This is a genomic window from Brucella ciceri, assembly GCF_041930145.1.
GTDB classification, from domain to species: Bacteria; Pseudomonadota; Alphaproteobacteria; order Rhizobiales; family Rhizobiaceae; genus Brucella; species Brucella intermedia.
The window spans coordinates 1-52,141 of the sequence record NZ_JBHEEV010000012.1 but is presented as its reverse complement, the minus strand read 5'-3'; the positions used below and the strand labels follow the sequence as shown (position 1 = coordinate 52,141).

The window sequence follows — 52,141 nt, the reverse complement described above, 5'->3', positions numbered from 1 at the left end:
GTTGAAGCCACTTGGCATGTTTGCCTGCTTCGGCCAGTCCTCCGGTGTCATTCCGCCGTTCGATCTGGGCATTCTGGCCCAGAAGGGATCGCTCTTCGCCACGCGACCGACCCTGTTCAATTACATCGCCAAGCGGGCCGACCTCGAAAAGACGGCGGCAGAGCTTTTCGATGTGGTGGGAACCGGCGCCGTCAAGATCGAGATCAACCAGACCTATGCGCTCAAGGATGCGGCAAGGGCGCATGAGGATCTGGAAGCCCGCAAGACCACAGGAACGACCATTCTGCTTCCCTGAACTGACTGATGATCGCGGCGGTGTGCATATGTCCACCGCTGCTTGCTTTTGGGCTTTTCAAGAGCAGACTTGCTGGCTAAGGTCGCTCAAAAATACAAATGGGGAACAATGACAGCGCCTTTAACCGACCGGCCTCTTCTTGATGTCCGCCGGCTCACGAAAGTATTTGGTCAGCTGCGGGCCTGTGATGGTGTCGATCTCACCATCGGGGAAGGCGAGATTCACGCGCTCCTGGGCGAAAATGGCGCGGGAAAGTCCACCTTCGTGAAAATGCTGTTCGGCGCCCTGCAACCCCTTGAAGGCGAAATCGTCTGGAAAGGGCAGCCTGTCGCGATAGACGAACCTGCCGCTGCAAGAAAACTCGGCATCGGCATGGTTTTCCAGCATTTTTCCCTATTTGATTCACTTACCGCCGCTGAAAACATCGCCTTGTCGCTGGACCGTTCGCTTCCGCTTTCGGAGGTTGCAAAACGTGCGCGTGAGGTCGGCAAGACCTATGGCCTTCCTGTCGATCCGCAAGCGCATGTCGGCGACCTGTCGGTTGGCGAACGCCAGCGCATCGAGATTGTGCGCTGTCTCCTTCAGGAACCCGACCTGATCATTCTGGATGAGCCGACATCGGTGCTGACGCCGCAGGAAGCCGACAAGCTGTTTGAAACGCTGGAGCGGCTGAAAGCCGAAGGCAAGTCGATCCTTTATATCAGCCACCGTCTGGAGGAAGTGAAGCGCCTTTGTGACCGCGCGACGGTGTTGCGGCATGGCAAGGTCGTCGCGCATTGCGATCCGCGCAAGGAAACCGCTGCCTCGCTTGCCCGCATGATGGTTGGAAACGACATCAACGTCGTGGCGCGCACTCCCATTGCGGCGCAAAATGCGGGTGACGATGCGCTTTTAGAAATCAGGTCGCTGTCGCAGCCGCCGCGTGGACCGTTTTCGACGGCGCTGAAAAATATTTCGCTTTCGGTTGCCGCTGGCGAAGTCGTTGGCATTGCAGGCGTTGCGGGCAACGGGCAGGGTGAATTTTTCGAGGCCGTTTCCGGTGAAGTGTTGCAGTCCAGCGCCTCGAATGTGCGTATTCGCGGTAAGGATGCTGGCAAGGCAGGCATTAGCGAAAGGCGCATGATGGGCGCGGCCTTCGTGCCCGAAGAACGGCTTGGACACGGTGCCGTTCCGACCATGACATTGACCGACAATCTGTTCTTGTCGCGGTACAGGACCGACGCGAAAATGTTCCTGCGCGGCGGCAAACTCAGGCTGATCGCGGAGAGCGCGCTTCGGTCGGCTGCAAAGCGCATCATCGAACGGATGGATGTGCGCAAGAGCGCTGAAAATCCACCAGCATCCGCACTTTCCGGCGGTAATCTGCAAAAATTCATCATCGGGCGCGAGCTTGACCGTTCACCGTCTGTCATGGTGGTGAACCAGCCGACATGGGGCGTCGATGCCGGTGCTGCGGCGCATATTCGTCAGGCGCTCGTCGATCTTGCGCGTTCCGGTTCCGCAGTTCTCGTTATCAGCCAGGACCTTGATGAACTTCTTGAAATCAGCGACCGGATCGCGGTCATGAACCACGGCCAGCTTTCCGATCCAATGCCGATTGCCGATGTGACGCTGGAAAAGATCGGCCTCCTGATGGGCGGTGTTTCTGGAGAGGCTGCATGATGCGGATCGAACTCGTCAAACGCTCGCAACCCTCAAAACTTTTCAGCGCCTTGTCGCCGTTGCTTGCGCTGACATTGACGCTGGTTTTCGGCGGTCTCGCTTTTGCGCTGATGGGCAAGGACCCGCTGCATGCGCTCTATGTCTTCTTCGTGGAGCCCTTGTTCGACATCTGGTCGTGGCATGAATTACTCGTGAAAGCCGCGCCGCTGATCCTGATCGCGGTGGGGCTATGCATCTGTTTCCTGTCCAACAACTGGAATATCGGTGCCGAGGGGCAGTTCATTGCCGGTGCCATCGCGGGCTCGGTGCTGCCCGTCATGTTCCCCGATCTGCAGTCATGGGTGGTTCTGCCCTTGATGATGCTGATGGGCATGGCAGGCGGGATGGCTTATGCGTCCATTCCCGCCTTGCTGAAAGTGCGCTTCAACACGAACGAAATTCTGACCAGCCTCATGCTTGTCTATGTCGCGCAACTGTTTCTCGACTGGCTGGTGCGCGGCCCGTGGCGCAACCCGGAAGGCTATAACTTCCCCGAAACCCGCCAGTTCAACGATAGCGCCATTCTGCCGGAAATCTGGAGTGCATCGGGCCGTGCCCACTGGGGTTTCATCTTCGCGCTTGTGGCGGCGGTGGTCGTCTGGTTTCTGCTCAAGCACACGCTGAAGGGCTTCGAGGTCAAGGTCATCGGCCAAAGCCCGAGGGCAGGGCGTTTTGCGGGTTTCAGCGCAGGCAGGATGGTGTTCTTCGTCTTTGCGGTTTCCGGCGCACTTGCCGGTCTTGCCGGCATTGCGGAAACTTCGGGCGCCATCGGCCAGCTTCGCCCCGTCATTTCCCCGGGCTATGGCTTCACGGCAATTATCGTCGCCTTTCTCGGACGTCTTAACCCGCTGGGGGCGATCGCGGCCGGTCTGGTGCTGGCGCTTTCCTATCTTGGCGGCGAAGCGGCACAGGTTTCCATAGGCATCTCGGAAAAGTCAGCACGCGTGTTTCAGGGCATGATCCTGTTCTTCGTTCTCGCTTGCGATACGCTGATCCTCTATCGCATTCGCTTCATATCCGCAGCCCGAGCGGGAAAGGCCTGATCCCATGGATTTGACACAGGCTATTCTCCTGACAATTGCAACGGCTGCGACGCCTCTCCTTATCGCGGCCATCGGTGAGCTGGTGGTGGAGCGCTCCGGCGTGCTCAACCTCGGTGTCGAGGGCATGATGCTGATGGGTGCGGTGTCCGGCTTCGCCATCGCACAGATGACCGGTTCGGCATGGCTGGGATTGTTTGCCGCCGTTCTGGTGGGCGCTCTCTTCTCCGCCGTCTTTGGCTTTCTGACGCTCATACTGGTCACCAATCAGGTGGCGACCGGGCTGGCGCTCACAATCCTCGGCGTCGGCGCGTCGGCCCTGCTCGGCGAAAGTTTTGTCGGGCTTCCCGGCGTCCGGCTAGAAGCCGTTCATATTCCCTATCTGACCGATATCCCGCTTGTCGGTCGGTTCCTCTTTGGTCAGGACCCGATCTTCTATATGTCCATCCTGCTGGTTATCGGCGTGGCGTGGTTTCTGTTCCGTACACGGGCTGGCCTTACCCTGCGCGCCATCGGCGACAGCCACGGCTCCGCCCATTCGCTCGGCGTGCATGTGGTGCGCACGCGCTATCTGGCGGTGCTGTTCGGGGGTGCCTGCGCCGGTCTGGCGGGCGCGCAGCTTTCGCTCGTCTATGTACCGCAATGGGTGGAAAACATGACTGCCGGTCGTGGCTGGATCGCGCTTGCCCTCGTCGTCTTCGCTTCGTGGCGACCTTGGCGGGTGCTGATCGGCGCTTATCTGTTTGGCGCGGTGACGATTGGCCAGCTCCACGCGCAGGCGCTGGGCTTTGGCCTGCCATCGCAGTTTCTGTCCGCGCTGCCTTATCTTGCGACGATTGTGGTGCTGGTCATCATTTCGCGCAACAAGCGCCTGACGATGATGAATACGCCGGCTTCGCTCGGCAAGCCCTTCGTGCCGGACAGGTAAAGCCAACGGTTGAGGGGTAGACGAAAATCACTCCCAAGGATTTTCGTTCTGGTTAGTGGGTGCAAACAAGGAGTGCAGGGATCATGAAAAAGACGCTTTTGGCTATAGCCACCGCGACGAGCTTTATGCTCGGCGGCGCGGCGCATGCAGAAGATAAACTGAAGATCGGCTTCATCTATATCGGACCTCCGGGCGATTTCGGCTGGACCTATCAGCACGATCAGGCCCGCAAGGAGCTTGTTGAAGCGCTTGGCGACAAGATCGAAACCACCTTCCTGGAAAACGTGCCGGAAGGTGCTGATGCCGAACGTTCGATCGAGCGTCTGGCGCGTGCGGGCAACAAGCTGATCTTCACCACCTCGTTCGGCTACATGGACCCGACGCTCAAGGTCGCGAAGAAGTTCCCGGATGTGAAATTTGAACACGCGACCGGCTACAAGACCGCCGACAACATGTCGGCCTATAATGCGCGCTTCTATGAAGGCCGTTACGTGCAGGGCGTGATCGCCGCCAAGATGTCCACCAAGGGCGTGGCCGGATACATCGCTTCCGTGCCGGTGCCGGAAGTGGTGCAGGGCATCAACGCGTTCATGCTCGGCGCGCAGTCAGTCAATCCTGACTTCAAGGTCAAGGTGATCTGGGCCAATTCCTGGTTCGATCCGGGCAAGGAAGCTGATGCGGCCAAGGCTCTGATCGATCAGGGTGTGGACATCATCACCCAGCACACCGATTCCACCGCTGCCATTCAGGTCGCGCATGATCGCGGCATCAAGGCTTTCGGTCAGGCTTCGGACATGATCAAGTTCGCGCCCGACACGCAGCTTACCGCGGTTGTGGATGAGTGGGGTCCTTACTATATCGACCGCGCCAAGGCAGTTCTCGATGGTACGTGGAAAAGCCAGAACATCTGGTGGGGCATGAAGGAAGGCCTCGTGAAGATGGCGCCTTATACCAACATGCCGGACGACGTGAAGAAACTGGCGGAAGAAACCGAAGCCAAGATCAAGTCCGGCGAACTGAAGCCTTTCACCGGTCCGATCAAGAAGCAGGACGGCTCCGTCTGGCTGAAAGAAGGCGAACAGGCTGACGACAAGACCCTGCTGGGCCTCAACTTCTACGTCGCTGGCGTGGACGACAAGCTGCCGCAGTGAGTTTTCACCACGATCAAAAAGAAGGGCGCTCAAAGCGCCCTTTTTATTTTCTTACATTGTATTGAAGCCGTCTGTTAAAGCGATAGCTTAAGTCCTTCATGGCTGTCGATGAAGCCAAGGGACCGATAGAAACGCAATGCGTCGGCACGTGATTTGTCTGTTGTCAGTTGCACCAGGCGGCAGCCGCGTTCGCGGCACCGTTCGATCGCCCACTCGATCATCTGACGACCGATTCCACCGCCGCGAATGCGGCTCGCAATCCGGACGCTTTCGATCTGGCCGCGCCACATGCCCATCCGCGACAGGCCGGGTATGAAGCTGACCTGCATGCAGCCGATGATCTCGCCTTCCTGCTCCACGACAGCCAGAAGCTGGTTGGGGTCGGCGTCGATGGCTGCAAAGGCGCTGCGATAGGAATCCCGCAAGGGAAGGCTCGCATCTTCACGCTTTGCGCCCAGCGCATCATCGGCCAGCATGGCGACAATCGCCGCCACGTCAGCCGAGGCTGCCTTTCTGATCTTTATGGCCGCATCCGCCGCCATCAGACCGCCATGCCGTGAAGATCGTAGGCGTCGCTCGCTTCGATCTTTACCGTCACGATGTCGCCCACGCGAAGCGGGCGGCGCGACTGGATGTGAACGCTGCCGTCGATTTCCGGAGCATCGTAGCGCGTGCGGCCCTTGGCAACCGTTCCGTTCGACTCGTCGATGATGACCGGCAGGCGCTTGCCGACCTTCTTCTTGAGGAGATTGGTCGAAATCTGCTGCTGCTTGGCCATGAAACGATGCCAGCGAGCTTCCTTGATCTCTTCCGGTACCTGCTCCAGACCGAGGTCATTGGCCTTCGCACCCTTGACCGGCTCATATTTGAAGCAGCCGGCGCGTTCGATCTTGGCTTCGTCGAGCCAGTCGAGCAGCATCTGGAAATCTTCTTCGGTTTCACCCGGATAGCCGACGATGAAAGTGGAACGCACGGCCAGATCAGGGCAGGTTTCACGCCAGGCCTGAATGCGGCGCGACGTCTTTTCCTGATGTGCGGGACGGCGCATATTCTTCAGCACCGCAGGCGAGGCGTGCTGGAACGGAATATCCAGATAAGGCAGGATCTTGCCTTCCGCCATCAGTGGAATGACTTCATCGACATGCGGGTAGGGGTAGACATAATGCATGCGCACCCATACGCCCATCTCGCCCAATTCACGCGAGAGATCGAGGAACTTGGTGCGAACCGTGCGGTCCTGCCACATGGCTTCCTGATATTTGATGTCGAGGCCGTAGGCGCTCGTATCCTGCGAGATGACGAGGATTTCCTTCACGCCTGCATTAACCAGCTTTTCCGCTTCGCGCAGCACCTGATCAATCGGGCGCGAGACGAGATCGCCGCGCAGCGCCGGAATGATGCAGAACGAACAGCGGTTCGAGCAGCCCTCGGAGATTTTCAGGTAGGCGTAATGGCGCGGGGTCAGCTTCACGCCCTGCGGGGGCACCAGATCGACAAACGGGTCGTGCGCGGGAGGGGCCGCTTCATGCACCGCGCTCATCACGCTTTCATAGGCCTGCGGGCCGGTGATGGCGAGCACGTTCGGGTGGCGCTGGCGGATGACCTCGGGCTCTGCGCCCAGGCAGCCGGTCACGATCACCTTGCCATTTTCGTTGAGGGCAAGGCCGATGGCATCCAGCGATTCATCGCGCGCGGAATCGAGAAAGCCGCAGGTATTGACGATCACCAGATCGGCGCCGTCATGCTTGCGGGAGATTTCATAACCTTCGGAGCGAAGGCTGGTGATGATGCGTTCGGAATCGACAAGCGCCTTCGGGCAGCCAAGGGAAACGAAACTGACGCGCGGTGCGCTCATTGGGAGAACCTTGCAAATATCGGAAATTGCGCGCGCAATATCACGATAAAGGGGCAACGGTAAAGTTGAGATGACAAAAAAAGCCGGAGCGCAGGGCTCCGGCTTCTTGATACTTGGTGAGGTTGGCTTACTCGGCCTGATCAGCCGGAGCCGCGTTCAACTGGCCGTAACGCTCTTCGCCAATCTTGGCGAGAAGGTCGAGCTGGGTTTCGAGGAAGTCGATGTGACCTTCCTCATCGGCCAGAAGCTCATCGAAAAGCTGCTTGGAAACATAGTCGCCGAGTTCGTCGCAGATTTCGCGGGACTTCTTGTAGGAAGCGCGGGCGTCGTATTCGCCTGCAAGATCGGCTTCCAGAACTTCCTTGACGTTCTGGCCGATGCGCAGCGGAGCTACGGTCTGCAGGTTTGGAAAACCTTCCAGGAAGATAATGCGGTCAATCAGCTTGTCGGCGTGATGCATTTCTTCGATAGACTCTTCACGTTCCTTCTTGGCAAGACGCGTGAAGCCCCAGTCGTTGAGGAGGCGGTAGTGAAGCCAATACTGGTTTACAGCGCCAAGCTCGAGGAAAAGTGCCTCGTTAAGCCGCTCGATGACCTTTGGTTCGCCTTTCATTCCATGAACTCCCGAATTTGTCGCGTAGAGAACGTACACGATCCATGAACTGGATCACGTTTTCGTCCATTTGGTTATGACGAAGATGATACTCTTCAGTCACCCTTATGATCGTTTCCACGACGTTTGGGAAGCAGCCACAGCAACGGCCGCGCTTGGACATGATGTTATAGACGGTGCCGGGAACGATAAGTTGCCAGCAATCCTGATCGAGAAGCTCGATAACGACGGCTTCGATGTCCTTATCGGTAATAACATTGCAGCTGCACACTAGCATGAGGAACTATCTCCCAAGCGCGCGCAGAAAAAGTCGGATGCGAAAAGCACCGAAGGGAGGGACTTTACCGGCTCAAACTGTACTTCAACTGTGTGGCTGCGCAGAAAATCTGGCAGCTTTATTTCACTCATGGCGCAAGGCCGAACTGAACCGGTCAATGGTTCCTCCAACTGCAAGGGTTAAAGGCCCGAACATTAAAGGCGTTACTTAAGCGGTGTTTATAAAACCCACCCAATTAAGTCAGGTTATGGCCGTTCGGGTTCAGTTCTGTCAATTTTTATGTTTTTGAAATGTTCTAAAAATCAATAGCTTAGAATCATTCTAAATATGAGTTAACTACCCATCTTTAAAGGACAATTGGCAACTGCGTTTGCCATAGCGGCGCGGGAAATGCGCCGCCAGGACATTATGCGCCATTTCGCCGCACCTTGTGGATAGGCAGCGGCCTGCGGCATCACGAGCCAAGCACGGCGCTGAAGCCTTCGAACTGCGGGGGACCGAGATAGAGCGGCTTGTTATCCCCGGCATTGCGATGCGCATCGCGGAATTGTTCGGATTTGGTCCACGCGACGAAATCCTCGCGATCGCGCCAGACCGTGTGCGAAGCATAAAGCGTGTAGCCTTCTTCTTCGTTGGTCGCGCCGCGAAGCAGATGAAAGCCTTCGAAGCCGGGAAGTTCCGACAATCTGGAGTCACGATTCTTCCAGACGGTCTCGAAATCGGCCTCGCTGCCGACGCGAACCTTGAAGCGATTCATGGCTATGAACATTGCTGATCCTTTTCCATCAGGTTTGGGACTGGCTGTAGCGCATCCCGAAAAGTGCGAAGCGGAATGCTCTAACTATATAGTTTTCGGCGAGTGCAGCGGTAGGGCTGCACTCGCCGCGTCACATCTCGGGATCAGAAGGCCGCCGCGGTCAGGTTGGTCGGCCTTAGCAGATGTGACGATCTTAAACGGGAGGCGGGAACGCCTCCCGCAGTTCTAGAACTGGAACTGTGTCGAGACGAGGAAGGTGCGCCCGCGACCGGAGCCATAGGTGCTCAGCGCGGGGGTATATTCCTTGTCGGCAATGTTGAGCACCTGAAGCGAAAGATCGACCGTATCGGTGAACTTGTACTTCGCGAACACGTCCACCAGCGTGTAGGGATCGGTATCGCTGCCGCTGATGGTCCGCCCGCTTGAAACGTGCTGGACACGCAGGCCGCTTTCAAGCTTGCGTTCGAAGAAGCGCGCGCCGGCGGTAACAGTCACCACATCTTCCGGCAGATACTGGTTGGCGCCAAGCCCCGCCGTCTGCTCAGGCAGTTCGGAAGTGGAGTGCGTATAGGCAATGCCACCGAACGCGAAGCCGGCATCGTAACGGGCATCGAGTTCGAAGCCCTTCACATCGGACGTGCCGTCAACATTGATGAACTGGCTGTTGGTGCTGGAGGCGGTGATATAGTCCTCAACCCGCATCATGTAATAGTTGGCCTTGATGCGCAGGCCGTCTTCTGCGGTCAGGATGCCATCGCGAGCGATATTGACGCCGAATTCCCAGCCGCGCTGCTTTTCAGGACGGAGATTGGGGTTTCCATGCAGCCCCGCGGTTCCGGCATGGGCGATGCCGCCAAGGAAGGTTTCCTGCAGGGTCGGCGAACGCATGGAATGCGCATAGGTAATGTAGGGCTGCAACCAGTCGGTTACGTTGTAGGCGACTGTGACCTTGGGGCTGAACTCGCTGTCGCTGTTCGAGATCGAACTGTCTTCGCTTTCGAGCTTGAAGTAATCATAGCGAAGGCCTGTAACGACTTGCAGCGCCTGATAATTCCAGGTCGCTTCCGAGAAGACCGCACCACGATTGGATGTGGCATCTGTCGGGTTGACGCCCGTCTTGGTGCCGCCCGCATTGTCGCGGTTGATTTCAAAGCCGTTCTTCCATGCAACCGCCACATCGCCAAAGGTGAAGCGCGACGTGTTCGAGGCGGTCATGCCGGTGGTTTCGGCCGAGACCTGCCGCCCGACGAAGCCGCCATTACCATCCACCCAGTTCTGCAATGTGCTGTTGTGGTAGAGGTTGACGTCGATGCCGATGAGATCGTTGTCGGACGGGTTGTAGTTATACTGTGCGAAGAACGTGCGGTTCTGCAGGAACATATCGTAGATCGTATAGGTTCCCGGACGATAGCCCGCAGCATATGTGCCATAGTGGTTGTTGTAGAGAACGCCGCCAAGCGTCAGCTTCTGGTCTTCGCCAAGGCCGAACTCGGCCTTGAACAAGCCGGAAGTCAGTTCCTCGCCGGTCTTCTCGACAGTCACGCCGTCGCCGTTCTTGTAGTCGTTGGAATCGTGGCGGCTGATGGCCGCGACAAGCCCGATCGAATTGACGCGTGCCGCGCCCGCCAGCATTTCGGAGAATCCGGTGCCGTTGCTGCCCCAGGAAGCACGTCCCAGAACGCCCTTGTCCTCGCCGTCGAGAATGACATCGTCCACGCCGAGCGTGCGGAAATTCACACTGCCGGCAAGCGCAGTACCGCCTTCGGTCGTAACAGCGCCGCGCGCCACGTCAATTTCAGACAGCAGATTGGGGTCGATATAGGCATAGCCCTGCGCGTCATGCGCGGTGTTGCGATAGCTCTGCGGCACGCCGTCGATCATCATGTTGACGCGGCCGGAGCCTTCAAAGCCACGGATATTGACCGCCACGCCCGGATTGGAGCCACTCTGGAGGGTGAAGACGCCTGCGGTTCCGCGCAGCACATCGTCCAGTTTCGCGCCACCGAAACGATTGATCTCTTCGCGGTTCACCTTGCCCACGGGCGCCGTGACCGAGGTCGGCACTTGTGTGTCGTTCGCGCGGCGAATGGTGATCGTCTTCAGCGCAACGCCGGCTTCGTCGTCAGCCGCTTTCTGCTCCTGCCCGAATGCTTGCGACGTCATCGCCGCCAGAATGACGGCAAGTCCCGTGCTCGCCTTAAATGACCTTCTAGGAACCCCACCAGTCGCCCGCATTTCCAATGTTTCCTTCATGACCAGACACGCTTCGCCAGTCCTTTGGACAGCGAAGAAACCGAAAAATTTCAATTGTTTATGACTTCCCCCTCAAGAGAAGGCCGCGTGCTGGCTGGGAAGAAAACATCTCCCTGGCTTGCGTGGAAAAAGCGAGATTTAAACTTGACTCGTTTATTCCAGTAATGCAGTGATTAATAAACATGAGTATTGATGTCAACAAAACAAATTTGCTGTCATCACCGTGTGGAAAGTCGATGCTGAGGCGAGAAAATGAACAGGCGTATCCATATCGACATGCAGGTGCGGTTGCCGCGCGGACCCGTTTCCGAGCGGGCCGCAGATCGCATTTCCGAAAGCCAGCTTCACAGCGATTCGACCGGATCTGTTCCGGCTCAGATAAGACCTCGCTTCGGCGAGAGTGCGCTTGAGCCGCAACTGAAAACCTATGGCAGCCGCGAACTTTTCGACGGCTCCCGGGAAGTGGGCATAGAGCACGGCGGCTCGCTCTATCGCCTCAAGATCACCCGCCAAGGCAAGCTCATCCTAAACAAGTAGGCAACATCAGATGACGACCCATACCAAGCCCTCCCCAGAGGAGATTCTCAAGGCACGGGCTGATAATCCGAAAATGCGCGAACGCGATTTTGCGCAGAGTCTCGCTATATCAGAAGCCGATTTTGTTGCAGCGCATTGCGGACAGCCCGAGATGGCGTCGATTTCGGCGCGACGCATTCGTGCCGATGTTGAAACGCTGTTGAACCGCATCGCGTCTGTCGGCGAGATCATGGCATTGACGCGCAATGAAAGCGTGGTTCATGAAAAGATCGGACCTTTTGAAAAGACTGTCTGGGGAGCGCACGCTTCGCTGGCGCTCGGCAAGGAAATCGATCTTCGCATTTTTCCAAAGCACTGGGTTCACGGTTTTGCGGTCGCCAAGCGGGACGGTGAAGCAACGCGCCGCAGCCTGCAGTTCTTCGACGCCACGGGCGAGGCGGTCTTCAAGATACATCTGCGCCCGGCTTCCGACGTTGATGCCTATGAGGCGCTCGTTAGGGATATGCTGCTGGATGATCAGTCTCCGGTCATCGAAACAAGCATCCTCGCTCCCAAGGGACCGAAGGCGGATGTGTCGCTTCTCGATATCGACGCTTTCCGTGAGCGTTGGGGCGCTCTCACCGATGTGCACCAGTTTGTCGGCCTGCTGAAGGATTTCGGCGTGGACCGGCATCAGGCCGTGCATCTTGCCGGTCATGATTTCGCCTGGCGGGTCGACACGTCGTCAGTCGAGGCCATGATGAACCATGCGGTGCAGGAAAAGCTTCCGATCATGTGCTTTGTCGGTAGCCGCGGCTGCATCCAGATTCACACGGGGCCGATCCACGAGATCAAGATGATGGGCCCTTGGCTGAACGTGCTGGACCCGACTTTCCATATGCATTTGCGCCTCGATCACATCTCTGACGTCTGGGTTGTGCGCAAGCCGACCAAGGACGGGCATGTGACCTCGCTCGAAGCTTATGATGCCAGGGGCGAACTGATTGTTCAGTTCTTCGGTGAGCGTCATGAGGGCGAAGCGGAACTGGCCGATTGGCGCATGATCGTGGAAAATCTTCCACGTCTGCCGCAATCCTCCGCTGCATAGGGTGACGGCGATGTCGTTCATTTCCTTGCGCCTCAGGCACGGAGCCGCCCTTGTCGCCATCGCACTGTCGCTGGCGACCGGCGCTGCGAGCGCCGACACTGTCGATCGTTTCACCGATACGTCGCGCATTGTTTCCGTTGGCGGATCGCTGACGGAAATAGTCTACGCTCTCGGGGCGGAAAATATGCTTGCCGGTCGTGACCAGACAAGCGTTTATCCCGAAGCCGTCAAGAAGCTGGCAGATGTGGGATATATGCGCCAGCTTGCCCCCGAAGGCGTGCTTTCGGTCAACCCGACCGGCATTCTGCTCCTCGAAGGCAGTGGCCCGCAGGATACACTCGATGTCCTGAAAAAAGCGTCCGTGCCGATGATCGTCGTGCCGGAGACCTTTACAGGCGAAAGCGTCGTCAGGAAAATCGAGATCGTGGGCAAGGCACTCGGTCTGGAAGACAGGGCCCGGACGCTTGCTGCAGAAATATCCAGCGACATTGAGGCGGCCGAAAAGGCTGCGGCAGGCCATAACCCACGCAGGCGTGTGCTTTTCGTATTGTCGGCTCCCGGCGGACGCCTGATGGCATCAGGCACCGGCACGGCGGCTGATGGCATGATCAAGCTTGCCGGTGGTGAAAACGTCATCAGCGAATATCACGGATACAAGCAGTTGACCGACGAGGCCGTTGAGAAGGCGGCGCCTGACATGATCCTGATCATGGATACGGGCGCGGATGGGATGACGCCGGAATCGCTCATGAAAAACCCGGTTATCGCGGCAACACCGGCGGGGCGGAACGGAAACATCGTTTCTATGGAGGCGTCCTATCTGTTAGGTTTCGGGCCGCGAACCGGCGCTGCCATTCGTGACCTGTCGGCAAAACTCTATGGCGCTCCTGCGGGGCAGTAACATGGTCGGGCTTGCGCGGTTCCAGCGCAGGCCCGATTGCAAGGATTATTGGAAATGACGATCCAGGGTCGCGTGGCGCGCATGCAGCGCATTACAGCGCGTCATTCAGAAAATGACACGGGAGACCGCGCGGTACGCGCACGGCTCACCATCATATTGCTCGCGGCGGCCTTGTGCTTCGCTGCTCTGTTCAGCCTCACGGCTGGCGCTTCGGATGCGTCCGTGCTTTCGGTTCTGCGCACTCTGACCTCCGCTGGAACCGAGGGCGCGGATGCATTTCGCCGCGATCATCTGATCATCATGGAAATCCGCCTGCCGCGTATCGTCATGGGCATGCTGATAGGGGCGGGGCTCGCGGTTTCCGGGGCTGTCATGCAGGGGCTTTTCCGCAATCCGCTTGCCGACCCGGGCCTCGTCGGCGTTTCCGCTGGCGCGAGCCTTGGAGCGGTTTCCATGATCGTTCTGGGCGGCACCGTTCTTGCGCCGGTCATAGCTGCTCTTGGTGTCTATGCTCTGCCGCTGGCGGCATTCCTTGGCGGGCTGTGCAGCACGTTTCTGCTCTATCGTGTTGCGACGAGGCGGGGGCGGACCTCTGTGGCGACCATGCTGCTTGCAGGTATCGCACTGGCGGCTCTGGCGGGCGCTGCCACCGGCGGGCTTATCTATCTGGCCGATGACCGCCAGCTCCGCGACCTGACATTCTGGGGCCTTGGCTCCCTTGCCGGTTCCACCTGGGCGAAGATCGGCGCCGCAGGTCCGATCATTGCCGTCGTCCTCGCCGTATCGCCCTTGCTGGCACGCGGTCTCAATGCGCTGGCTCTCGGAGAAGCTGCCGCTGGCCATCTTGGTATTCAGGTGCAGCGCGTCAAGAACATCGCCATCGTCACGGTCGCTGCCGCCACCGGCGCGACGGTCGCCGTCGCAGGCGGGATCGGCTTTATCGGTATCGTCGTGCCGCATATGCTGCGCCTTGGCATCGGTCCGGATCATCGCTATCTCCTGCCGGCCTCAGCCCTGCTGGGCGCGACGCTTCTGCTGCTCGCAGATGCGGTAAGCCGCACGATTGTGGCTCCGGCGGAATTGCCGATCGGCATCATCACCGCGCTTTTCGGCGCGCCGTTCTTCCTCTGGATATTGCTGCGCCAGCGCGGCCTGCTCGATCTGTGAGGCTGTCATGATTGAAACAACTTCATTGGGCGTAAGCCTGTCGGGCAAGACCATCATCAGCGACGTTGCCTTTTCCGCCAAACCGGGCGAGGTGACGGCAATCGTCGGGCCGAACGGCTCCGGCAAGACAACGCTGCTGCGTGCGCTTTCCGGTGATATCGCCTATACGGGAACAGCCTGTCTGGACGGCAAGTCCTTCGCGGAAATCAAGCCCTGGCAGATGGCGGCGCGCCGCGCGGTGCTGCCGCAGGCGAGCGCCCTGTCATTTCCCTTCACGGTACGGGAAATCGTGAAGATCGGGCTTACGGGCGGCTACAGCGGTGTTTCTCGCGATGAAGAAAAGCGGCTGCCCGATCTCGCCTTGCAAAGGGTTGATCTTGCCGGTTTCAGCGGGCGGCTCTATCAGGAGCTTTCCGGCGGAGAGCAGCAGCGTGTGCAGCTTGCCCGTGTTCTGTGTCAGGTCTGGAAGCCCGTCGTGGGCGGCAAGGCGCGTTATCTGTTTCTGGATGAGCCGATTTCAAGCCTCGATATACGGCATCAGATCGTCGTGATGGAGATTGCGAAGGATTTCGCGGCGGCAGGCGGCGGCGTGATCGCGATCCTGCACGACCTCAACCTGACCGCCATGTTCGCCGACCGTATAGCGGTGATGAGCAAGGGCAAGCTCGACGTGATGGGGACGCCGCGCGAAGCGTTGACTGACGAGCGGCTCGAACGTGTCTACGAATGCTCGTTACGGGTCGGCGTTCCGCCCGAAAAGGGCGTGCCTTTCATACTGCCGCAATCCGCCTATCGCGCCGCCGCAGAATGAAAAAAGGTCCGGCAGCAAGCCGGACCTGTTCGTTCGCACCCTGGCGCCGAGCCGTCAGCTCGCGACGCGCTCCGGTTCCATCTCATCGAGACCAAGCAGGTGCCGCACATTCGGGCGCGCCTTGACGAGGTCGGCAATGCTGTACTTCATCAGCACGGCAAAGAAGGCATTGAGCGCTTCGCGCAGCGCCGAATTCAGTGCGCAGCTATCAACCAGCGGGCATTCGGTGGCGTCGTTTTCGAAGCACTCGGCCATGGCGAAGTTTTCTTCCGTCACCCGCACGACGTCGAACAGTGAAATGTCCTGTGCCGCGCGTCCGAGCCGCACGCCGCCATTGCGACCGCGCACCGTTTCTACCAGCCCATGCTCGACGAGCGGCTGAAGAATCTTGAACAAAAACAGTTCAGAAACGCCGTATGCGCGTGCAATTTCCGGAATGCGGCTGAGCTTGCCGTCATTGGCAGCGCAGTACATGAGCATACGAACGGCATAATTCGTCTGGCGGGTAAGACGCATCACTGTTCCTTTCAACACGTCTTGAAGCAATCTCGCCTCCACAGAGGCAGCGATGCTCCAATCCTTGAGTTTGCAGCTCCAACCGAAAACGTTCATCCCTGTTTCGGAACTGCTTTTAAATTCTGGTCCTGTCGCATCTGCTTTTCCGAAAGGTTCAAGGCGCGATCGGAACATGCGCTAAAGCGAGTATCTGTTTCTTAACCCACTTTAGAATCATTCTTAAAATATATGAAGTCTTTTCTCACCTTTAAAGGGGAAAAGTTGTTGCCGGCATCAATTCGCTGCGAGTTCCTCCCAGACCGGCCGCAAACGTCCATTTTGGCGTCACTGGCAAACATCTATCCACTCGGCGCTGACGAGTTCGGCCATCCTGTGCGGAGCGATGCGCACGGCGCTGTTGGTAGCCCCGGCTGCAGGCACGACTTCCTCATAGGTCTTCAGCGAAACATCGCAATAGACGGGCAGGGCGCTCGGCAGGCCGAACGGGCAAACGCCTCCGACGGGATGGCTGGTTTCAGCAAGGACAGTCTCGGCATCCAGCATACGCGGCTTCGTTCCAAACTGATCCTTGAACTTGCGATTGTCTATGCGGGCATCGCCACGGGTAACGATGAGAATGGTCTGCTCCTTGGCCGAAAAGGAAAGCGTCTTGGCGATCTGCCCCGGTTCCACGCCATGCGCTTCGGCGGCGAGAACAACGGTGGCGGTGCTGGTGGGCAGTTCGATCACTTCGATTTCAGGCGCTTTGGCCGCAAAAAAGGCCTTTACGGAATCCAGACTCATAGCTTCCCTTTTCTTATTTTGATTATTACACTCAAGTTTAAGCCGCATTATGACAAAGGACAAGTCCGGTCGCTTCATTGCGGCATTTTTGCATAAAAACTCTATCAGACCGGCGTCCGGATCTGCAACAAATGATGAAGGTGTTGGAGACGGCAGCGCGCCTCATAACACGGCAGCCCGCCGCGCCGTGTTATGAACTGGCGTTCGGGCTGCTTCAAAGATCGACCGGGCGACCGGAGGCTTCTTCTTCCAGGGTGACCGCCACATTCGCATTGGCGGAAAGTCTTACCTTGTCGCCTTCAACGTCGGCAACGAAGCCAAGTTCGATATAATGGTGATGGTCGGCGTGCTGGCCGGAATTATCGGTCTTCTTGAGCTTGATGCGGTTATCTTCAATGTGGTCGACCGTGCCGACATGAACGCCATCGGCTCCGATTACTTCCATATTTTCGCGGATTTCGTGCTGCATGGGATTTCTCCGTGTTGAATTCTGCCGAAATGGCGATCTGTGATAGAGGCTTGCTCGCAAGAACCTAGTGCGCATCCGGGCGCTGGCCATGGCATCGACATCGAAAGTTGCATTTCGAGCGCCGGATCGAACTGTTGTCCTCTCAACCTGCCGCCGTTTTGATCTTCGCTATTCGGAATGCTGGCAAATGAAACAGTGCACGTTGACGTGAAAAGAAAAGCTGCTAAGAAGTCACTCGCTGAGCGATTGGTCGCAAATCGGTAGCTTGCTGCGGTTTGCTGTTTTACCGGAATCGGGAAAAGCACGAGAAATCAATTGCCTGGAGGGGTGGCCGAGCGGTTTAAGGCACCGGTCTTGAAAACCGGCGTGCAGGAGACTGTACCGTGGGTTCGAATCCCACCCCCTCCGCCAGTATCAAATCCACTTTCCGCTGTGTTGCGCTATTTCTCTTGCATATCCGGGCGTTTTTCCTCATTTCACTATCCAGCGCGATCTACCGCCAGCTACGTCAAGCTTCACATTTTGTGTATATGATGTGTATAGCGGCTTCCGGAAATGTGTACATCGCGCAGAGTACGATGTGTATACGGTCTGGGAGGGCTGATGCTTACAGATACGGCCATAAAGAAAGCGAGGGCGGGCGATAAAGGTTATCATCTGACCGATTCCCACGGGCTATCCATTTTTGTGACGCCTGCCGGCTCAAAGGTCTGGCGTTTCCGATATCGGTTCGCCGGTAAACCCAAAGTGCTTTCTTTCGATTCCTATCCCGAAGTTTCGCTCGCGGAAGCTAGGCAGCTCCGCGATGAGGCGAAGAAGCTGGTGAAGGCTGGGAAAGATCCGGCTGTAGAAAGACGGAAATTAAAAGCAGGTTTGCCAGATCCCGGCGCAAACACATTTGAGAGGGTGGCGCGAGACTGGTTCGAGCTGCAGAAATCATCTTGGGTCGAACGGCACGCGGATGATGTGATTACCAGTCTGGAGCGGGACGTATTTCCCGATCTCGGTTCAACCGCGATAAACGATATCACTCCGCCTGATGTGCTTGACGTGCTCAGAAAGATCGAGAAACGCCCAGCTATCGAGACGGCACATAGAGTTCGGCAGCGCATGTCTGCTGTGTTTGTTTTCGCCATCGCTAGCGGCAAAGGTTTGAATGATCCTGCGGCAATCGTTCAAAAGGCACTCACGCCGATCCAAAAAGGACGTCAGCCTGCGGTCGCGACATTGGCCGAAGCGCGAGAGATAATTGCAGCGCTCGATCGTGAGCCTGCACATCCCGTTACACGGCTTGCCATGCGGCTGCTGGCGCTGACCGTTGTTCGCCCCGGCACGTTGATTACCACGCGGTGGGATGAGTTGGCTGACGTGGATCCGGAGAAACCAATATGGAGGATCCCGGCAGCGCGGATGAAGTTGCGCAAAGCGATGAAGGATGATGATCGTAACGATCACGAGGTTCCGCTATCGCGCCAAGCATTGGAAACGCTCAAGGCGGTGCATACTCTTACCGGAAAGGGGCCTTATGTATTTCCGAATGCGCGGCATGCGCACAAACCAATGAGTGAGAACGCGCTTGGATATCTTCTCAATCGGGCCGGGTTTCCCCAAAGGCATGTGCCGCATGGCTGGCGGTCCACTTTTTCGACCGTTATGAATGAAGAATTTCCCGCCGATAGGTTCGTTATCGACGCCATGCTTGCACATAAGCCGAAGGATAAGGTTGAGGCCGCGTACAACCGGGCGCAACACATGGCTCGCCGTGCGGAATTGGCTCAGATATGGGCCGATAAATTGTTGGAAGGAGCGTTAGTTGCCGCTGATCTTCTCGGCGGACGCAGGCGGTCATCTCCGACGATATTTGGCGATATCGGCGAATAGGAAAAGAGCGGGCTTCCCCCGCTCTCTAATGCCTTGGCAATTCTTCGACCCACCGTTCAATCTCGTCTGAGCGCCATCTGACGCAAGTGGGACTGAGCTTAACCGCTTTCGGAAAGCTGCCTTCGTTAATTTTCTTGTATATGGTTGCCCGTCGGATTCCTGTGATCTTTATCACTTCCTGCAGAGGCATCAGCCGAGTGGTCTCGCTGTCAAACATTATCGCCTCCTGATGGGGCTTCAAAAGGCGCTTCTTCGTGGGCGACATACGCGTGAAACACCACGTCGCAGATGAAGTCGTAGAACTCGCGGGAAATTGCCATGCCCGCTGCGCCACCTTCTATATGACCGGCTTCTCGAAGCTGTGAAAGGATCGATCGTTCATCCTGATTGATCTTAAGCGGCTCAATCCTTTGCTCGTTGACCATCACATAGTGCAAGTAAGGCAAGAGGCGCAGTTCCGTTCTTGATGTTTCCCGACCAAGAAACGCTTCCATTTTGGATTTGATGAATGGGGTAAATTCGCCGCGCTTGCTCATTCCGCGTCCTCTGAAGTTGGTGCAGATGGGAGAGAAAGCGGGTGCGGCATATATTCGATAGGATCGACAGGGCTTTCGCCTTCCAAATCCCACCAGTATCCGCCCTTGTGATCGGACCATGTTGCCTCATAGACCCGACCGTCTGCGTCTCGCACCCAGTAATGATCCGAATTACGGATCGTCATCGACTTGCCGTCGCCAAGATCGAAAGTCTCTTCGAACGTGATCGACTTATCGGCCTCGGAAATCGGACGCCAGAAACGTTCAAGATCAGCTCGCCCATCCCCCTCGACCTTACCGGCGTCGGCATGGTCCGGGGAGGATAGGGCGGCGCGGAAATTGACTAGAACATCATGGAATGCGCTGTAGTGTGCGAGCACCCATTCATAAAGCTCGTCGCTTACGTCCTTATCGCCAACCTCATAAGCCGCGTGCATCGTGCAATAATCGCGGGTTTTGCGCTCCAGCCACTCACCAAAGAATTTCAGATCGGTCATGCCGGAGTGAACGCGCCACTTGTCGAGCGGCAAGCTCCCCATCATTTCATCGATGGAATACATGCCCTTTGCTTTAAGGCGGGCGTTTAGATCGCCTTCCTCCGACGCCAGCTCACGCGCTGCGGATGGCTCCGTTGCGGAGAGGATGCGCTCTAGGGCCGCATATGAAGCGTCAAATTCAGCCTTTGTGTCATTGATGATGGCGTCGTTTGATCCCTGATCCGCTTGCCAGGCCCATTGTTGGGCCGCAAAACTGAAACGATCCAAGGCTTGGCGGGCATCTGGGCGCACACCTGCCCCTTGCACGGAGAGGAAGGGGAACGCGGAAAGCTTGGCGATAAGCTCCTTGGCTTTGACCATGGGTTCGGCATGTTCAGCCAGCCCTTCATCGTCATCCTGCAGGATTGCCAAACGCAGATCGGTGATGACCCGAATGATGTCCGCCGAGGTTACGGCTTCTTCCGGTAGGGTGGTCATGGCTGGACCTCCGGCGCGATAAATTCTTCGTTCCGGGTATCGGTGAAGCACCATGTCGTGAATTTCAGGCCGTGCTTTTCCTGCCAAGCATTAACAGTGGCCGTAAGCATAGCGCGCAGGTCTTTTTGCTGATCGCCGGACACATCGAATGTTACATGGTCGCCGTACTCATCAGCGAGATCAGCAACGCATTCCTCGGCATGCTCAAGAAGCGTCTCGACCAAATCTCTTGATATATACGACGATAGCTTGAGAGGTTCTTTGTAAGCCTCGGTCACATAGACGCCCACGTCATCACCATATACGCCGCGCACTTCGTCAATTGCTTCTTCGCGGGTATCGAACGGCCCGAACGAATAGCTTTCGTTATTGTCGCCGGAATACCATTTCCAGTTTTTCTCGTTCATGCTCGCGCACCTTCGCTAACAGGGCGACCGAATATGTCGCGCTTACGGGGAGGGAGGGGCTTGGAGAGGCGCTTCGGCTCTTTGATGGTTTTTGCCAGCTTGGAAGAAGGCTTGATCGCGCCATTGTTCTTGTCCCGCTGGCGGTCGGCCTTACGGGTCCGACGAATATCGTCAGCCGTCTTTTCCGCATGGCATTGCTGGCAAAGCACCTGCGCATTGGCCAATACCGGCTCGCCGCCGAGAACGTCAGGCAAAATGTGATCTACCTCACCCTCTCCCTTTTTGAGAGCGGCCTTGCACTTTTCGCAGTGACCGGCGGCGCGCTCGATGGCGGCGGTGCGGTTTTTCCGGGAGAACTCTTTCCGGGCCATATCAGTGCCTCGCATAGCCGAGTTCTTCGGCCAGTTGCTCGGCCATCAGGCCGTTGAGTTCGTCGTAAAGGTGGCTTCGCGGGCGGTGCTGGCGCTTGGCCGTCTCAATTTCCGCAATCTTGGCGTTAATCTCGGCCTGAAGGTCGCGGCGCTCCGGTTCGGGGAAAAGCCAGTTGAAGAATTTTGCAATGAAAGAGGGGATCATGCAGCGGCCCTCGCGGTTGCGCCGGGTTCCACGCCAAGCAATCTGTCGATTGCGGCGAGAACGGCTTCTTTGCTTTCCTGAAATTCGCGCTTGCCCATGGCCTTGAGGCTTTGGCTTTGCGCGGTGTAGACCTTCACAACAGCCTCGTGGAAAATCACGACAGCGTAGTTGTCCATCGGCTTGATAAACGCGGCCACGCGCTCGGCCTCCGCCTTACTGGCGCACACTACGGTCCGTTCATCTGCGTAGCCGCATTTGACCAGCATCTTTTTGCGCAGATGCTCGGCAGTTGGGTACTCGGCCAGAAGATGATCCGGCAACGTGTTCCAAGCGTTGGCGATGGAAGCGAAATAATGATTGTGGCTCGCTTCCGAACGGTCGTGATGCTCGACAAGCTTGTAGGTTTCGCCAACGACAAACTGCCGATCTGCGCGGGATGCCCAGTAAGGGGAGGCCGGATAGAATGCCTCTCCATCCCATGACAGGAGAATAGGAGCGCTGGACATAATCAACCTGCCATCATCAACCGGACTTCGTCCGTGATTTCGGTCGTGTCGTAGCCACCGCCGTACTTACGGGTCAGGGTTTCGACGGTTGCGGATACTTCTTGCAGGAACTTGACGACTTCGGCCTCAAGCTCGGCAATCATCTGCTCGTCACGATCCAGCCTCTTGATAAAAAGGCGCATATTCTCCGGCATGCGAGGATCGAACGAACAGAAGTCGCACCACGCGCGCTTTGTGCATGCCATCTGCCACATCATTTGCGTGGCGTATTTGGCCGGGATCGCTTCCGACATGAGTGTATCGAGATGCGTAGCCGAGTTCGGGCATTTGATTTCCAGCAAGCCATCATCACCGACCAGACCGTCAGGAGACGCGCCAGTCATTGCGATTGACGGATGAGCCACAAAGCCAACCTGCACAACGCGCATGTTCTTTTCAAACTGGTAGGCCGAACGTGCGTCAGGCTCGTTGTCTGTCCCCCATTGCATGGCGGCAGAAGTGAAGCCCTCCGTTGCTGCTCCAGTCAGCCGCTCAAGAACAAGCTCGGCATGATAGTTCTTGCGAGACGCGCCGTAACCGGTTTTCGTTTTGGCTATTATATCTGCGACACGTGATGCAGTGACACGGCCAAGGCGAGCCGCGAACCATTCCGGGGAGCCTTGAATAATCTCGGTCATTTCGCACCGCCGTTCGCGCGCTGCTGGCGCTTCCACCAGTTTTCAATGTCGCGGAAGCATTCATTGAACCGGTTAGCGGGAAGGTCAGGGATTGCGTCAATCTTGTACTTTTCACAGACCAGATCGATAGCCGCACCGGACTTCTCGATAAGTTCACGCAGCGCGGAGGCCTGTTCTTCGGTAATCGGCCCTAACTGTTCCGGTACCTTATTGCCGTCGCGGTCATCGCCAGTGCTAATATTGAACAGCATGCAGAGCAGATAGCGCCGCCCATAAGTTGCCGTGCTGCCAAATGCCTGCGTGCCGGTCTTATTGACCTTGCCCTGCGATCCAGCGCCATCCACCGGAATTTCGCCAACGCCGTTGCGGGAATGTCCGTCAGCATGGGAGATTTCCCAAAGGATGCGAAGCTCACCCTTTTCGTTGTATCCGTCTGGCTGAAACGAGACTGCAAAGCCGTGCTTATGAATGATCGGCATAGCCTGATCTTCAATTGCGGCCAGATCGGCATATGTTGAATTGGTGTGGCTATTCCTGCGCGTCTTCGTGACAACCGGCAATTCAGCCTGACACTTGGACATGGCGGCGAAATACGCTTTCTTGGCCTGCCGTTCCTCGTCTTCTCGGGCGCGGTCTTCCATACGCTCCTTCATGTCGAGCATCTTTTCCAGACGGTCGAGAGGAATATTCGGGTCCATGGCGATGCGCTCGATCATGGAAATCATAGGCGCGTCTCCGCGCTGAACCGGCATGCTGTTTTCGTGGTGAACATCAATGGCTTGAGCGGTCATGCTGCAATTCCTTCCTGTTCCTGTAGAAGGTCGGTGAGTTCGAAAAGCTTTTCAGCGAGATAGCGGCGGGTCGGCACATGCGGATCGGTTTTGAGACGATGCTCAATTTCAGCGATCAACCGCCTGACCTCGGTTTCGGTGAGGTGGTCCGGCATCACATGAACTCCTCAAGCATTTCCGCGAAGATGCGCAGGGCTGCGTCACCCTTGAGGGCTGTTTTGTGAGCGCCTTCTATCGTCGCGCCAAAGCGGGACTGAAACATGCGGCATTGCAGCTTGAAGAAGGCAATATCGTCGTCGCCGCGAGCCTGTTTGATTTCCAGAACGTCTGAAAGGTAGCGGGGGCGATTGATGGAGTTCGAGACGCCTGCGATCGTGCTGGCAATTCCTGAAATCGTGGATTGGTATGAGGGATGCATTTGTGTCTCCTCGAATAAGCATTCGGGAAACCGCCCTTCCGGGCGGAAACCGGAAGGCTTAAGCGGGACGGATGCTATCGAAGCCGTCGAGCCATGCACGGATGCTATCGCCGGTCATGTATTCCGGAACTTCACGCGACTTGGCCTTGTAGGCAGCGTACTGACCAATCTGGAAAGCTTTTTCGTTGTTCAATTCGGGTGTCTCCCATCTCGTTTGTTGAGAGAACCGTACAAAACGTACGAAGATCAGTCAAGTACAAAATGTACGATACTGGTGCAAAATGTACGATTGATTTTGACGCCTGCCCGCATCATGGTAGAATCAGAACGAACAGAAGCCAGCCGAGAAATGCAGCAGAGAGGTCATTTTGGCTTTTAAAACCTTAGGGGCCGAGTACTATTTCTTTATCTAGGAATCTCTGAGGGGGCACCAATGAAGCGCGTAAATCTGCTCGATTATATGAAGCTGTCAGACACTATGGCCGACGCAACAAGGGCTTTGGCGCTAGATAACACTAAGCACGGCTATCTTTATTTCACTTTTGACAATCTGATGAGAACCCTGGTCGCCTTTCTGGAAGATGACAACGGTTTTGATACGTCGAAGATCGTAGCGAAGGAACTTTACGAACTGTTGACCGATTGGCAGCAATCGCACCATTCAAACGGAATTGACGCCGATAAATTCGGCCAAGAGGTCCATAGCTGGGAATATCATCATATTAGTATGCGGCTGAATGCCTTTAAGCACGTGCTAGAAGCAGAATGTCGGCAGGTAGATGTTTATTCTGTGGGGCAGGTCTCGATTTATAAGACGTCTTCTTTGGTGTCTAACGGCTCAAAATTCATTCCGGCTTCATCATACGAGTTTTTACCGATGGAAGCTAAAAAAGAGTTCGATGACGCCGGTCGGTGCCTAGCGTTTGATCTCCCCACCGCGGCAGGTTTCCACGCCCTACGAGGATTGGAATTGGCGATCCACAAGTATCTGGAAGGATTTGGGAAAACGACCGAAAGCCTTAAAAACTGGGGAGCATACGTGAAGGCAGTACAAGATCTGGCAGATGATGACACAACTGCCGTGCGCCCATCCCGAAAAGTTGCTGCCATGCTAGACCGCATTCGAGCGTTAGATCGAAATCCTCTCATGCACCCTCAGGACACGCTCGATCAAGACTCTGCTGATATGCTTTTCCGGTTGGTAGCTGTTACCGTGTATGAGATGGCCAAGGATGCAAAAGACGCTTTCGGGGAGGCTCCGCTTCTAACCGACCGAGATGCGAGTAAACCAGCAACCGGTTCAATCGCGCACCTTTTTGCTCCTGAATGATTGCAACCCCAACATCTCGCGGCGGCAAAATGCCGTTAACCTCTGATTAAAAATGTTCTTGTTTCGTTCTCGCCCGTGAGTCATCCTGTCGCACATATCAGTGTAACAGGGAATAATGAGTATGAGCATGCAAACGAATTTCATCGTGCAGAGCTACACGAAGATAAAGGGCGGGAATTTACGCCCCGACACACCTTTCATCGCGAAAGATGCGGCTCACGCTAAGCGAACAGCCGAACGAATCGCAGCGAGTAGCCCGATGGTGATTGCCTTCGCCAATACCGGCGATGCAGAAACAGGTGATTTTGACCCGCCAAAGCTGATATTTGCTCATGGCGACAGACTGCCGCCAGAGGTCGAAGAAATGGAAAAGATATAGCGGCGGGGAGGAGTGAATGATTAAATTCGTGACCATTCAGCCGGGTAAGGAAGGTGACAGGCTGGAGCTTTTGCGAGTTGCCACGCTGAATGGTGGCCTTCTTACCGCAATGAGAAAGGCTGAGTTCAAAGCCAACGAGTTAGCTGAAACTATGGCTTCACTTTATGGTGGTCAGTGGTCAGTCCAGATTGATCATCAGGCTGAGTTTGTTCTTGTTCGTCGCCATTCACGCGAATTGCGTTCATAATGACGCTCATCACGACAAGTATGTCTTGATCGTTCAGCCCTTTGATGCGGCGCAACATGGCTTCTATCTGTGTTGCCCCGCTAATTTTATCTTCGGGTGAGCCGCCTTCACCGAAAAGTATCCAGCCCGGATCGACGCCGAACAATTCACCGTATTTTTCGGCTGCTTTGCGCGAGATTGGACGATTGCCGTTCTCATTGCTTATCAGAGTGTTCTTATTGATCTCTTTGAGCACGCGTGCGGCATCACTCGGGGTTTCAAACCCGGCCTTAATGCGCGCCTCTTTCAAACGGTCTTTCGGTTCCATTCGTACATTATGGCTTGGAATTGTCGTTCATAGTGTACGATTTGTGTTGCATTGCTGTCGTACGTTATGTACGATATGGCCATGATGAACACGCCAGACACTATTACCGACCTGATTGATAGCTGGGGCAAAATTTCAGATTTCGCCCGGGACGTTGGCTGCGGATACGAAGCGGCGAGGCAAATGCGACGGCGCGACAGTATCGCTCCCGAGCATTGGGATAAGGTTGTTTCGGCGTGTTCAAAGCGAGGGTTAAAGGGCGTCACGTATGTGTGGCTCGCCTCGCATCGATCCCGCAAAGAGGTCCGTGCTTCTGCGCAACAACCGCAACCTTCAACCCTATCAGGAACCGTGTAATGAGCGACGATATCACATCGGAAGCGCAGACGATTGCCGTTGGCCAGCTTCGGGCTTTCATTGAACGTTACGAGCGCCTTGAAGAAGAAAAGAAAACTATCAGCGATGACCAGAAAGAAATCATTGCTGAACTGAAGGGCAGCGGTTTCGACGCCAAAGCCTTCAAGGAAATCATTCGCCTTCGCAAGAAGGAAGACCATGAGCGTCAGGAAGAAGAAGCGATGCTTCAGCTTTACATGGACGCTCTGGGGATGTCGTAAGCCATGACTGCGACCGTTTTCCCAACCCATGACGGAACATTCATCGCCTCTTGCCGTAAGACCGGCAGGAGCGCGAGCGGTCGCACGCATGAACATGCATTGCAGAATTTTCATTCGTTGGTGAACTCCTCCCACACTGACGAAGAAAGCCGCGCCACCTTCAATAAGCGTGGCGCGGCTTCCTTTTCGAGCGAGGGGCGGCGATGAGGAACAAGCCTCGCTCAATCTCCAATTCAAGAACCCGTCGAGCGTCCTTTGTGTCGCGATCTTTTCCGTTCGCCCGGATAATCGACGGTAGCGGGTGCCTCCGGGCGAAGTGCAGCGTTCAAGGCAGAAATACCTGGAACACCCTCTGCGCTGTGCGATTCGGTACCCGCGCCTTTTTCGTTTCGGGCAATCGCTGCTTTTCGTGCGTTCTGCAAAACGCGCCATGCGGCATGCCCGATGTGCTCCAAATCTCAACTCCTGCTCTCGTTTCGCTTCAGGGCGCTTGTCATGTCCTGAAACGTAGCTGGAGAGCTTTGCAATGTCCGACAAAGGTTTTGAAGGATCTGACAAAATGAGTGTCGAGTTTGTCAGCAGCGCCAGAGGGATGAGTGATTTCATTCTTCAAAGTACCTACCGGGGGCCGGGTGATACCGTTGACGCTGCCATGCACCGGGCCGAGCGCATGTATGGCGCTCCGGCATCTTGGATGCATCGCCTCCGCTATCGATCGATCAAAGACATGCCTGTTTCCGCATATGCGGCCATCGCTCGCGCCTACAAAGCGGCGCTTGAAGCATCAGAACAAGCCTATGCGGCTGAGAGGGAACTAGCCCATGCGCGCAATTCGAAACTTCTTGGCATCGCGGATGCTCTGGCTGGAACGCCTTTTGCAAGCAGCGTGGCAGAAATTGCGCCAGTACTGGTTAAGGCTGACGCAGCGGCAGAAGGACGAAAAGACCTTCCCGACGCGAATAGAGAAGGGTGAACGATGAACCCTTTCGCCGCCGCCATTCTCTCAACTCTCCTGACAATCCTGCTGGTCTGCATGATCGGCCTCTATCTCGCATGGAGGATGCAATGACGGCCACAGCACGCGGACTTTTCAAAGCGACGGGCAATAAGGCCAAGCCAGTGCACATCATGCTCGATGGTGAGATTGTTAAGTCCGATTCCCTTGTTCGTGAAAAAGACGATTTCTATCCGACTCCTCCAGAACCCACGCGCGCATTCCTCCATGCTGAGATTGAGCGACTGCGCGACTTTCCTTGCGTTTGGGAGCCAGCAGCAGGCGACGGCGCAATGGTCCGCGAAATGGAATCGCTCGGGCTGGTCGTTCGTGCATCGGATTTGATCGACCGCGGTTGCGATGCGGATGTCCGATCTTTCTATGAGTTCCCGATAGCTCCGGCTCCGGCTATCGTCACGAACCCACCATTTCAAGAATGCGGCTGGGGCAATGGAAAAGCTCGCTGGCTATACCACGCTCTCGAAACGCTAGACATCGACTATATGGCGCTCCTGCTCAATTGGTCTTGGCCCGGTGCCGGCGGTCTTGCATCATTCTGGAGCCGGTTCCCCGCCGCTCGCGTCTACCTCATGCGTTGGAAGATCGATTTCACAGGGCAGGGCGCACCGCCAATGCTCAATGCTTGGTTCGTCTGGGACAAGGAACACCGAGGCGAAACCGTTCTTCGCATGCTCGACCGCAAGGACGCCAGGCAAGGCGAACTCTTTGAAGGTGCGTTGTGATGGTCGATCCGAAGTCACCAGAATTTCTCGAATATTATGCCAAGGTCTGTGAGCGAGAAGCGAACTGCCGTTCTGGAGAATTTGCGGAATGGCTGCGTGGTTGTGCTTCCCGTGCTCGTGAGCAGGCGATTATGGCACGCGCCCCTCTGCAGCCTGATTTGTTCGGGGGCGCGCTATGACGCTCACCATTCAGGAAAAGCTGGCAGGAATTGAGAAGATCAGAAACGAACGCCTGTGGTGGCTCAGTGATTTCTCATCTGGCAAAAACAAGCGGCCCGACCACGAGCTGGAAAACCGCCGTGGTGACGTAGCCGTGCTTGAAGCAGTGGCACAAGATTACCGCAACGCCATCGCCCGCAAGGGAGAAGGCGAGGCGGCATGAGAATTTCAGCCGCAGAATTTCGCCAGACAGCCCGCCGCAACAAGTACGGCGCGAAGAAAACCACGCTCGACGGCATCACCTTCGATAGCAAGGCAGAGGCGCGCTATTACGCAGCACTCAAACAGCGTGAAAAAGCAGGTGAGGTCCATTCGGTCGAGTTGCAGCGCCCGTATGTCCTCGCTGTCGATGGCTTTCTGATCGCCACCTATAAGGCAGATTTCTCCTTCTGGGATCAGGTTGAGGAACGCCAGCGCGTCATCGACGTGAAAGGCGTTGTCACGCCGGTATTCCGCCTCAAGCAAAAGATGATGAAAGCGATCTACGGGATCGATATCGAGGTGGTGAAATGAGCCGGGACCGTATTCCTTATTTCGATTTCTACCCCTCAGACTTCATGCACGGTGTTCGCGGCCTGTCTGCTCAGGAGGTCGGCGTTTACACGATGATGCTTTGCCGCATCTACGAGGAAAACGGCCCGGTTGAATTTCACGTCATGCGCCTCGCCACCTATTGCACCATGCGTGAGAGCACGTTCGTGAAGACGGTCGAAAAGCTTGTCGAACTTGGCAAGCTTCAGCTGATCGATGGCATGATAACGAACCATCGTGCTGAAACCGAAATTTCAAGTCGTGCGAACAAGTTGAAAAATAATTCCAAGGCCGGAAAAGCAAGTGCCGAAAAAAGGCAACAAAAACAAAGGCTCGCTTCAACAGATGTTCAACAACCGTTCAACCATACAGATACAGATACAGATATAACATCTTCACTTCGTTCAGATGTATCGATCAAACCGGACTTCGATAGCGAATTCGAGCAACAGTTCTGGCCGATCTATCCGCGTCGTGTCGGCAGGGGGCAAGCCCTCAAGGCGTTTCGTTCGGCTCGCAAGCAGACTGAGCTTGAAACGATCCTCGCTGGCGTCCGGCGCTACGCCGAGCAACGACGCGGCGAAAATCCCGAATACACCCGGCACGCTTCCACATGGCTGAACGGCCAGAGTTGGCTCGATGAAGCCAACCAGAAGTTTACCGCTCACCGGAACGAACCGCCTCCCAAGCCCCGAAACATCGGGGATGCAATACGCGACGAAGCAAGGCGACTTGGAGTTTTGAAAGATGAACCAGTTAGCGAAAACCGAGGATTTCACGACGAAGGCCACTCAGCAGGAAATGTTCGAGTGCTTGACCTTGCTTTCCGGCCTTCGCTCAAGGGCTTCGGATAACGACAGTCTCAACGTGGCCCTTTACTACATCGCTCTGGAGGGTGTTACCCGCCACGGCTTGCAGGTAGCCACAAGGAACATTCTGCAAGGCTCGCTAGGACACCCGTTCCTGCCTGACCCGCCAGAACTGCGCCAAGAGTGCAACAAGGTGATGAAGCCAATTCTCGACGCGATGGCATGGGACGCCAATCGTGACCGCATTTTGCGAGAACAGCGTGAGGAGCAGCGCCAGCGCTCACAATCACAATCCACGTGGACGCCAGAAAGTCGCGCCCGTGCAACCGAAAAATGGCAGTCGGTCAAGGCCGCAATGCAGGACAAGAGGGACGAAGAAAACTCCTATGACGCCGCAATGGCTCGCCTCCAGGCGGCAGCAGAGGCCAATGGACATGAACTCGATCTGGAAACCATGAAGCCGGTTTCAACCGGATCGTTTAAGCAAGCGGGGAAGGCGGCATGACAACCTACAGCCCGCATACCTGTCCATTGTGGCTCTTTCGAACCGGCAAAGACACATTCGAGATCGCCGCGATACTCAGACTAACTGAGCCAGAAGTCGAGCGGCGTATCCACATCATACGAAGCCATGAGACGCGCAGGAAAGCCCGTTTCGAGCGGCACAATGAACAAGCAGCATAACCAAGTCAACGAGGAACAGACATGGCGGCGATGACTGAACAGCGAAAGATTGCAGACAAGAGATTGCGCGATGCGCTTAAAGTCGCGCGGCGTAAACATGATGAGCCGGGTAGCCTCAAATCATCAGTGCGGGTGTGTGAAGCCCCGAACCCTCATTTCAATCCGGCGCATCAGCCTTCCAGGTCGAACCCGATCAAGGTTGAAGCATTGGTCAACATCAGGGAAAGCGCCGTAGGAACGCTTTACGCGCGCGGCCATATCAATGATGCGCAGTGGGCGGCGGCTGGACGGTTTCGCATGTACTGGGAACAATCCGGCGCAAAGGGGGCCATTGCTATCGACTACGGCCGAGTTCAGGTTGACGGAGGAAAGGCTATCGATCCACTGCCTGATCGGATGGTAGAGGCAACGCATCATCTGAATAGCTGCCTGCCGGTTCTCGGCAAGCGCACCTTCGATATCATGATCAAAGTCGTGGGGCAGGGCATGGAAATTGCCGACATCGCCAAGACACAACGCGAGAAGACCACCTTCAGCGATTACATCAAAGATGGCCTTGAAGAATTGTCTGTGCATTGGGGGTATAAAACGCGATAGGTAGTTGCCCGCTTAAGCGAATTACACTATATTTTGTATCGTGGTGATTTGCGCTTAAGGCGCAATCCGATTTGCAAGGCGGCTTTCGGGCCGCTTTTTTATGATCTTGATGAGGCGCTTGGATTTCTATTATTGTGCTGTCTCTAACGGGGATGGGACATGAAAGAAAAGATAGGCAGTGCGTTTGTTGCTGATCGTGGCGATAGGCGCTCAGGCCGTAGGTTCAAGTCCTGCTGCGAGCCTGCCACTCGGACAGTAATCAGAACGGCGGCGCTGAAAGCATCTGTTGATAGAAATTGGTAATGACTCGCCTTTGGCTCAGGAACATGCTGCATATGTAAAATGTCAACGAATGAGCCGCCTTTGAATTTTGCACAGACGCCATCTGTCATCTCCAAACTGGGTGATGCTGAGGTCTTGTATTCAGCCTCAGTGGTTATACCGAAAGGCATTCCGTTAACGTTGGACATCGCTAATTTGCGATATCTTCTCGTTTTGGAAAGCAATGGCGGGGAACACAACATTACGACCCGTGATCAGAATGATCGTGGGTTTACAATTGTTTTGACCAATTTTGATAATCCGCTTGGTACCTCCCTAAGGCCAATTCAAGTTGGAACTGTGCAAAATAAACCTTTGTGGCTTACTTGTTTTGTACAGGCGCCTGCTGGCGACAAGGGGCCTCACGTGATGTCCTACTCGGTTTACTGGGGAGGTCAATTTGATTGATCGTCCAGAACTGCCGAGGAACGCCGAACTAGCGGGAAAGGTTTTAGACGCACAGTCTAAGGAGAGAGGTATGCTCGGTCATGTTTTCGGTACGAAGGAGCATGCGCCAACTAATATCGCGGCTATGGCGTTAATTCTTCTGATTATCCTATTAGCTGTATTGATATTTGCTCCATTAGCGCCTGATGTGCAGCGAGGCTCATTGATCACGGCTGTTTTGAGTGCCGTCACATTTACACTTGGGCTGATCTTTGGGAGAAGTTCGAGTGGGCAATAGCACCTGTTGCGTTATGATCAATTTCGCCGATAGAAGTCGGCAAGCATGAGCATGAGCATCAGTGTGGCGATTATGTCGGAATAGCTGAGAGCGTTCATTACGTTGAACCGTCGATTGTTGAGCCGACAGTTCTATTAGCGCTCAGATAGTTTCCACACAAAGCACAGGTTTCAACCCCGCCATCGTGCGGGGTTTTTCATTCGAAGAATAGGTTTGCCTGGTGATTTTAGGGGGCATTCGGGTTGGCTTCTGGCTTTTTGAGCGCCCTAAGTTTTGAAACAAGATTCGAGTACTGATAAACCGCCTTGAGAAGCTCTTTCGTGAGTTCTATAGCGATTTCGCACTCATACGAGCCGATGGTATCATAGGTCTTCGCCTCAATGTGCGCAGCATCGTTCCCAAGAAGACGCAGTTCATCAGCTGCATCGAGCAACTCTTGAGGTATAATAACAGTTGAATTGAGCGACTTCAGGCGCTGCATTAGGTTATTGCCTTGCGCTTGCTTATCTTCGCAAAGTTCTTCGAGGACGCGCCTAATCATTAAAGCTGATGCGCGAAAACACCCAGCGGCATGTGCCTTGATTGCTTCTTCGAGTGAGGCAAGAATTCGTGGCGGAAGGTTCGACCCGTCAAAGTCGATAACTTCCGGAGGATATGTAGTCAGCGATCCGTCGCTATCTGCAAAAAAGACAAGAGCTCGACAGTCCTCATTTGGGCAACACCGAAGTCCTGCACGCAAGGTAACATACGTCTTGTTCCCGTGGACATCGCGTTCCTCCCAAACAGCATCAACAATATCTTTGCCGATTGATGCGAATGCACCCCGGTGAGAGCAAGCAGGGCAACGGATGTTGATTGCGCCCAACTTGTATCCAACGACGGAATCTCTAACAAAAAACATGAAGCCCTCCTTATTAACCCATCAGGAATACAACCGTGAGTCTCACGCCGAAACAAGAGCGGTTTGTCGCTGAATACCTGATTGACCTGAATGCCACACAGGCGGCGATACGGGCAGGATACAGCGAGAAGACGGCTCAACAGCAAGGTTCCCGCCTGTTGTTAAATGTTTTGGTGCAGGAAGCGATTGCCAAAGGGCGGGAAAAGACCGCTGCCAAGCTTGAAATCACGAAAGAGCGCATTGTCGAGGAACTGGCAAAGATTGCGTTCGCGGACATTCGAAAAGCCGTCAGGTGGGGAAAAAGCCCGATAGATACGACATCTGAGAATGCCAGTCCGAACGGCCTTGGCATTTATCCGGTTGAACTGGTTCCTAGTGAAGAGATCGAAGACGAGATAGCAGCGGCAGTATCCGAGGTTTCGTTGACGCAGACGGGTATCAAAATCAAGATGCACGATAAAAAGGCGGCATTGGTCGATATAGCAAAATTGCTGGGCTTCATGGTCGAGAAGCACGAGCATTCCGGCGATATATCCCTGACTGTGTCGCAAGAGGACGCCGAACTGTGAGACATGGCTGCAATTCAACTGACGGAGAAGCAACGACAGGCTAACCGGCTATTAGCTGGCCCTGCCCGCAATATCATGTTGCGCGGCGGCTCCCGGTCGGGGAAGACGTTCGTACTTGTCCGCGCAATAATCCAGCGGGCAATCAATGCCCCCGGTTCTCGGCACGTCATTTTCCGTTTCCGGTTCAATCACGCCAAGACTTCCGTGTGGTCCGATACGTTGCCCAAGGTTCTGAAGCTTTGCTTTCCATCGCTGCGAGTGCGGTTCGATAAAACAGACTTCTATGTCGAGTTACCGAACGGTTCTCAGGTCTGGATTGCGGGTCTGGATGACAAGGAGCGTGTCGAGAAGATCCTCGGGCAGGAATACGCAACGCTGTATTTCAACGAAAGCAGTCAGATTCCTTGGGCATCGGTTGAAACCGCAATGTCCCGACTGGCTCAAAAGTGCGAGCTGGCAGCGCAAATAGCAAAGGCCACCGGACGGCAGTATCTGGCGCTTAAGGCCTATTTCGACTGTAATCCGCCGTCAAAGCTGCATTGGAGCTTTCAGCTATTCCGGTCGAAGATGAAGCCCGGCACGAAAGAGGCGCTTCCTAATCCCGACGACTACGTCGAGATGAAGGTAAACCCTTCGGATAATGCCGATAATCTGCCGGCGGAGTATTTCGACGTTTTGGCTTCGATGTCGGCGGCAAAGCGGTTACGTTTTGAAGCAGGCGAATGGGCAAGTGAAGTCAATGGTGCCTTGTGGGCGCTGGATGACCGCACGGCTGCCGATGGCAAAATCATGCCGGGTATAGACAGCCTGCGCGTGAAGCAGGCCCCGGAACTGGTTCGAATTGTGGTTGCTGTCGACCCCTCGGGTACGCGAGGTGATGACGGCGGCGACGACATCGGCATTGTTGTCGCAGGTCGTGGAATAGATGGTCATGCATACATTCTCGAGGACGGCACTTGCCAGTTGTCGCCCGAAGGATGGGGGCGGCGCGCAGTCGACCTGTATCACCGTTTCGAAGCTGACCGAATTGTCGGTGAGCGGAACTACGGCGGCGACATGGTCCGCTTCACCGTTGCGACTGCCGATAAGAAGGCGGCCTTCAAGGAAGTTGTTGCCAGCCGGGGTAAAGCGGTTCGCGCCGAGCCGATCAGCGCCTTGTATGAACAAGGCAAGGTGCATCACGTGGGCATATTCCCCGATCTTGAAGACCAGATGTGCAACTTCACTGCCTCCGGTTACGTGGGTGAGGGATCGCCCGACCGTGCCGACGCCCTTGTATGGGCAATCACTGAATTGATGCTTGGTGCTGAGATGCCGAAAGCTGTCTTCGGAACCTATGGACGATTAAATGGCTGATACAGATTATCTCGCAACATCAGCCGATTATAAGGCGATGCTAGGCTACTGGACGAAGGTTGCAGCTATCCGTGGCGGTGTGGATGCGATGCGGAAGGCGGGCGCGGCTTATCTCCCGCAATTCCCGAACGAGAGCGATCCGAACTATGCCTACCGGCTGGCGAACTCGAAGTTCACTGACATCTATTCGGACATCGTGGAGAACCTGGCATCCAAGCCGTTCTCAAAGGAAGTCACGCTTGCCAACGATACCGTACCGGAAGCAATCAAGGTTGTGACCGAGGATATCGACGGCGGCGGCAATCATCTGCACGTCTTTGCCGACAATGTTTTCTTCAATGGTATTCACAACGCCATTGACTGGATACTGGTCGACTATCCGACGGTGCCGGAAGGTGCCACACTTGCCGATGAGAAGCGGATGGGTGCGCGGCCGTACTGGGTGAATATTCCAGCCACAGACATGCTCTGGGTCGAAAGCAAGGTCATCAACGGCAAGGAACAGTTCACCTACGCAAAGATCTATGAACCCGTCACCCAACGCGACAGTGCCGGCAATGAGAAGTGCATTGATCGTGTGCGAATCCTGATCCGAGATGAGCTCGAAGGTGGTCAGTATGGACCGGCCCGGTATGAAATCTGGGAGAAAGGCATAACGAGCAATGCTGGCTGGTCGCTGATTGCTGAAGGTCCGATCTCGATTGGTGTTATTGCGCTTGTTCCGTTCTTCACCGGCAGGCGTGAGGGATCGACATGGCGCATTCGCCCACCGATGCGAAACGTTGCCGAATTGCAGGTCGAGCATTACCAGCAGGAAACCAATCTCAAATCTGCGAAGGAACTGACCGCATTCCCGATGCTGGCAGGTAACGGCGTGACGCCACCGGTGGATGAGAACGGCAGGCCGATCATGGCGCCTATTGGCCCCTCGGTGGTTCTTTATGCGCCTCCGGCTCCTGACGGCGCGAAGAGCGGACAGTGGCAGTTCATCGAGCCGTCAGCCTCATCGCTCAAGTTTCTGTCTGAAGAGGTGGACAAGACCGAAACCCAGATGCGCGAACTTGGCCGCCAGCCGCTGACAGCAGGCACAAGCGGGATAACACAGGTTGCAGCCGCCTTCGCCTCCCAGAAGTCAGCCAGCGCCGTACAGGCGTGGGCTTTCATGCTCAAGGATTGTCTGGAGCGAGCTTATGTCTTCACATCGATGTGGTTGAACGTGAAGCTCGAGCCGACCGTCTACGTGAACACTGACTTCGCTATCGAGCTTGGTGAGGACAAGGCACCTGAAACGCTTCTGACCATGAATGAGCGCGGCAAGCTCAGCACCCAGACACTCTGGCAGGAAATGAAGCGTCGAAGCATCCTTTCACCCGAGTTTGACGCGGATGAAGAGGAAAAGCGGATTATGGACGAACTTCCCGGCGACGATACCGAGGATGATCTGACCGCTGCGGTCACTCCACCGGCGCAAGAGCCGGCGGAATAGTTCAATCGACAATCTGACTTCACACGGCTCGGTAGGGTGATCCTTCCGGGCCTTTTTCAATGCGCGGGAAGCGCACAACTATCCGGGATGGATAAACATGGCTCTCAAAGCAATTCTGGCATCGCTCGACGGGATCGATGATGCAATCAAGGCTCTGTATGTCGAGAAGGACGGCAAGTTCGTTCTCGATGTCGAGCCGGTCGACGGTTTCGCACTGGAAGACGTGAACGGCCTCAAGACAGCTCTCGGCAAGGAGCGCACCACGCGCGAACGTCTGGAGCGCGATGTTGTCAAGTTCAAGGATCTCGACCCGGACAAGGCCCGCGAAGCGCTGGCGAAGCTGGAGGAACTGACCAGCATCGACCCAGCCAAGGAAGCCGACAAAATCGCAAACACGAAGTTCGAGGCTGCCAAGGCCCAGCTTCTGGAAAAGCACACTGGCGAAATTTCCAGCCGCGATGAGCGCATCGGTCATCTGACCAAGACCGTTGAAAGCCTGCTTATCGATGCTGCTGCGACGTCCGCTCTGGCTGAAGCGAAGGGTTCGGTTGAACTGCTCCTTCCTCATGTGCGGGCTCATACTCGCGTCAAGGAAGTCGACGGCAAATTCACGGTCGAAGTGGTCGACAAAGACGGCAACGCAAAGATCGCGGATTCCAAGGGTACGCCCATGGATATCGCCGGCCTGGTTGCCGAGATGAAGGAATCTGAAGCGTTCGGACGTGCATTTGAAGGATCCGGTCAGTCGGGCAGCGGCAAGCAACCCGGCCCCGGAGGCGTCGGTAACCCTCCGCAACGCGGAAATTTCGGTGGAACCCGTGAAGAACGGGCGGCGGCTATCGCAGCCAAATTCCCTGAACTGAAGGGCTGATCGCCCTGAAAACTTTGCTGCTGTCTCGGGATGAGAAGCGGCACCCAGCGGGCGGGAAGCCCATCAACCAACAATCCCGAGACACAGCATAGGAGCTTTCCATGTCTCTTTCTCAGATGCAGGTATTCAACAAGTACTTCATGCCCGCGATCATCGAAACGCTGGCGCAGATGGTGCAGAAGTTCAATGCCGCCTCCAACGGCGCAATCCGTCTCACGACGGATGGTTTTGAGGGCGACTTCCTTCAGGAGTCGTTCTTTGCATCCATCCACTCAGCGCAGCGTCGTGTTGATCGGTATGCGGCACAAGCCGCAGCAGCCGCGACTGATCTGACCCAGCAGAAGCACTCTTCGGTCAAGATCGCCGGCGGCTTCGGCCCGATCCGCTACGAACCATCGCAGATGACCTGGCTTCAAAAGCCGACCGCTGAAGGCATCGAAGTGGCATCCCGCAACTTTGCCGAAGCCATGATGGCAGACCAGCTCAACACGGCTATTGCTGGACTTGTCGCCGCCATCGGCAATCAGCCGGACGCGACGAATGATGTGTCCGCGGCAACCGATCCGGCCCTGTCCTACGTGGCAATGAACGATGCGCATGCAAAGTTCGGTGATCATTCGGGCAACCTGATCGCTCAGGTCATGAACGGTACGGCCTATCACAAGCTCATCGGCGCCAATCTCGTCAACACGGCTCAGCTCTTCCAGGCGCAGAATGTCCGTGTGGTCGATATCCTCGGCAAGCCCGTGATCGTCACCGATGCACCGGCGCTGTATGAGGCGGGAACGCCGAACAAGCTGAAGGTGCTTTCTCTCGCGGAAAGTGCTGCCATTGTTCATGACGGCAGCGATGTGATCACCAACATCGAAACCTCCAACGGCCAGACCCGCATCGAGACGACTATGCAGATGGACTATTCGTTCGGTCTGGGACTCAAGGGCTACACTTGGGATGAAGCCAATGGTGGGAAGTCGCCGTCCGACGCTGAGATCGCCACCGGCACGAACTGGGACAAGGTCGCGACCAGCATCAAGCACACGGCCGGCGTTCTGACCGTGGCCGCAGCCTAATCATCAACCCGGGCGGGCTTCGGCTCGCCCTTTTTATTTGAGGGTTTCCCATGTCGAAAGAGCGTGAAATCGCATATGTCGTTCACCCCGTATCGCAGAAGCTCAAAGAAAAGCTTCGGGCCGATGGCTTCAAGATCATAGACGCTCGGTTCGCGCCGGAAGACGCAAAGGTGATCAACCCGCACAAGAAGCGCGGGAAGGACGAAGGCCAGCAGCAGGCGCTATCGACTGGCGGCATCGGCACAGACAGTGGCGACCAGTTCAGCGAAGAGCAGCTCCGGGCGGCAATTGAAGCCGCAACCGGCAAGGCTCCTCATCCTTCAGCCAAACTTGAAACGCTGATCGACAAGTTCAACGAACTGAATGCGGTGGCGGGCGCAGAATGAGCGAAGTGGTCAAGCTCCAGCCGGTTGAAGTTGGGGAGGGGTTTAGGTTCAACCCTGACGCCATTCTCGAAGCCGCCAAAGGGAAGGGTTTCACAACTGTGGCTGTGCTTGGGCAACTTGAAGATGGCTCGTTCTGGGTGAGTGGTTCTGCCAACGCAGGCGAAACGCTAATCCTGATGGAGCGGGCAAAGCGTCAGATTTGTTTTGGAGATGAATAGTCATGGCACTTATCGTCAGCCCCGGCGATCCTGACGCTGACAGCTACGTCGATCTGAATGAGTTTAGGGCCTATTGCGGGAAGGTCGGCTACGATCTGGCCGACAAGACCGATCCCGAAGTCGAACAGGCCTTGCGCCGCGGTACGACATGGCTGGATGGCACATACGGCCAGCGGTTCATCGGTGAACCTGCGACGGTAGAGCAGGCGCTTGAATGGCCTCGAAAGAACGCCGTGTGGCGCGGTGCGCTGCTTCCGAGCACAACGATACCACAAAGGATCAAGAATGCCTTGTGTGAGGCTGCTTGGCGAGAATTGATCACTCCCGGAAGCCTTTCGCCAGACTATGTGCCAGCAGAGGCGATTAAGCAGGAACAGGTCGGTGATCTGTCCGTCACATACCAAGACACGGACGGCAGGATTGATGACGTCCTGCCGGTAATCAGCGTAGTCGAGGGCATCCTAGCCGGGTTCATCCGAGGCAAAGGGCCGGGAGTTTTCGGTTCAGCCGCAAGAGCCTAAAGCATATCGTTATAGGGCTGCTTGGTTTCGCCAACCAGGCGGGCGAGTTCGGTAAAGCTCCACGGGCGTTCCGCTCCAGTCGTATTGGCGATCTGAAGTACCCTGATCGGAAAGCAGATCGCATCGCGGTTCGATGGATTGAGGTCTTCGACAAATCGATCATCCCCACGAGCGGTTGCTTCGGCTTTTCTGAGGGCGTCGTCTAACTCGACTTGGGACAGAATGCCTTTCTCGACCAGTGCATGGTTGATCGCGGCAATAGCGAGGCATAGGCCTTCGATCTGCAAGTTTGCGACGTTCATGTTGTCCTCCTTCGGTTCCCGATGTTTTCCAACGCATTTGGTCGGGGATTTGATCCATTGGAGATTGCCAAATGGCCAGGTTCAACTATGCCCGCTCGGTTCAAACGGCGAACCGCCTAATCGACAAGTTCGGTCAGATCGGAGCTATCCGTCGAACGGAGACATCTGGCGATCCATGGGACCCGGGCACGAGCGATACGGACTATCCGTGCACACTGGTAGCGCTGGATTACAACCAAAAGGATGTTGACGGGACGCTGATCAAGTCGACGGACAAGAAAGTCTACGTCGCCACCAAAGGTCTGACGATCCAGCCGACGACAACCGACAAGGTCATCATCGGAGGGATTGTAAGCACCATTGTTCAAGCAAAGCCGCTTAATCCGGCTGGAATGATCGTTTATTTCGAACTGCAAGCGAGGGCGTAAGCAATGTTGAAGCGTCTCACGCCTCGCGAACAGTTTGAAGCTCTTATCGCGACATATGAACCGATCCTGCGCGCCGCGTTCATAGCAGCCGTTGATGATATCCGGTCGAACATTGTCCTTCGCAGAATCGTTGAAAGGCTCGAAAAGGGCGATATATCCGGCGCGATTGATGCAATGTTCATTGAAGAGGCAGCGTTTAACCCGCTCGAAGAGGCATTGCGTCAGGCGTTCAATGCGGGGGGAGTCGACACGGTTTCGACCATGCCGGCACTGAAAGACCCGGAAGGCCATACTGTGGTCATTCGTTGGGATGCTCGGAACGTGGTTGCTGAAAACTGGCTGCGCGATCATTCGGCCAGTCTCGTTTCAGGAATCGTTGCCGACCAGGTCGAAAGCATCCGTACCGTTCTGACGGATAGCGTTGCTCGCGGCGACAATCCGACGAAGGTCGCCAAGGCTATCGTTGGACCAGTAAACCGGGCTATTGGAACGCGAGAAGGCGGGATTATCGGTCTGACGGCAGGACAGGCCCGGTTCGTCCAAAGCGCTCGTGACGAGCTTCTTTCCGGCGATCCTGCGCTGTTGCGGAACTATCTGGAGCGCGGCCGGCGAGACAAGCGCTTTGACCGAACGGTGACGAAAGCTCTTAAGGAGCAAACCCCATTGCCGGCGGATGCCGTGGACAGGATCGTCAATCGATATAGTGCAGGCCTGCTGAAGCTTCGCGCTGATACGATAGCCTTGAATGAAACATTCGATGCGATGGCAGCGGCAAAAGACATCGCCTTTCGTCAGCAGATCGATAACGGAAATCTCTCGGCAGACATCGTCACCAAGACTTGGCGACACACACCGCAGGAGCACCCGCGAGCGCAGCATGTTGCGATGCGAGGACAGAAGGTCAGGTATGACCAACCATTCGTCGCGCCAGACGGCACCTTGATCATGTATCCGCATGCTCCAGGCATTCCGGCCTGGCACAAGATCGGATGCAAGTGCGTGGCCGAATACAAGATCGATTTCGTCGCTCAGTTGGTGGAATAATGGCCAAGTCTTTTGCCGCAACCGTCGGGCAGTGGGCCGTTAAAGTCGATGGCGCGCTTGAAGTCGTGTTTAGAGAGAGCGCGCAAGAGCTCGTCGGACAGATGGACAAACTTCTGTCGGACATGGTCTATGACCAGCCTTCATCTGAGAATTACCGGCGAACCGGGTTTCTCCGTGCGTCTCTGATGGCGTCGCGGGAAGCCATGCCAAGGCTGTATCGAGACAATCCCGGCGGGTCGGTTCCGCCTGATCTGCAGCCAGTCATTCTGGTCATCAATAGCGCGGACCTCGGAGATACCATCTATCTCGGCTACACCGCGAACTACGCGGCGTATGTGCATTACGGTGCCAAAGGTGCGGCTCCCCGTCCATGGGTAACGCTCATCGCTCAGCGATGGGAGGAGATCGTTGCCGCCAAAGCCAAAGAAGTGAAGCAAAGGCTCAAGCTCTGACATGACGATCGAGAAGAGTATAGAAAACGCTCTGTTCGAGCGCGTTGCGTCTTTGGTGCTTAATCCGGCGCTTCCGGTCGCTTGGCCGAATGTCGGCTTCCAGCGGCCCGCTACGGGATATTTGCGTGTGACGCATGTGCCGAACACTTCGCGACGGCGGTTCGTCGAATCGACCGCGCCTCATCAAAGACGCGGCATTCTACAGATTGATGTGTTCATGTCTCTGAACGGTGGAGCAACGAAGTCCACAGAGAATGCCGGGAAGGTGGCCGAACATTTCCCGACTGACCTTAAGCTGCCGAAAGACGGGTTGACCGTTCGCATCACCAAGGCACCTGACATCGCACAGGGGTTCAGCGATGAGACGCACTGGCAAGTGCCTGTGACGATCTCATACGACTGTTTCGCATAACATTCATCCGGCCTGAGCCGTTAACAGCCCCGATACGGGGGCTTTTTTCATATGGAGAAGACCCATGATTACAACTGCTTCGGGCTCCACGATTGCGATCGGGCCTGCAACTCCTGTCACCGGTGCAAATGAGGCCGCTATCATCGCGGCATATAAGACTCTGACGTTTGTTCCGGTTGGCGAGGTCCAGAACCTCGGGGAATTTGGTGATGAGGCGAACGACGTCACGTTCACGAGCCTTTCCGATGCCCGTGTTCGCCACCTCAAGGGCGCTCGTGATGCTGGCGTTCTCGCTCTGGTTTGTGGTCGTGATCCGCTCGATGCAGGTCAGATCGCGCTGCGGGCGGCTGAAAAGACCAATCTCGCCTATGCTATCCGGGTTGTTGCGAACGACGCTCCGGATGAAACAGGCACTCCAACCGAGTTCTATTTTCATGCGCTCGTACAGTCGGCCAAGGAAAGCTACGGCGAAGCTGATGATGTGGTCACCACAACTTTCAATCTCGGCATTACGAGCGCCATTTTTGAACAAGAGGCGACTGCCGGAACCCCATAATTCCAACAGCTTATCAACCGTTTCTCCACAGACGTATCAATAGGAAATTCACAGATGGATCTGTCAGTATTTGACGGCGCGGCGAAAGCATTTGACGAAGGTTTCGAGGTGGACATCGTTCACCCGACCACAGGCAAGAAACTGGGCATGAAGGTTCGGGTTGCGTCGTATCAGTCGCAGCGCGTTCGTGATGTTCAGCGGCGCCTGGCCAATGCCAACATTCGCGACCAGAAGCGCAATCCGAAGAAAGTCCAGACGGTCGAAGAAATTGAAGATCGCGCAGTTGATGTGATGGTGGCCGCTGTTCTTTCGTGGGAAGGATTCGAGCGAGGCGGGAAGGCCATTGAATGCACGACGGAAAACGTCCGGGCAGTGCTGACCAATCCGGATTTGTGGTTCATTGCCGAGCAAATCGACGCTGCGGCGGATAATCAACTGGCTTTCGTGAAAGCCTCGCCAGCGAGCTAATTTCGTTCGGCGAGGCCGTCTTCGCTAAACGACGGCCGACCGTCCTGCCAGACTTACCAGACGATTTACGGCACGTCTGGGGCTGGTTCCTCGATCTGAACGCCCGCCGATCAGTCGGCATGTCTGCAAATCCAATCTCGTATGGAGAGATCGACGCCTATAGCCGTATTCACGGCATTTCTATGCTGACATGGGAGGTCGAACTAATCTGCTTACTGGATAACGCCATCCTTGCTGTCACGCGGGCAGGCCAAAAAACCAAATCCAGCGACCAGTTGAAGAACGAAACCCCTGCCAGTGACGGGCATGGCGTTGCATCGCTGTTGCGTGGGTTTAAGCGGAAGCCGAAAGCCAGCCGATGACACGGAAGGTTGAAGAAATCAAAAGGGTTGTAAATGCCTTCAGCCAGCTAGCGCCCGATATAGTTTATCGATTTCGCCTTGCGTCCATCCGTTACATTCTGCCCATACCTCTTTATAAGGGCGTTTCGAATGAGCCGGGTGGTCCCTATGCCAATCGCTCGTTGCGCTAACTATCACTGGATGAAGGTCGATTCCGGCTTGATCGCCTGTGATATCGATTACTTGATCATCCAACTCTAACCAAACGTGGGAGAGGAGGAATTTTCCACTGTGCCACTCAGCAGTTACAAGTAACGGGCTTTCAAATCCACATTTCACTAAATGATCCGCCAATAGAATGCTGACAAACTCGCAACAAGCGTCGGGGAAGCCCCGAAATATTTCGGGAAGCTGATCGCGTTGTTCGGCGAACAGCAAGTCTAAACGTTGGCGAAACTCTGTCGCAACCTCAGCGACTGGTTTAACCGGCATTTGAAGAGCCGCTTTCTAGACGTTCGTTGCGGATCAGGGTCATCCAGTTACAACTCTCGTTTCGGTATCCCCGCAGGCTTCGCACTTCCAGACTTCATCTTTCGCGCCAAGTCTTCCCAGGTTCCCGGCTTTTCGCGTGGAGGATATCCGCCGAACCGCAGACTCACCACATGCGGGGCAAATAGCGCCGAGGGCCTTCTTCGGTAATTCCAGCAAACTCTCTAGTCGAGCGCGCAGCTCCTTGTTCTCAGCCTCTAACGCATCAACCCGTTTTGGAAGATCTTTTACCGTCCGCCAGATCGGAACCTGATCAAGGATTCTCAGAATGTCAGAAACGGAAATCATTAAACGTCCCCGCGAAGATAGAATCGACCCTGAGTTGAGGGCGATGCTGGATTATTTCGGTGATCGTGTCGAGTCGGTGACTATCGAGTACAAGGCAAAGGACGTCACGTCAAAATCAACCGTCCGCGTCACAAGAACCCCAAAATAGGAATTCCGGGTCACGGGCCGTCGAGCACCGATCAACCTAACTGATAACAACCCAACTGCGCCGCTTCTGTTCTGGCTTGTACGCGCTCGATTTCCCGAATGGCCGGATATTCCGTCCGACTAAGCAACTGCTTGCAGCGAACTTCTTTGTATTCATGGTCCGGCGCCCGATTGCTTGTGCAACCGGAAAGAACAAGCAGGGCGAGGCTGGTGAACACGAGTGCTTTCATGTGGGTTCCCTCTTTCGGGGGATTATAGCGCGTGTTGCGAGGGTGGGTAGATGGCGGAGCAGGCTGCCAGCATAAGGAGCGCCATACGGGCCGCTTTTAACCTTCAACCAAGATGGAGATTTTTGGACTCGCGTTTCGCGACAATTTTTGGTTGAAAGAACCTATTCCGCTAGGGGTAGGGGTCATGTCACCATTCGTTGCGCTTGCATTAGTAGCTTTATTCGGTTCGTTGCCTTTCGTTTTGGTATACGTCTGTGTCCGCCTTTTCAAAGAGAAGAAGGCCCGCAAGGCTGCTGAAATATCATTCAAGGAAAAGGCAGAATTAGCCGATAAATTGGGGAAAGTAGGGAAAACCTTGCTTTTGGCGAAACAGGAAGCTGATGCGAAAGTTACTGCTATCGAAGGTCGCTTCAAGCCGGTACTCGACTTGGACCAAGAAGCTGAGATGGTGAAGGCGCAGATAGCTAATTTGCAAGAGCAACTGTCTGACTTGCGCACGTCTTACACTGATAAGAAAGCAATATATGACCGCCTTATAAAAGAGGTCGCTATCTTCGATGAAAAGCTAGCGTTTGCCGAGATGGGCGTATATGAGCCGCACTTCGATTTTACTGATAGCGAAGAATATAAGTCGGCAATTCTCCGGGTGCGAGATCAGCAAAAAGCAATGGTCAGCGCAAAAACAGCAGTGGTTTGCCCCACTGAATGGACCGTTGAAGGCAGCCGCGCGAAAGGAAAAACTCTGGCCAATCGGAGCATTCGTTTGACACTGAGAGCGTTTAACAACGAATGCGATGCGGCGATTGCGAATGTGCGGTGGAACAATGCCAACGCAATGGAAAAGCGCATCGTCAATGCGTATACTCAAATTGACAAGCTTAACGAAACAAACACTACTTATATTGCAAAAGAGTATCTTGGTTTGAAATTGGAAGAGCTCTTCCTGACGCATGAATATCGCGAAAAACTGAAACAAGAGCGCGATGAAAAGGCCGAAGCAGCGCGCCTTGCTCGTGAAGAGCAAAGACTGATCCGCGACATGGAACGGGCAGAAGAAGATGAAGCCAAGTATCAGAGGCTCTTGGATAAGGCGAAGGCGGACGCTGAAAGAGCAGTCGGGCCGAAGCTCGAGGCATTTAATGAGCAAATCAAAATGCTTGAAAAGGATCTGGCTGAGGCGCATGCGAAGTTTGAGCGTGCCCAAGCCATGGCAGAGAAAACACGGTCGGGTTACGTGTATATAATCTCGAATATCGGGTCGTTTGGGGAGGATATGATCAAAATCGGACTTACTCGGCGGCTTGACCCAATGGATCGAGTAAGAGAGCTTGGCGATGCCAGTGTCCCTTTTGTTTTCGACACTCATGCGATAATATACAGCGACGACGCTCCCACATTAGAACGAGCACTGCACAGCGAGTTCGAGCCCACACGCGTCAATACACAGAATTATCGTAAGGAATTCTTCCGCGCGTCTCTTGATGATGTAGAAGCTGCTGTCAAAAGGCTGGCTCCGTCAGCGCCCTTCTTCAAGGACATTGAGGCACAGGATTACCGCGAGACTTTGGCACGGCGGCATCAGGTATTACTCTTAAACGAGAGCAAGGAAGGGATTTTACCTGACGCGATCTGAGAGGAGAGGGGGAGCAAAGCTCCCCTTATTATTTGAACGGGTTAATAGCTGCCCCATCTTCATTTATGGTCATCCGAAATTTGTTAAGCCCTACATCGCCACCTTGGTATGGGGAACACATCTCAATGGCTTTAGATGCCGACTTGACAGCTTGCTTACCCAAGTCGTTCCGGGGCTTATATGACGTTACGGTGATATCCTTGACCGCACCGCTCTCGGTCAACAGAACATCAAACTCAGCGTCAATCTCTGCATCAGCTGAAAATGGTGGTGGATTCCAGCATTTTTGAGCTTGTCCAGCCAATGTTTCAGCGTGAGCCGCACCGGCCCATACGCCTAAAGCAACCGCACCAACGAATATGAATCTCATGCCCCGTCTCCTTCTAGGTGACGAGGACGATAGCTCTCGCCTGAAAGGATCGCAACATGGCTGATATCGCTACACTCGGCTTGGAAGTGCGCAGTGATCAGGTTGAGAAAGGCACTCGTGCGCTCGACAAGATGTCCGGTGCGGCGAAACGGGCAGAAGCAGCGGTAAACGGCTTTTCCTCGACCAGTTCAGGTGCCGCATCTGCGGCTTCGCGGCTTGCGGCAGGAACGAGTAACGCCGAAGCCGGACTGGAACGTGTTGCGGGCGCTGCAAGGCAAGCACAACAGTCACTTCGGTTGGCGAGTGCTGCCGCAAACGACAACATCAAGGCAGCGAGCAAGTTCAATACAGCCAACATCGCGGCACAATTTCAGGACATCGCAGTTTCTGCGCAGATGGGAATGGGCGCATTCCAGATCGGCTTGCAGCAGGGCACTCAGCTTGCAGCGGTCATCAGCATGATGGAGAACCCGTTACGCGGTCTCGGCGCGGCATTCATGTCCGTCATCTCGCCAGTCAGTCTCTTGACTATCGGCCTTGTGTCGCTGTCTGCGGCGGGCCTGCAAATGGTCGATTGGCCAAAGCGCACCGCTCAGGCTCTCATCTTCCTTGCCGACAATCTTAAGGCCATCGCTCCTTACGCTGCAACGGCTGCTGCGGCATTCGCGCTAATCTATGCGCCATCCGTGATCGCCGGAATGGTAAATCTCATCGCTTGGATGGGACGTGTATCGGTCGCTGCGATCAGCATGGGTGCATCGTTCGCGCTTGCTAATCCCGCTACCGCTCTGGTGGCTGGTTTTGCCGCAGCCGTCATTGCTGCAAATATATTCCGCGATGAACTCAACGACATATTCGGGCGCGATGTCGTTTCAGATGTCAAAAAAGCGGTAAATTGGATCGTGGGAGCATTCGTCGGAGGCTTCAACGCGGCGAAGGTAATCTGGAATGAATTCCCAGATGTCATGAATGAAATTGGCGCGTTGGCGATGCACAATCTAATGGAGCAAATCCGCTGGGGCCTTCGTCAAATGGTGCTCGAAGTCAACATGGGCCTGAAGTCGATTGGCGAGCGGTTCAATATAACGCTGCCCGACTTGGGCAACCCAAACAAATTGTTCCCGCCTCAGAAGGGCCCAAAGGTTTCAGGCCGAACTTCCAATGCCGTGGCAAAAGTCACCGCAGCATTCAGTGATGCCCAGAATACGGATTACGTCGGCGGGATGTACTCGGCCATTGAAAGCGGGGCATCTGCCGCAGCGGGCAAGCTGAGAGAGCTTGCCAAGGGCCTAACCGACGTTGACGAAAAGTCGAAGAAAGGTCGTAAGCGGAGGGGCAAGACCGATGCCGAATATTATCAGGACATCATTGACGGTGCTGACCGACGGATAGCATCGCTTTTGGTCGAACAGCAGGCACTCGGGATGACCGAAGAAGCAGCAAATGCGCTTCGGTATGAACAGGAAATGCTCAACCAGGCACAACAGCACGGCATCGAGCTCACGCCGAAGCAGGCCGACTATATCAAGATGCTGGCAGGCACGATGGCGGGTCTGGAATCTGCAATTCAGAAGGCGCAGGACGCGATCAACTTCGCCAAGGATACGACGAGGGGTTTCTTTTCCGATATGGCGAATGGGCTTGCGAATGGTCGTGGCCTGTGGGGTTCGTTGGCTGATGCGGCTGTGAATGCCATCAACAAGATTGCGGATGCCCTCATCGATAGCGGGATTGAAAGCCTGTTTGGTGGCGGTGGAATCAGCAAGTGGATTGGCAGTCTGTTTGGCGGAGGGGGGTTGGGAGGAGCAGCTGACCCTTGGTCAGGCCTGCGGCTTGCAAGCGGCGGCTACGTGACTGGTCCCGGCTCTGCAACCTCTGACAGTATTCCGGCTTGGCTGTCGAACGGCGAATTTGTCATGAACGCAAAGGCGACAAAAGCTTTCGGCCCGTGGCTTCAGGCTATGAACGATAACAAGGTCCGCGGTTTTGCATATGGCGGTCCGGTCGACGGGAATGTCGTCTCTATGCCGTCTCGCTCCACCTTGCCGAGTGTTCGAGAGGCTGCTGTTGCTGGCGGTCAGCAGACCGTCCGTATCATCACGGAAACCCGCTTTGTGAATGACGGGAACTTCCAGAACTACATCAAGAGCGAAGTCTACGAAGGGGCGGGAGAGGTCGTGAAAGCAAATAATAAAATGCGTGACAAGAGTGCAGCCGTGACAACAGCGAATGCCGTCCGAGCCGGAAACCCACGTGGATATTATTCGAGATAAGGAGGCCAATTTGGCCTCCGGTTATTCTTCTTCGGGGAAAAACGAATGTAAATCTTGGAGTTTTTCGTCCATCTCAACGTTATGTTTGTGGAGATCTTGCCAACTTTTGCCGGCGATGTGCCGATGCGATAGGGCAAGTATCTCTTCCGCTTCTCGAAGCACCAACTCTCGCACTTTGGCATAACTCCAGTCGGGATCGCCTTTGAGACGGATGGTAACTTTGATTTCCTGGCTGGCAATGCGATGGCCGCCTTCAAGCCGGTCATCATCCGTTTGGAACATCACTTCCCCGACATATACCCTGTCGACGTCGATGAACGATATGTCTCCGACGCCAACAAAAGAAATTTCCGTCATATCCCACCCTTTCAATTGCTTAGGATGATCAAGTCATGACGATTTGATCAAGCAAGTCAACGTGGTAACCAGATGACCATTAACCTGCCCACAAACATTGAGTATCAGGCTGGCCGTCCACGGCTGAATAAACCGGTTTCAATGTCTCGGTATGGCGAACGGGCCATATCGATGATCCAGAACGGTGATGAGTGGTGGACGGTCAACATCGAAACCCAGCCGATGTATGACGATGATCTGGCTGAGTTCGAAGGCTGGCTAGCTCAGGCCCAGAACGGCATGGAGACGATTGTTTACACAGTTCTCGGTAAGCAATCGCGTCCCCGAGCCTACTGGAACAATCCGAATAGCTCCGTACCGGCCGGGAATGGTTCGCTGACATCGGTCACGAATGGGAAAACGCTACTGATCGGCGGCGTGACTGTGGGATTGGCGATGACGAAGGGCGATCTGATTTCGCTCACGTCCGCCGACTATCACAGTCTCCATCGTGTAACGGCCAACGCCACGGCGGGGGCGACAATCACGCTACCTGTCGAGCCGCCGGTGCCGTCCTACATCGCAAATGGCGCAACGGTTCGCTTCAAAGATCCAGTTCTGAATACCCGGATTGTGCCGGGATCGACTGAAGTTGAAGATGGCGTGATGCCAACGGCAAAGTTCCAGCTTGTTGAGGTGCCGAGGTAATCCGTTAAGGTAAGCACTCGGTATCGGGAGAAAGAGGACGCAAATGCAGATAAGCGATTATGAAATACGGCCCGGAACACTTGCCGATCTTTCGCTGCTGTCCCTCCATGACTTTTCATTTGAAGTTCAAGATGAGCTTGTTGAACCATTTGAAAGTATGGTTTCCGTTTCGCTGATGGAGCCATATCGCAAAGACTATGGCTTTGATGAAACCGATCTGACGGAATTTCTGACAGACCCTGGCAAACAGCTTTTCATTGCAGTTCGGAATGATGTTCCTATTGGGTATCTTGCAATCAGCGAAGGCTGGAACAAGTACGCTATTGTGGAGGACGTCGCGGTCGCCGCTGGCAATCGAAAGGGAGGTGTCGGAAGACTTTTGTTGGGCTCAGCCGTCCAATGGGCCAGAGATACGGGAATGGCCGGTGTCCGCCTCGAAACCCAATCCACCAACGTTTCTGCGTGCCGCTTCTATAGCTACTACGGATTTTCGTTAGGCGGATATGACAGGTTTCTATATCGCGGCCTTTATCCGGAAACACGGGAAGTAGCATTATTTTGGTATCTGCATTTCTAAGGGCGCTGTCGACGTTCCCGAATAGCCCGGATCCATGTGTTGTTGAACATGACGGCTCCGATCACCAATGCGACGGCACCCATGGCGATCATGCCGACGGCAATGCCTTGGTCACCGAACTGCTGATACAACCAGCCCGTTTTTTCTACTGCCTGGGCAGGATTTCCAAGGCGAAGAACGCCTTGGATCAAGGCGCCAAAACCGACAATCAACATGCAAACGCTTCTAATCATGCCCGGCCAGATATCAGTTGGGCGCGGTTCAATCCACCCTTTCATTGGTTTGACGGTAACTCATGGCCTTTCCAGCACGTCTACAGCAACTGCTCAACGAGGGCAGGGGCAAGATCGCATCCGCCGTAAAGTTCGAGTTCGGCACCGGCACCTATGGATTTTTCTCAGGCAAGGGCAGCGTCGATTATGGCGGCCTGACCTATCACGGTAACACCATCATCGACATTGATGAGCCAATGTATGCGCTTGGTACTGCGGCCCAACCAGTCACCATGCGCCTGCCCGCTGCCGCCGACTTCGGCCTGACGCCGGATAAGCTCGGATTGATCGAGCAAGAAGATTATAAAAATCGACCTGTCACGTTCTACGACTTTTATTTCGACCCGGACAACAACGCTTTCCTTCATGCCGAGCCGACCTGGTACGGCTATGTCGATTACATCGACCACCGCGAAGAAAGCGACGAGGTCTGGTTAGAAGGCCACATTGAAACGGGCGCGGTCGACAACTTCCGCGAGGGCTACCGCTACGCCTCGCATGAGGACCAGCAGCTTGTGTCGCCCGGGGACATGCTTTTCGAATACGCCGCGAGGATCAAGAATGAGTTCTTCAAAATCAAATTCGGCTAGGGTTCCCGGTTGGGATCGGGCGTTGGAAGACCTTGCGACGGCTCATGTATCGATCACGCCGGAATGGGGCGTTTCGGACTGCCTCATGACTGCCGCCGATGCCATCAAGGCCGTAACCGGCGAAGACCCGCTTGCGGAGTTCCGGGGCAAGTACAAGACGGAAGCTGGGGCAGCCCGGAAGATGCGCGCCAATGGCTGCGAGAACGTCAAGGACGTATTCGAAACCTATCTCCAGCTTGAGCCGATCAATCGTCTTTCAGCCCGTCGGGGTGATGTGGGCGTTATCCGCATCAATGACGAATACGTGGCCGGGTTCATTTGCGGCTCCGGTTTCGCGGTCAAACAGCCGCATGGGCTCGCGTTCTTGTCCGTGACCGACATCGAGCAGGCCTACAAGGTCGGCCTGTAACCACTTCG

At 55.4% G+C, this 52,141-nt stretch carries 72 protein-coding genes and 1 tRNA gene (1 of these 73 cut by a window edge); 45 read left to right on the top strand and 28 right to left on the bottom strand.

The window, feature by feature from the left end; all coding sequences use genetic code 11:
* The 5 genes from JNC63_RS19205 to JNC63_RS19185 all read left to right on the top strand — a co-directional run.
* Positions 1-295, top strand: the 3' end of a protein-coding gene (locus tag JNC63_RS19205; RefSeq protein ID WP_006468903.1) for a quinone oxidoreductase family protein. 680 nt of this gene lie to the left of the window's left edge; only the last 295 of its 975 coding nucleotides appear in the window; its start codon lies off the left edge, out of view; its stop codon occupies positions 293-295.
* A gap of 108 nt (positions 296-403) precedes the next feature.
* The gene (locus JNC63_RS19200; RefSeq protein WP_031346383.1) at positions 404-1,957 is read left to right on the top strand and encodes an ABC transporter ATP-binding protein; all 1,554 of its coding nucleotides are present in this window, start codon (positions 404-406) and stop codon (positions 1,955-1,957) included.
* A complete protein-coding gene (locus JNC63_RS19195; RefSeq protein ID WP_006471366.1) occupies positions 1,957-3,039 on the top strand; it encodes an ABC transporter permease in 1,083 nt (360 codons plus the stop codon). Before JNC63_RS19200 ends, JNC63_RS19195 begins: the two co-directional genes overlap by 1 nt.
* A 4-nt stretch (positions 3,040-3,043) precedes the next feature.
* The gene (locus tag JNC63_RS19190) at positions 3,044-3,964 is read left to right on the top strand and encodes an ABC transporter permease (protein WP_006468900.1); all 921 of its coding nucleotides are present in this window, start codon (positions 3,044-3,046) and stop codon (positions 3,962-3,964) included.
* A gap of 83 nt (positions 3,965-4,047) precedes the next feature.
* Positions 4,048-5,115 (top strand): BMP family ABC transporter substrate-binding protein, encoded by a 1,068-nt coding sequence (locus tag JNC63_RS19185; protein ID WP_006471365.1) that lies wholly within the window; start codon positions 4,048-4,050, stop codon positions 5,113-5,115.
* A gap of 74 nt (positions 5,116-5,189) precedes the next feature.
* Here the strand turns inward: JNC63_RS19185 and JNC63_RS19180 are convergent, their stop codons facing one another.
* The 6 genes from JNC63_RS19180 to JNC63_RS19155 form a co-directional block, all read right to left on the bottom strand.
* Positions 5,190-5,657 carry a GNAT family N-acetyltransferase gene (locus JNC63_RS19180; protein WP_006468898.1) on the bottom strand — a complete coding sequence of 156 codons (468 nt, stop codon included), beginning with the start codon at positions 5,655-5,657 and terminating at the stop codon, positions 5,190-5,192.
* The gene (rimO, locus tag JNC63_RS19175) at positions 5,657-6,970 is read right to left on the bottom strand and encodes a 30S ribosomal protein S12 methylthiotransferase RimO (RefSeq protein ID WP_006471364.1); all 1,314 of its coding nucleotides are present in this window, start codon (positions 6,968-6,970) and stop codon (positions 5,657-5,659) included. The genes JNC63_RS19180 and rimO overlap by 1 nt, the downstream gene beginning before the upstream one ends.
* 127 nt (positions 6,971-7,097) lie before the next feature.
* Positions 7,098-7,583: a bacterioferritin gene (gene bfr, locus JNC63_RS19170; RefSeq protein WP_006468896.1), complete on the bottom strand. Its 486-nt coding sequence runs from the start codon at positions 7,581-7,583 to the stop codon at positions 7,098-7,100.
* Positions 7,549-7,860 carry a (2Fe-2S)-binding protein gene (locus tag JNC63_RS19165; protein ID WP_006468895.1) on the bottom strand — a complete coding sequence of 104 codons (312 nt, stop codon included), beginning with the start codon at positions 7,858-7,860 and terminating at the stop codon, positions 7,549-7,551. Before JNC63_RS19165 ends, bfr begins: the two co-directional genes overlap by 35 nt.
* A gap of 454 nt (positions 7,861-8,314) precedes the next feature.
* Positions 8,315-8,629, bottom strand: a complete 315-nt coding sequence (gene hmuQ, locus JNC63_RS19160; RefSeq protein ID WP_006468894.1) for a heme-degrading protein HmuQ — start codon at positions 8,627-8,629, stop codon at positions 8,315-8,317.
* A gap of 213 nt (positions 8,630-8,842) precedes the next feature.
* Positions 8,843-10,780, bottom strand: coding sequence for a TonB-dependent receptor domain-containing protein (locus tag JNC63_RS19155; protein ID WP_374846684.1), 1,938 nt, complete (start codon positions 10,778-10,780; stop codon positions 8,843-8,845).
* Between the two features lie 468 nt (positions 10,781-11,248).
* Between JNC63_RS19155 and hemP the strand changes: the two genes are divergently transcribed.
* Genes hemP through JNC63_RS19130 form a run of 5 tightly spaced genes read left to right on the top strand, consistent with a single transcriptional unit; the run spans position 11,249 to position 15,373 of the window.
* On the top strand, positions 11,249-11,407 hold the full coding sequence (gene hemP / locus JNC63_RS19150) for a hemin uptake protein HemP (RefSeq protein WP_374846691.1): 159 nt from the start codon (positions 11,249-11,251) through the stop codon (positions 11,405-11,407).
* A 10-nt stretch (positions 11,408-11,417) separates the two neighbouring features.
* A complete protein-coding gene (locus JNC63_RS19145; protein ID WP_006468891.1) occupies positions 11,418-12,494 on the top strand; it encodes a hemin-degrading factor in 1,077 nt (358 codons plus the stop codon).
* A 10-nt stretch (positions 12,495-12,504) separates the two neighbouring features.
* Positions 12,505-13,395, top strand: coding sequence for a heme/hemin ABC transporter substrate-binding protein (locus JNC63_RS19140; RefSeq protein ID WP_006471362.1), 891 nt, complete (start codon positions 12,505-12,507; stop codon positions 13,393-13,395).
* Between the two features lie 54 nt (positions 13,396-13,449).
* Positions 13,450-14,562, top strand: coding sequence for a FecCD family ABC transporter permease (locus tag JNC63_RS19135; protein ID WP_006471361.1), 1,113 nt, complete (start codon positions 13,450-13,452; stop codon positions 14,560-14,562).
* Positions 14,563-14,569: 7 nt separating this feature from the next.
* The gene (locus JNC63_RS19130) at positions 14,570-15,373 is read left to right on the top strand and encodes a heme ABC transporter ATP-binding protein (RefSeq protein ID WP_006468888.1); all 804 of its coding nucleotides are present in this window, start codon (positions 14,570-14,572) and stop codon (positions 15,371-15,373) included.
* A 54-nt stretch (positions 15,374-15,427) separates the two neighbouring features.
* Here the strand turns inward: JNC63_RS19130 and rirA are convergent, their stop codons facing one another.
* The 3 genes from rirA to JNC63_RS19115 form a co-directional block, all read right to left on the bottom strand.
* Positions 15,428-15,889: an iron-responsive transcriptional regulator RirA gene (gene rirA, locus JNC63_RS19125; protein ID WP_006471360.1), complete on the bottom strand. Its 462-nt coding sequence runs from the start codon at positions 15,887-15,889 to the stop codon at positions 15,428-15,430.
* 324 nt (positions 15,890-16,213) lie between these two features.
* Positions 16,214-16,672, bottom strand: a complete 459-nt coding sequence (locus tag JNC63_RS19120; protein WP_063621045.1) for a YbaK/EbsC family protein — start codon at positions 16,670-16,672, stop codon at positions 16,214-16,216.
* 214 nt (positions 16,673-16,886) lie between these two features.
* A complete protein-coding gene (locus JNC63_RS19115) occupies positions 16,887-17,141 on the bottom strand; it encodes a DUF2171 domain-containing protein (RefSeq protein WP_006471358.1) in 255 nt (84 codons plus the stop codon).
* Positions 17,142-17,462: 321 nt separating this feature from the next.
* Between JNC63_RS19115 and JNC63_RS19110 the strand changes: the two genes are divergently transcribed.
* Both JNC63_RS19110 and JNC63_RS19105 read left to right on the top strand, forming a co-directional pair.
* Positions 17,463-17,552 (top strand) — tRNA-Ser (locus tag JNC63_RS19110).
* A gap of 192 nt (positions 17,553-17,744) precedes the next feature.
* On the top strand, positions 17,745-19,022 hold the full coding sequence (locus tag JNC63_RS19105) for a tyrosine-type recombinase/integrase (RefSeq protein WP_374846681.1): 1,278 nt from the start codon (positions 17,745-17,747) through the stop codon (positions 19,020-19,022).
* A gap of 25 nt (positions 19,023-19,047) precedes the next feature.
* Here JNC63_RS19105 and JNC63_RS19100 read toward each other — a convergent pair whose 3' ends face one another.
* The 12 genes from JNC63_RS19100 to JNC63_RS19045 are packed head-to-tail and all read right to left on the bottom strand — an operon-like array spanning position 19,048 to position 24,100.
* Entirely contained in the window at positions 19,048-19,212 is a 165-nt protein-coding gene (locus JNC63_RS19100) for a helix-turn-helix transcriptional regulator (RefSeq protein WP_374846690.1), read from the bottom strand.
* A gap of 19 nt (positions 19,213-19,231) precedes the next feature.
* Positions 19,232-19,558, bottom strand: coding sequence for a hypothetical protein (locus tag JNC63_RS19095; RefSeq protein ID WP_374846679.1), 327 nt, complete (start codon positions 19,556-19,558; stop codon positions 19,232-19,234).
* Positions 19,555-20,532 (bottom strand): hypothetical protein, encoded by a 978-nt coding sequence (locus tag JNC63_RS19090; protein WP_374846678.1) that lies wholly within the window; start codon positions 20,530-20,532, stop codon positions 19,555-19,557. Before JNC63_RS19090 ends, JNC63_RS19095 begins: the two co-directional genes overlap by 4 nt.
* The gene (locus JNC63_RS19085; protein WP_374846676.1) at positions 20,529-20,939 is read right to left on the bottom strand and encodes a hypothetical protein; all 411 of its coding nucleotides are present in this window, start codon (positions 20,937-20,939) and stop codon (positions 20,529-20,531) included. The genes JNC63_RS19090 and JNC63_RS19085 overlap by 4 nt, the downstream gene beginning before the upstream one ends.
* Positions 20,936-21,310, bottom strand: a complete 375-nt coding sequence (locus JNC63_RS19080) for an HNH endonuclease (RefSeq protein WP_374846674.1) — start codon at positions 21,308-21,310, stop codon at positions 20,936-20,938. The genes JNC63_RS19085 and JNC63_RS19080 overlap by 4 nt, the downstream gene beginning before the upstream one ends.
* A 1-nt stretch (position 21,311) precedes the next feature.
* A complete protein-coding gene (locus JNC63_RS19075) occupies positions 21,312-21,515 on the bottom strand; it encodes a hypothetical protein (protein ID WP_022570408.1) in 204 nt (67 codons plus the stop codon).
* Positions 21,512-22,021 carry a hypothetical protein gene (locus JNC63_RS19070; protein WP_374846672.1) on the bottom strand — a complete coding sequence of 170 codons (510 nt, stop codon included), beginning with the start codon at positions 22,019-22,021 and terminating at the stop codon, positions 21,512-21,514. The genes JNC63_RS19075 and JNC63_RS19070 overlap by 4 nt, the downstream gene beginning before the upstream one ends.
* A gap of 2 nt (positions 22,022-22,023) precedes the next feature.
* A complete protein-coding gene (locus JNC63_RS19065) occupies positions 22,024-22,698 on the bottom strand; it encodes a lambda exonuclease family protein (RefSeq protein ID WP_077684359.1) in 675 nt (224 codons plus the stop codon).
* On the bottom strand, positions 22,695-23,489 hold the full coding sequence (locus JNC63_RS19060; protein WP_022570411.1) for an ERF family protein: 795 nt from the start codon (positions 23,487-23,489) through the stop codon (positions 22,695-22,697). The genes JNC63_RS19065 and JNC63_RS19060 overlap by 4 nt, the downstream gene beginning before the upstream one ends.
* A complete protein-coding gene (locus tag JNC63_RS19055) occupies positions 23,486-23,644 on the bottom strand; it encodes a hypothetical protein (RefSeq protein WP_022570412.1) in 159 nt (52 codons plus the stop codon). Before JNC63_RS19055 ends, JNC63_RS19060 begins: the two co-directional genes overlap by 4 nt.
* Entirely contained in the window at positions 23,644-23,907 is a 264-nt protein-coding gene (locus JNC63_RS19050) for a hypothetical protein (RefSeq protein ID WP_077684334.1), read from the bottom strand. Before JNC63_RS19050 ends, JNC63_RS19055 begins: the two co-directional genes overlap by 1 nt.
* A gap of 58 nt (positions 23,908-23,965) precedes the next feature.
* Positions 23,966-24,100 (bottom strand): hypothetical protein, encoded by a 135-nt coding sequence (locus JNC63_RS19045; RefSeq protein ID WP_022570414.1) that lies wholly within the window; start codon positions 24,098-24,100, stop codon positions 23,966-23,968.
* 240 nt (positions 24,101-24,340) lie between these two features.
* On the opposite strand from JNC63_RS19045, the gene JNC63_RS19040 reads away from it, so the two are divergent.
* Positions 24,341-25,237 carry a hypothetical protein gene (locus JNC63_RS19040; RefSeq protein ID WP_077684335.1) on the top strand — a complete coding sequence of 299 codons (897 nt, stop codon included), beginning with the start codon at positions 24,341-24,343 and terminating at the stop codon, positions 25,235-25,237.
* A 121-nt stretch (positions 25,238-25,358) separates the two neighbouring features.
* Positions 25,359-25,616, top strand: coding sequence for a hypothetical protein (locus JNC63_RS19035; protein WP_077684336.1), 258 nt, complete (start codon positions 25,359-25,361; stop codon positions 25,614-25,616).
* Positions 25,617-25,765: 149 nt separating this feature from the next.
* Here the strand turns inward: JNC63_RS19035 and JNC63_RS19030 are convergent, their stop codons facing one another.
* Entirely contained in the window at positions 25,766-26,170 is a 405-nt protein-coding gene (locus tag JNC63_RS19030) for a helix-turn-helix domain-containing protein (protein ID WP_063621017.1), read from the bottom strand.
* Positions 26,171-26,526: 356 nt separating this feature from the next.
* On the opposite strand from JNC63_RS19030, the gene JNC63_RS19025 reads away from it, so the two are divergent.
* The 10 genes from JNC63_RS19025 (at position 26,527) to JNC63_RS18980 (ending at position 32,093) form a co-directional block, all read left to right on the top strand.
* Complete coding sequence (locus tag JNC63_RS19025; protein ID WP_022570418.1) at positions 26,527-26,787, top strand: DUF2312 domain-containing protein; 261 nt, start codon at positions 26,527-26,529, stop codon at positions 26,785-26,787.
* Positions 26,788-27,313: 526 nt separating this feature from the next.
* Entirely contained in the window at positions 27,314-27,760 is a 447-nt protein-coding gene (locus JNC63_RS19020; protein ID WP_374846670.1) for a hypothetical protein, read from the top strand.
* Between the two features lie 92 nt (positions 27,761-27,852).
* Positions 27,853-28,524, top strand: a complete 672-nt coding sequence (locus tag JNC63_RS19015; RefSeq protein ID WP_374846669.1) for a hypothetical protein — start codon at positions 27,853-27,855, stop codon at positions 28,522-28,524.
* Complete coding sequence (locus JNC63_RS19010) at positions 28,524-28,703, top strand: hypothetical protein (protein ID WP_374846667.1); 180 nt, start codon at positions 28,524-28,526, stop codon at positions 28,701-28,703. Before JNC63_RS19015 ends, JNC63_RS19010 begins: the two co-directional genes overlap by 1 nt.
* On the top strand, positions 28,700-28,906 hold the full coding sequence (locus JNC63_RS19005; protein WP_374846666.1) for a hypothetical protein: 207 nt from the start codon (positions 28,700-28,702) through the stop codon (positions 28,904-28,906). The genes JNC63_RS19010 and JNC63_RS19005 overlap by 4 nt, the downstream gene beginning before the upstream one ends.
* A complete protein-coding gene (locus JNC63_RS19000; protein WP_374846665.1) occupies positions 28,903-29,256 on the top strand; it encodes a DUF1064 domain-containing protein in 354 nt (117 codons plus the stop codon). Before JNC63_RS19005 ends, JNC63_RS19000 begins: the two co-directional genes overlap by 4 nt.
* A complete protein-coding gene (locus tag JNC63_RS18995) occupies positions 29,253-30,128 on the top strand; it encodes a DUF1376 domain-containing protein (protein WP_374846664.1) in 876 nt (291 codons plus the stop codon). Before JNC63_RS19000 ends, JNC63_RS18995 begins: the two co-directional genes overlap by 4 nt.
* Positions 30,088-30,588 carry a hypothetical protein gene (locus JNC63_RS18990; RefSeq protein WP_368649650.1) on the top strand — a complete coding sequence of 167 codons (501 nt, stop codon included), beginning with the start codon at positions 30,088-30,090 and terminating at the stop codon, positions 30,586-30,588. Before JNC63_RS18995 ends, JNC63_RS18990 begins: the two co-directional genes overlap by 41 nt.
* A gap of 200 nt (positions 30,589-30,788) precedes the next feature.
* Positions 30,789-31,364, top strand: a complete 576-nt coding sequence (locus JNC63_RS18985) for a hypothetical protein (RefSeq protein ID WP_374846663.1) — start codon at positions 30,789-30,791, stop codon at positions 31,362-31,364.
* A 342-nt stretch (positions 31,365-31,706) separates the two neighbouring features.
* Positions 31,707-32,093 (top strand): DUF6864 domain-containing function, encoded by a 387-nt coding sequence (locus JNC63_RS18980; RefSeq protein ID WP_374846661.1) that lies wholly within the window; start codon positions 31,707-31,709, stop codon positions 32,091-32,093.
* Positions 32,094-32,596: 503 nt separating this feature from the next.
* Here the strand turns inward: JNC63_RS18980 and JNC63_RS18975 are convergent.
* The gene (locus JNC63_RS18975) at positions 32,597-33,271 is read right to left on the bottom strand and encodes a DUF4145 domain-containing protein (RefSeq protein WP_374846659.1); all 675 of its coding nucleotides are present in this window, start codon (positions 33,269-33,271) and stop codon (positions 32,597-32,599) included.
* 35 nt (positions 33,272-33,306) lie between these two features.
* Between JNC63_RS18975 and JNC63_RS18970 the strand changes: the two genes are divergently transcribed.
* From JNC63_RS18970 to JNC63_RS18935, 8 genes are all read left to right on the top strand, one after another.
* A complete protein-coding gene (locus JNC63_RS18970) occupies positions 33,307-33,840 on the top strand; it encodes a terminase small subunit (protein WP_374846658.1) in 534 nt (177 codons plus the stop codon).
* Positions 33,841-33,843: 3 nt separating this feature from the next.
* On the top strand, positions 33,844-35,196 hold the full coding sequence (locus tag JNC63_RS18965) for a phage terminase large subunit (RefSeq protein WP_374846656.1): 1,353 nt from the start codon (positions 33,844-33,846) through the stop codon (positions 35,194-35,196).
* Positions 35,189-36,682: a DUF4055 domain-containing protein gene (locus tag JNC63_RS18960; protein WP_374846655.1), complete on the top strand. Its 1,494-nt coding sequence runs from the start codon at positions 35,189-35,191 to the stop codon at positions 36,680-36,682. Before JNC63_RS18965 ends, JNC63_RS18960 begins: the two co-directional genes overlap by 8 nt.
* A 97-nt stretch (positions 36,683-36,779) precedes the next feature.
* A complete protein-coding gene (locus JNC63_RS18955) occupies positions 36,780-37,553 on the top strand; it encodes a hypothetical protein (RefSeq protein WP_374846653.1) in 774 nt (257 codons plus the stop codon).
* A gap of 101 nt (positions 37,554-37,654) precedes the next feature.
* On the top strand, positions 37,655-38,623 hold the full coding sequence (locus JNC63_RS18950; RefSeq protein ID WP_025091505.1) for a major capsid protein: 969 nt from the start codon (positions 37,655-37,657) through the stop codon (positions 38,621-38,623).
* A gap of 50 nt (positions 38,624-38,673) precedes the next feature.
* Positions 38,674-39,009, top strand: a complete 336-nt coding sequence (locus JNC63_RS18945; RefSeq protein WP_374846652.1) for a hypothetical protein — start codon at positions 38,674-38,676, stop codon at positions 39,007-39,009.
* A complete protein-coding gene (locus tag JNC63_RS18940) occupies positions 39,006-39,227 on the top strand; it encodes a hypothetical protein (protein WP_025091507.1) in 222 nt (73 codons plus the stop codon). The genes JNC63_RS18945 and JNC63_RS18940 overlap by 4 nt, the downstream gene beginning before the upstream one ends.
* Before the next feature lie 2 nt (positions 39,228-39,229).
* Entirely contained in the window at positions 39,230-39,748 is a 519-nt protein-coding gene (locus JNC63_RS18935) for a DnaT-like ssDNA-binding protein (RefSeq protein WP_374846651.1), read from the top strand.
* On the opposite strand, the gene JNC63_RS18930 is transcribed toward JNC63_RS18935, so the two are convergent.
* Positions 39,745-40,050, bottom strand: coding sequence for a hypothetical protein (locus JNC63_RS18930; RefSeq protein WP_077684346.1), 306 nt, complete (start codon positions 40,048-40,050; stop codon positions 39,745-39,747). The two genes, JNC63_RS18935 and JNC63_RS18930, sit on opposite strands and share 4 nt — an antisense overlap.
* Before the next feature lie 71 nt (positions 40,051-40,121).
* Here JNC63_RS18930 and JNC63_RS18925 point away from each other — a divergent pair, with 71 nt between their 5' ends.
* The 7 genes from JNC63_RS18925 (at position 40,122) to JNC63_RS21900 (ending at position 43,772) form a co-directional block, all read left to right on the top strand.
* Entirely contained in the window at positions 40,122-40,478 is a 357-nt protein-coding gene (locus JNC63_RS18925) for a hypothetical protein (RefSeq protein WP_374846649.1), read from the top strand.
* Between the two features lie 3 nt (positions 40,479-40,481).
* A complete protein-coding gene (locus tag JNC63_RS18920) occupies positions 40,482-41,522 on the top strand; it encodes a putative phage head morphogenesis protein (RefSeq protein WP_374846647.1) in 1,041 nt (346 codons plus the stop codon).
* The gene (locus tag JNC63_RS18915) at positions 41,522-41,974 is read left to right on the top strand and encodes an HK97 gp10 family phage protein (protein ID WP_374846645.1); all 453 of its coding nucleotides are present in this window, start codon (positions 41,522-41,524) and stop codon (positions 41,972-41,974) included. Before JNC63_RS18920 ends, JNC63_RS18915 begins: the two co-directional genes overlap by 1 nt.
* A 1-nt stretch (position 41,975) precedes the next feature.
* A complete protein-coding gene (locus JNC63_RS18910) occupies positions 41,976-42,386 on the top strand; it encodes a DUF4128 domain-containing protein (RefSeq protein ID WP_374846643.1) in 411 nt (136 codons plus the stop codon).
* A gap of 64 nt (positions 42,387-42,450) precedes the next feature.
* Positions 42,451-42,942, top strand: coding sequence for a phage tail tube protein (locus JNC63_RS18905; protein ID WP_374846642.1), 492 nt, complete (start codon positions 42,451-42,453; stop codon positions 42,940-42,942).
* Between the two features lie 54 nt (positions 42,943-42,996).
* A complete protein-coding gene (locus JNC63_RS18900; protein ID WP_025091516.1) occupies positions 42,997-43,410 on the top strand; it encodes a hypothetical protein in 414 nt (137 codons plus the stop codon).
* A complete protein-coding gene (locus tag JNC63_RS21900) occupies positions 43,410-43,772 on the top strand; it encodes a phage tail assembly chaperone (protein WP_445433046.1) in 363 nt (120 codons plus the stop codon). The genes JNC63_RS18900 and JNC63_RS21900 overlap by 1 nt, the downstream gene beginning before the upstream one ends.
* A gap of 995 nt (positions 43,773-44,767) precedes the next feature.
* On the opposite strand, the gene JNC63_RS18895 is transcribed toward JNC63_RS21900, so the two are convergent.
* Positions 44,768-44,965, bottom strand: a complete 198-nt coding sequence (locus tag JNC63_RS18895; protein ID WP_374846641.1) for a hypothetical protein — start codon at positions 44,963-44,965, stop codon at positions 44,768-44,770.
* Between the two features lie 184 nt (positions 44,966-45,149).
* On the opposite strand from JNC63_RS18895, the gene JNC63_RS18890 reads away from it, so the two are divergent.
* Positions 45,150-46,598, top strand: a complete 1,449-nt coding sequence (locus JNC63_RS18890) for an SNIPE associated domain-containing protein (protein ID WP_305400594.1) — start codon at positions 45,150-45,152, stop codon at positions 46,596-46,598.
* Positions 46,599-46,626: 28 nt separating this feature from the next.
* Here the strand turns inward: JNC63_RS18890 and JNC63_RS18885 are convergent, their stop codons facing one another.
* Positions 46,627-46,968, bottom strand: coding sequence for a hypothetical protein (locus JNC63_RS18885; protein WP_374846639.1), 342 nt, complete (start codon positions 46,966-46,968; stop codon positions 46,627-46,629).
* A 56-nt stretch (positions 46,969-47,024) separates the two neighbouring features.
* On the opposite strand from JNC63_RS18885, the gene JNC63_RS18880 reads away from it, so the two are divergent.
* Entirely contained in the window at positions 47,025-49,241 is a 2,217-nt protein-coding gene (locus tag JNC63_RS18880) for a phage tail length tape measure family protein (RefSeq protein ID WP_374846638.1), read from the top strand.
* Positions 49,242-49,262: 21 nt separating this feature from the next.
* Here the strand turns inward: JNC63_RS18880 and JNC63_RS18875 are convergent, their stop codons facing one another.
* Positions 49,263-49,598: a hypothetical protein gene (locus JNC63_RS18875; RefSeq protein ID WP_374846637.1), complete on the bottom strand. Its 336-nt coding sequence runs from the start codon at positions 49,596-49,598 to the stop codon at positions 49,263-49,265.
* Between the two features lie 72 nt (positions 49,599-49,670).
* Between JNC63_RS18875 and JNC63_RS18870 the strand changes: the two genes are divergently transcribed.
* Complete coding sequence (locus tag JNC63_RS18870) at positions 49,671-50,285, top strand: hypothetical protein (RefSeq protein ID WP_374846636.1); 615 nt, start codon at positions 49,671-49,673, stop codon at positions 50,283-50,285.
* A 43-nt stretch (positions 50,286-50,328) separates the two neighbouring features.
* Positions 50,329-50,862 carry a GNAT family N-acetyltransferase gene (locus tag JNC63_RS18865; protein ID WP_022569923.1) on the top strand — a complete coding sequence of 178 codons (534 nt, stop codon included), beginning with the start codon at positions 50,329-50,331 and terminating at the stop codon, positions 50,860-50,862.
* Here JNC63_RS18865 and JNC63_RS18860 read toward each other — a convergent pair.
* Entirely contained in the window at positions 50,859-51,077 is a 219-nt protein-coding gene (locus tag JNC63_RS18860) for a hypothetical protein (RefSeq protein WP_374846634.1), read from the bottom strand. The genes JNC63_RS18865 and JNC63_RS18860 overlap by 4 nt on opposite strands.
* Positions 51,078-51,157: 80 nt before the next feature.
* On the opposite strand from JNC63_RS18860, the gene JNC63_RS18855 reads away from it, so the two are divergent.
* Positions 51,158-51,724, top strand: a complete 567-nt coding sequence (locus JNC63_RS18855; RefSeq protein ID WP_006469214.1) for a hypothetical protein — start codon at positions 51,158-51,160, stop codon at positions 51,722-51,724.
* Positions 51,696-52,133, top strand: a complete 438-nt coding sequence (locus tag JNC63_RS18850) for a DUF6950 family protein (protein WP_374846632.1) — start codon at positions 51,696-51,698, stop codon at positions 52,131-52,133. Before JNC63_RS18855 ends, JNC63_RS18850 begins: the two co-directional genes overlap by 29 nt.
* The last annotated feature ends 8 nt before the right edge of the window (positions 52,134-52,141 follow it).

What these genes read in the sequence shown, in the direction of transcription:
- JNC63_RS19200 (WP_031346383.1), top strand. Translation starts at nt 404, where the DNA reads ATGACAGCGCCTTTAACCGACCGGCCTCTTCTTGATGTCCGCCGGCTC.
- JNC63_RS19195 (WP_006471366.1), top strand. Translation starts at nt 1,957, where the DNA reads ATGCGGATCGAACTCGTCAAACGCTCGCAACCCTCAAAACTTTTCAGC.
- JNC63_RS19190 (WP_006468900.1), top strand. Translation starts at nt 3,044, where the DNA reads ATGGATTTGACACAGGCTATTCTCCTGACAATTGCAACGGCTGCGACG.
- JNC63_RS19185 (WP_006471365.1), top strand. Translation starts at nt 4,048, where the DNA reads ATGAAAAAGACGCTTTTGGCTATAGCCACCGCGACGAGCTTTATGCTC.
- JNC63_RS19180 (WP_006468898.1), bottom strand. Translation starts at nt 5,657, where the DNA reads ATGGCGGCGGATGCGGCCATAAAGATCAGAAAGGCAGCCTCGGCTGAC.
- rimO (WP_006471364.1), bottom strand. Translation starts at nt 6,970, where the DNA reads ATGAGCGCACCGCGCGTCAGTTTCGTTTCCCTTGGCTGCCCGAAGGCG.
- bfr (WP_006468896.1), bottom strand. Translation starts at nt 7,583, where the DNA reads ATGAAAGGCGAACCAAAGGTCATCGAGCGGCTTAACGAGGCACTTTTC.
- JNC63_RS19165 (WP_006468895.1), bottom strand. Translation starts at nt 7,860, where the DNA reads ATGCTAGTGTGCAGCTGCAATGTTATTACCGATAAGGACATCGAAGCC.
- hmuQ (WP_006468894.1), bottom strand. Translation starts at nt 8,629, where the DNA reads ATGTTCATAGCCATGAATCGCTTCAAGGTTCGCGTCGGCAGCGAGGCC.
- JNC63_RS19155 (WP_374846684.1), bottom strand. Translation starts at nt 10,780, where the DNA reads ATGACGTCGCAAGCATTCGGGCAGGAGCAGAAAGCGGCTGACGACGAA.
- JNC63_RS19145 (WP_006468891.1), top strand. Translation starts at nt 11,418, where the DNA reads ATGACGACCCATACCAAGCCCTCCCCAGAGGAGATTCTCAAGGCACGG.
- JNC63_RS19140 (WP_006471362.1), top strand. Translation starts at nt 12,505, where the DNA reads ATGTCGTTCATTTCCTTGCGCCTCAGGCACGGAGCCGCCCTTGTCGCC.
- JNC63_RS19135 (WP_006471361.1), top strand. Translation starts at nt 13,450, where the DNA reads ATGACGATCCAGGGTCGCGTGGCGCGCATGCAGCGCATTACAGCGCGT.
- JNC63_RS19130 (WP_006468888.1), top strand. Translation starts at nt 14,570, where the DNA reads ATGATTGAAACAACTTCATTGGGCGTAAGCCTGTCGGGCAAGACCATC.
- rirA (WP_006471360.1), bottom strand. Translation starts at nt 15,889, where the DNA reads ATGCGTCTTACCCGCCAGACGAATTATGCCGTTCGTATGCTCATGTAC.
- JNC63_RS19120 (WP_063621045.1), bottom strand. Translation starts at nt 16,672, where the DNA reads ATGAGTCTGGATTCCGTAAAGGCCTTTTTTGCGGCCAAAGCGCCTGAA.
- JNC63_RS19115 (WP_006471358.1), bottom strand. Translation starts at nt 17,141, where the DNA reads ATGCAGCACGAAATCCGCGAAAATATGGAAGTAATCGGAGCCGATGGC.
- JNC63_RS19105 (WP_374846681.1), top strand. Translation starts at nt 17,745, where the DNA reads ATGCTTACAGATACGGCCATAAAGAAAGCGAGGGCGGGCGATAAAGGT.
- JNC63_RS19100 (WP_374846690.1), bottom strand. Translation starts at nt 19,212, where the DNA reads ATGCCTCTGCAGGAAGTGATAAAGATCACAGGAATCCGACGGGCAACC.
- JNC63_RS19095 (WP_374846679.1), bottom strand. Translation starts at nt 19,558, where the DNA reads ATGAGCAAGCGCGGCGAATTTACCCCATTCATCAAATCCAAAATGGAA.
- JNC63_RS19090 (WP_374846678.1), bottom strand. Translation starts at nt 20,532, where the DNA reads ATGACCACCCTACCGGAAGAAGCCGTAACCTCGGCGGACATCATTCGG.
- JNC63_RS19085 (WP_374846676.1), bottom strand. Translation starts at nt 20,939, where the DNA reads ATGAACGAGAAAAACTGGAAATGGTATTCCGGCGACAATAACGAAAGC.
- JNC63_RS19080 (WP_374846674.1), bottom strand. Translation starts at nt 21,310, where the DNA reads ATGGCCCGGAAAGAGTTCTCCCGGAAAAACCGCACCGCCGCCATCGAG.
- JNC63_RS19075 (WP_022570408.1), bottom strand. Translation starts at nt 21,515, where the DNA reads ATGATCCCCTCTTTCATTGCAAAATTCTTCAACTGGCTTTTCCCCGAA.
- JNC63_RS19070 (WP_374846672.1), bottom strand. Translation starts at nt 22,021, where the DNA reads ATGTCCAGCGCTCCTATTCTCCTGTCATGGGATGGAGAGGCATTCTAT.
- JNC63_RS19065 (WP_077684359.1), bottom strand. Translation starts at nt 22,698, where the DNA reads ATGACCGAGATTATTCAAGGCTCCCCGGAATGGTTCGCGGCTCGCCTT.
- JNC63_RS19060 (WP_022570411.1), bottom strand. Translation starts at nt 23,489, where the DNA reads ATGACCGCTCAAGCCATTGATGTTCACCACGAAAACAGCATGCCGGTT.
- JNC63_RS19055 (WP_022570412.1), bottom strand. Translation starts at nt 23,644, where the DNA reads ATGCCGGACCACCTCACCGAAACCGAGGTCAGGCGGTTGATCGCTGAA.
- JNC63_RS19050 (WP_077684334.1), bottom strand. Translation starts at nt 23,907, where the DNA reads ATGCATCCCTCATACCAATCCACGATTTCAGGAATTGCCAGCACGATC.
- JNC63_RS19040 (WP_077684335.1), top strand. Translation starts at nt 24,341, where the DNA reads ATGAAGCGCGTAAATCTGCTCGATTATATGAAGCTGTCAGACACTATG.
- JNC63_RS19035 (WP_077684336.1), top strand. Translation starts at nt 25,359, where the DNA reads ATGAGCATGCAAACGAATTTCATCGTGCAGAGCTACACGAAGATAAAG.
- JNC63_RS19030 (WP_063621017.1), bottom strand. Translation starts at nt 26,170, where the DNA reads ATGGAACCGAAAGACCGTTTGAAAGAGGCGCGCATTAAGGCCGGGTTT.
- JNC63_RS19025 (WP_022570418.1), top strand. Translation starts at nt 26,527, where the DNA reads ATGAGCGACGATATCACATCGGAAGCGCAGACGATTGCCGTTGGCCAG.
- JNC63_RS19020 (WP_374846670.1), top strand. Translation starts at nt 27,314, where the DNA reads ATGTCCGACAAAGGTTTTGAAGGATCTGACAAAATGAGTGTCGAGTTT.
- JNC63_RS19015 (WP_374846669.1), top strand. Translation starts at nt 27,853, where the DNA reads ATGACGGCCACAGCACGCGGACTTTTCAAAGCGACGGGCAATAAGGCC.
- JNC63_RS19010 (WP_374846667.1), top strand. Translation starts at nt 28,524, where the DNA reads ATGGTCGATCCGAAGTCACCAGAATTTCTCGAATATTATGCCAAGGTC.
- JNC63_RS19005 (WP_374846666.1), top strand. Translation starts at nt 28,700, where the DNA reads ATGACGCTCACCATTCAGGAAAAGCTGGCAGGAATTGAGAAGATCAGA.
- JNC63_RS19000 (WP_374846665.1), top strand. Translation starts at nt 28,903, where the DNA reads ATGAGAATTTCAGCCGCAGAATTTCGCCAGACAGCCCGCCGCAACAAG.
- JNC63_RS18995 (WP_374846664.1), top strand. Translation starts at nt 29,253, where the DNA reads ATGAGCCGGGACCGTATTCCTTATTTCGATTTCTACCCCTCAGACTTC.
- JNC63_RS18985 (WP_374846663.1), top strand. Translation starts at nt 30,789, where the DNA reads ATGGCGGCGATGACTGAACAGCGAAAGATTGCAGACAAGAGATTGCGC.
- JNC63_RS18980 (WP_374846661.1), top strand. Translation starts at nt 31,707, where the DNA reads ATGTCAACGAATGAGCCGCCTTTGAATTTTGCACAGACGCCATCTGTC.
- JNC63_RS18975 (WP_374846659.1), bottom strand. Translation starts at nt 33,271, where the DNA reads ATGTTTTTTGTTAGAGATTCCGTCGTTGGATACAAGTTGGGCGCAATC.
- JNC63_RS18965 (WP_374846656.1), top strand. Translation starts at nt 33,844, where the DNA reads ATGGCTGCAATTCAACTGACGGAGAAGCAACGACAGGCTAACCGGCTA.
- JNC63_RS18960 (WP_374846655.1), top strand. Translation starts at nt 35,189, where the DNA reads ATGGCTGATACAGATTATCTCGCAACATCAGCCGATTATAAGGCGATG.
- JNC63_RS18955 (WP_374846653.1), top strand. Translation starts at nt 36,780, where the DNA reads ATGGCTCTCAAAGCAATTCTGGCATCGCTCGACGGGATCGATGATGCA.
- JNC63_RS18950 (WP_025091505.1), top strand. Translation starts at nt 37,655, where the DNA reads ATGTCTCTTTCTCAGATGCAGGTATTCAACAAGTACTTCATGCCCGCG.
- JNC63_RS18945 (WP_374846652.1), top strand. Translation starts at nt 38,674, where the DNA reads ATGTCGAAAGAGCGTGAAATCGCATATGTCGTTCACCCCGTATCGCAG.
- JNC63_RS18940 (WP_025091507.1), top strand. Translation starts at nt 39,006, where the DNA reads ATGAGCGAAGTGGTCAAGCTCCAGCCGGTTGAAGTTGGGGAGGGGTTT.
- JNC63_RS18935 (WP_374846651.1), top strand. Translation starts at nt 39,230, where the DNA reads ATGGCACTTATCGTCAGCCCCGGCGATCCTGACGCTGACAGCTACGTC.
- JNC63_RS18930 (WP_077684346.1), bottom strand. Translation starts at nt 40,050, where the DNA reads ATGAACGTCGCAAACTTGCAGATCGAAGGCCTATGCCTCGCTATTGCC.
- JNC63_RS18925 (WP_374846649.1), top strand. Translation starts at nt 40,122, where the DNA reads ATGGCCAGGTTCAACTATGCCCGCTCGGTTCAAACGGCGAACCGCCTA.
- JNC63_RS18920 (WP_374846647.1), top strand. Translation starts at nt 40,482, where the DNA reads ATGTTGAAGCGTCTCACGCCTCGCGAACAGTTTGAAGCTCTTATCGCG.
- JNC63_RS18915 (WP_374846645.1), top strand. Translation starts at nt 41,522, where the DNA reads ATGGCCAAGTCTTTTGCCGCAACCGTCGGGCAGTGGGCCGTTAAAGTC.
- JNC63_RS18910 (WP_374846643.1), top strand. Translation starts at nt 41,976, where the DNA reads ATGACGATCGAGAAGAGTATAGAAAACGCTCTGTTCGAGCGCGTTGCG.
- JNC63_RS18905 (WP_374846642.1), top strand. Translation starts at nt 42,451, where the DNA reads ATGATTACAACTGCTTCGGGCTCCACGATTGCGATCGGGCCTGCAACT.
- JNC63_RS18900 (WP_025091516.1), top strand. Translation starts at nt 42,997, where the DNA reads ATGGATCTGTCAGTATTTGACGGCGCGGCGAAAGCATTTGACGAAGGT.
- JNC63_RS18895 (WP_374846641.1), bottom strand. Translation starts at nt 44,965, where the DNA reads ATGAAAGCACTCGTGTTCACCAGCCTCGCCCTGCTTGTTCTTTCCGGT.
- JNC63_RS18890 (WP_305400594.1), top strand. Translation starts at nt 45,150, where the DNA reads ATGTCACCATTCGTTGCGCTTGCATTAGTAGCTTTATTCGGTTCGTTG.
- JNC63_RS18885 (WP_374846639.1), bottom strand. Translation starts at nt 46,968, where the DNA reads ATGAGATTCATATTCGTTGGTGCGGTTGCTTTAGGCGTATGGGCCGGT.
- JNC63_RS18880 (WP_374846638.1), top strand. Translation starts at nt 47,025, where the DNA reads ATGGCTGATATCGCTACACTCGGCTTGGAAGTGCGCAGTGATCAGGTT.
- JNC63_RS18875 (WP_374846637.1), bottom strand. Translation starts at nt 49,598, where the DNA reads ATGACGGAAATTTCTTTTGTTGGCGTCGGAGACATATCGTTCATCGAC.
- JNC63_RS18870 (WP_374846636.1), top strand. Translation starts at nt 49,671, where the DNA reads ATGACCATTAACCTGCCCACAAACATTGAGTATCAGGCTGGCCGTCCA.
- JNC63_RS18865 (WP_022569923.1), top strand. Translation starts at nt 50,329, where the DNA reads ATGCAGATAAGCGATTATGAAATACGGCCCGGAACACTTGCCGATCTT.
- JNC63_RS18860 (WP_374846634.1), bottom strand. Translation starts at nt 51,077, where the DNA reads ATGTTGATTGTCGGTTTTGGCGCCTTGATCCAAGGCGTTCTTCGCCTT.
- JNC63_RS18855 (WP_006469214.1), top strand. Translation starts at nt 51,158, where the DNA reads ATGGCCTTTCCAGCACGTCTACAGCAACTGCTCAACGAGGGCAGGGGC.
- JNC63_RS18850 (WP_374846632.1), top strand. Translation starts at nt 51,696, where the DNA reads ATGAGTTCTTCAAAATCAAATTCGGCTAGGGTTCCCGGTTGGGATCGG.